Genomic DNA, 56731 nt, shown 5'->3' with positions numbered 1-56731 from the left:
GCCCGCCGGTGTCGCGGTCTCTCTGGAGCTGGACACCTCGGCCCAGCCGGGCGGCGCGTCCGGCTCCACCGGCTCCACCGGCTCCAGCAGCGGAGCGGCAGCTTCCGGCGGAGCGGCGGCCTCCGGCGGCGGTACGGACTCGGGCGGCGGCCTCGCGGCCACCGGCGCCGAGGACGACGGCGCCCTGCGCGCGCTCGGCCTGGTCGCGGGCACGGCGATCCTGCTGGGCGGCGCGGTCTTCACGTTCACGCCGTGGCGGCGGCTGCGCTCCACGCGCTGAACCGTGACTGCGGGCGTGGGCGTCGCCGGAAAGGGACGGAGCGCTTCCGGCGACGCCCACGCATGCTCTGAGCTTGCTCAAATCACCTGTCCCGCCTTGCCTGTGCAAGATCGGCAAGGCTAGGTTCCTTGGGTGTCTCTTCGCAGGAGCGAAGGGAATGGTCCGAGTGCGGCGCTCTCCGGCAGGCTTGACCACCTGCTGGTGCCGCACGCTTGGGAAAAGGAACAACATGAAGGTGACCTGGGGGAAGAAGGCCGCGACGGGTGCGCTCGCGGGCCTGCTGATGACGTCCGGACTGGCGTTGGCCACCGCGGCACCGGCTCAGGCGGCCGGGGCGAAGTACACCTGCAAGGCAACGCCCAGCCTCTCGCTGGGACGTCCGGTGTCGACTTCCTCGTGCAAGAAGTCCGCCAAGGGGAAGACCGTCAAGAAGCACCGTGCCGTGCTCCTCTGTGACGTCGTTCGCGGCCGTGGCGCCCCGCACGATGTCACGTGGACGCTGTTCGGCGACTGGAAGAAGCCCGGCGAGAAGTCCTCGGTGAAGTGCGGGTTCAGCAGCTTCCTGCGCAGCGTCAAGGTCGAGACCAAGGCCAAGTAGCTCCAGCCGCCCGACCGGCGGCAAACGGAACGGGTCCGCACGAACCTCTCGTGCGGACCCGTTCTGCGCGGCTGGACGACCAACCGCGTACGGCTACTTGACGCCGCCCATGAGCGCGCGGATCTTCCGGCCCGCCACCATGAAGGCGAGGCCCGCGGCGACCGCGACGACGGCCTGCAGCGTGTAGTACGCGGCGTCGCCCAGCGGTGCGTTGAGCTTCGTGGTCCAGCCGTTCAGGGCGTTGCCCGTCGACGTGGCCAGGAACCACAGGCCCATGATCTGGCCCACGAACATCTTCGGAGCCAGCTTCGTCGACAGCGACAGGCCGACCGGCGAGAGGCACATCTCACCCATGGTCTGCGCCAGGTAGACGGCGAGCAGCCAGAAGACGGTGACCTTGCCGGTCTCGCTGTTGGCCGCGGCGGCGCCCGCCAGGCCCATGATGCCGAAGGAACCACCGATGAGGAGCATCGCCAGGGCGAACTTCATCGGGGTGCTGGGCTCACGGTTGCGCTTGGCCAGCTTGACCCAGAGCGCGGCGAAGACCGGGGCCAGGATGATGACCATCGCGGGGTTGACCGACTGCAGCCAGGAGGCCGGGAACTCCCAGCCGCCGACGAAGCGGTCCGTCTTGTTGTCCGCGAAGATCGTCAGCAGTGAGCCGGACTGGTCGTAGATCATCCAGAAGAGGACGGCCGTGATGAAGAACCACACGTACGCCTTGATCTTCGGCCGGTCCTCGGCGGTCAGCGCCGGGTCGCGGAAGATCGTGATGAAGTAGATGATCGGCACGACGACGCCCAGTACCGCCAGGACGTTGACGATGTGCTCGATGCTGTACGTACCCAGCGCGACGTCGATGACCAGCGCGGCGACCGCGAGGCCGGACCAGAGGGCGACCTTGCGCAGGACCTGCCGCCGCTCCTCCGGCGAGGCCGGCTTCGCGGGCAGCTTGCCGACGTCACCGAGGTGCTTGGCGCCGAGGACGTACTGGACGACCGCGAGGCTCATGCCGACACCGGCGACACCGAAGCCGAGGTGCCAGTTGACGTGCTCACCGAGGTAGCCGACGATCAGCGGCGCCGCGAGGCCACCGATGTTGATCGCCATGTAGAAGAGGGTGAAACCGGCGTCACGGCGGGCGCTGGACTGGCCCTCGTAGAGCTCACCCACCATCGCCGAGATGTTCGGCTTCAGCAGACCCGTACCGACCGCGATCAGCGCGAGGCCGAAGAAGAACGCGATGTCGCTCGGGAGAGCGAGGGTGAAGTGGCCGAGCGCGATGACGATGCCACCGACCAGAACGGCCTTGCGGGCGCCCCAGAGACGGTCGGCGACCCAGCCGCCGGGCATCGCGGCCATGTAGACGACAGCGTTGTACACACCGTAGATGGAGGCGGCGAGCGCCTCCTTGCCCTCCAGGGGGCCGTCGAGTACGGCGGCCACGAGGTACAGGGTGAGGATGGCCCGCATCCCGTACCAGGAGAAGCGTTCCCACATCTCCGTCATGAAGAGGGTGGCCATACCGCGGGGGTGGCCGAAGAAGGTCTGCTCACCGGAATTCGGCGAGTCCTTCGTCAGGCTGGACGCCATGGTCGATCCTTGCTGGTCGGGACGCGCTCGCCTCGTGAGCGGTGCGCGCCCGGTGGGGGGTAGCCGGCACCGGCGCGGCCGCACCCCATCCCCACGCCTGAGGGGGGACTCGCTCCGGGGCCGGGCTCCCGTTCGGAGCGTTCGGCGGCGGGGCGGGGCAGTGTCGCGTCGGGATCCACACCCGGTGCGCGTCCTTAACGCTCCGGGCCCGGCTCACAGGTCATTCACTCAGGACGGGCCGGCGCGAACCGGCCCAGCACACAGAAGAGACCCTTGGCGCTCACGGCGGTCCAAAGGTCCTTCGGCAGTGCAACAGGCGTCGGGACACCATACGACACGACACAGCGGGATATGGAAGGACTTGAGACATGGATCACAGGTAATAATGGAACCTGGCTCCCATATTCAAAGGTCCATGCCTGGATTTCGGCGCTGACCCGCAGGCAGTGGCGAGAGCCTCACTCCGGACGTCCCGGCCGGACTACCATCAGTCCATGACCCGTGTACTGCTCGCCGAGGACGACGCATCCATCTCGGAGCCACTGGCCCGCGCACTGCGTCGGGAGGGTTACGAGGTCGAAGTCCGCCAGGACGGCCCGACGGCGCTCGACGCCGGACTCCAGGGCGGCGTCGACCTCGTGGTCCTCGACCTCGGGCTGCCCGGGATGGACGGCCTCGAAGTCGCCCGCCGCCTCCGCGCCGACGGCCACACCGTGCCGATCCTGGTGCTGACGGCCCGCGCCGACGAGGTCGACACGGTGGTCGGCCTGGACGCCGGCGCCGACGACTACGTCACCAAGCCCTTCCGCCTCGCCGAGCTCCTCGCCCGGGTCCGCGCCCTGCTCCGCCGCGGCGCCTCCGAGCCCGTCGCCCAGCCCGCCACCCACGGCGTCCGGATCGACGTCGAGTCGCACCGGGCCTGGATGGGCGAGGAGGAACTCCAGCTCACCGCCAAGGAGTTCGACCTCCTTCGGGTCCTGGTCCGGGACGCCGGCCGGGTCGTCACCCGCGACCAGCTGATGCGCGAGGTCTGGGACACCACCTGGTGGTCCTCCACCAAGACGCTCGACATGCACATCTCCTGGCTCCGCAAGAAGCTCGGCGACGACGCGGCCAATCCCCGCTACATCGCGACGGTCCGGGGCGTCGGCTTCCGGTTCGAGAAGAGCTGACGTACGAAACACTCATGCACCTCGATGACGCGGGACGACGATGCGCCGCCGGCTGATCAACTCCACGCTCGCCGTGGTGCTCGTGGTCATCGCCGTCTTCGGCGTCTCCCTCGTCATCGTGGAGACGCGCACCATCAGCGCCAGCGCCCAGGAGAGCGTCGAATCCGAGGCGCTGCGGCTGATCAGCGTGGTCGACAGCCGGCTGCTCGGCGACGAGGTGATCAACTCCGGCGTGCTCTCCGAGCAGATCGACCCGTCCCGGTTCGCGCTGATCGAGATCCCGGGCCGGGCCCCGATCGCCGTCGGCGAGCGGCCCACCGGCAGCGTCCTGCGCGCCACCGAGACCGGTGAGCAGGGCGAGAAGGTCACCGTCGAGGAGTCCCGCTCGTCCGTCACCCGCGAGGTCGGCCGCACGCTCCTGATCATCGGCGCGGTGGCGCTGCTCGCGATCATCTCGGCCGTGCTCCTCGCCGTACGCCAGGCCAACCGGCTCGCCTCACCGCTCACCGACCTCGCCGAGACCGCCGAACGCCTCGGCTCCGGCGACCCGCGTCCGCGCCACAAGCGGTACGGCGTGCCCGAGCTGGACCGGGTCGCCGACGTCCTGGACGCCTCCGCCGAGCGGATCGCCCGGATGCTGACCGCCGAGCGGCGACTGGCGGCGGACGCCTCGCACCAGCTCCGTACGCCGCTCACCGCGCTCTCCATGCGGATCGAGGAGATCTCGGTGACCGACGACCCGGAGACGGTGAAGGAGGAGGCGAACATCGCGCTCACTCAGGTCGAGCGCCTCACCGACGTCGTCGAGCGGCTGCTGACCAACTCCCGCGACCCGCGCACCGGCTCCGCCGTCGTCTTCGACCTGGACGAGGTCATCAAGCAGCAGATCGAGGAGTGGCGCCCGGCCTACCGCTCCACCGGCCGCGCGCTGGTCTGCTCCGGCAAGCACGGTCTGCGGGCCGTCGGCACGCCGGGCGCGGTCGCCCAGGTCCTGGCGGCGCTCATCGAGAACTCGCTGATGCACGGCGGCGGCACCGTCGCGCTGCGCACCCGCGTCACCGGCAACCAGGTCGTCATCGAGGTCACCGACGAGGGCCCCGGCGTCCCGGCCGAGCTGGGCGCGCGGATCTTCGAACGGACGATCAGCGGCCGCAACTCCACCGGCATCGGCCTCGCCGTCGCCCGGGACCTCGCGGAGGCGGACGGCGGCCGCCTGGAACTGCTCCAGCAGCACCCGGCGGTCTTCGCGCTCTTCCTCAGCCGCATCCCGCTCGACCGCAAGGACCCGGAACGCCCGGTGCGCTGAGCACGTAAGGAGCCGGAGGGATCAGTTCCGTACGGGATCGGGCTCTACGGTCTCCGTCGACCGCCGCTGCTCCAGAAACCGCTCCGCAGGGCGTGCGGCCTCCTCGTCGGACGGGGCCTTGTCGGGCAGGGCCTTGAAGACCCAGGTGCGGTAGGACCAGAAGCGGAACAGGGTCGCGATCCCGATGCCGAGGATCTTGAAGACGTTGCTCTGGACCGGGCTGTTCCAGTCGAAGCCGTACGTCGCCAGGTACAGGACGCCGTTCTCGATCACCGCGCCCGCCGCGCTGAACAGCAGGAAGAGGGTCAGCTCGCGGGTCCGGCCGGTCTTGTCGCGGTCCCGGTAGGTCCAGTAGCGGAAGCCCACGTAGTTGCAGAGGATGGCGACGAAGGTCGCCAGCACGCTCGCCCGGACGACCTGGAGATCCGTGGTGTGCCGCAGCAGGTTGAAGACGGCGATGTTGACCAGCAGCCCCACCGCACCGACCGCGCCGAACTTCGCGACCTCCCGGCCCAGCAGATCAAGCCGGGTCCGCAGTGCGCCCCGTTCGCTCATGGTGATCGCTCAGTCCGTCCGTTCGATGGCGTCGACGGTTCCGTCAACTCCGCCATGCTAACCAGCCCTCAGGTGTGACGGGTCCGTGATGGCCGGGAGCCCGCCGGAGGCGGTACCCGGACGGCGTCCCGGCCGCCTCGGCGCGCCCGATACCCTGGGGGTGTGACGTTCCCGGTAGTCGGCATGGTCGGCGGCGGTCAGCTCGCCCGTATGACCCACGAGGCGGGTATCCCCCTCGGCCTGAAATTCAAGCTCCTCAGTGACACGCCCCAGGACTCGGCGGCCCAGGTGGTCAGCGAGGTCGTCATCGGCGACTATCGCGACCTGGACACGCTCCGCGCCTTCGCGCAGGGCTGCGACGTGATCACCTTCGACCACGAGCACGTGCCCACCGAGCACCTGCGGGCCCTGGAGGCGGACGGCATCCCCGTCCGTCCCGGCCCCGATGCCCTGGTGCACGCGCAGGACAAGGGGGTGATGCGCGCGAGGCTCACGGAGATCGGCGCGCCCTGCCCCCGTAACCGCATCGTCAGCGACCCGGCCGACGCCGCCGCGTTCGCGCAGGAGGTCGGCGGCTTCCCGGTCATCCTCAAGACCGTGCGCGGCGGGTACGACGGCAAGGGCGTGTGGGTGGTCCGCTCCGAGGCGGACGCGGCCGACCCGTTCCGCGCCGGTGTGCCGGTCCTCGCGGAGGAGAAGGTCGACTTCGTACGGGAGCTGGCGGCCAACATCGTCCGCTCGCCGCACGGCCAGGCCGTGGCCTACCCGGTCGTCGAGTCGATCCAGGTCGACGGCGTCTGCGACACGGTGATCGCGCCGGCGCCGGACCTGTCCGAGCAGCTGGCCGGCGAGGCCCAGCAGCTCGCGCTCCGCATCGCCGCCGAACTGGACGTCGTCGGCCACCTCGCGGTGGAGCTGTTCGAGACGCGGAGCGACGACGGGACTCCCGGCATTCTCGTCAACGAGCTGGCGATGCGCCCGCACAACTCGGGCCACTGGACCATGGACGGCGCGATCACCTCGCAGTTCGCCAACCACGTACGGGCGGTCCTCGACCTCCCGCTCGGCGACCCGCGCCCGCGCGCGCCCTGGACGGTCATGTGCAACGTCCTCGGCGGCGACTACCCGGACATGTACCAGGCGTACCTGCACTGCATGGCCCGCGACCCGCAGCTCAAGATCCACATGTACGGCAAGGACGTGAAGCCCGGCCGCAAGGTCGGCCACGTCAACACCTACGGCGACGACCTGGCGGACGTGCGGGAGCGCGCCCGGCACGCGGCCGACTACCTGCGAGGAACGATCACCGAATGACTTCCCCCTCCGCACCGGCGCCCGTGATCGGCATCGTGATGGGCTCGGACTCCGACTGGCCCGTCATGGAGGCGGCGGCCAAGGCGCTCGACGAGTTCGAGATCCCGTACGAGGTCGACGTCGTCTCCGCCCACCGCATGCCGCGCGAGATGATCGCGTACGGCGAGGAGGCGGCGGGCCGCGGCCTGAAGGCGATCGTCGCGGGCGCCGGCGGAGCGGCTCACCTGCCCGGCATGCTGGCCTCGGTCACGCCGCTGCCGGTCATCGGCGTCCCGGTGCCGCTGAAGTACCTGGACGGCATGGACAGTCTGCTCTCCATCGTCCAGATGCCGGCCGGTGTCCCCGTCGCCACCGTCTCGGTCGGCGGCGCGCGCAACGCGGGCCTGCTCGCCGCCCGGATCCTGGCCGCGCACGACCCGGCGCTCCAGGAGCGGATGCGGGAGTTCCTGCAGGAGCTGAACGACCAGGCGACCGAGAAGGGCAAGCGGCTGCGGTCCAAGGTCCAGGGCTCGGACTCCTTCGGCTTCGGAAAGTAGGGGGCGGCAGATGGACTACGTACAGCGCGCCCGCGAGCTCCTCGCCGCCCACCCGGTCGTCGACGGCCACAACGACCTGCCCTGGGCCCTGCGCGAGCAGGTCGGGTACGACCTGGACGCCCGGGACATCGCCGCCGACCAGCGCGGCCTGCTCCACACCGACCTGGCGCGGCTGCGGGCCGGCGGGGTCGGCGGCCAGTTCTGGTCGGTTTACGTACGCACCGACCTGACCGGCGACGCGGCGGTCAGCGCCACGCTGGAACAGATCGACATCGTCGCCGAGCTGATCGCCCGCTACCCGACCCACCTGCGCCGCGCGCTCACCGCCGACGACCTGGAGAAGGCCCGCGCCGAAGGCCGGATCGCCTCGCTGATGGGCGCCGAGGGCGGCCACTCCATCAACAACTCGCTGGGCACCTTGCGCGCCCTGTACGAGCTGGGCGTCCGCTACCTGACGCTCACGCACAACGACAACATCGACTGGGCCGACAGCGCCACCGACCTGCGCCGCCTCGGCGGCCTCTCCGCCTTCGGCCACGAGGTCGTCCGCGAGATGAACCGCGTCGGCATGCTGGTCGACCTCAGCCACGTGGCGGACGGCGTCATGCGCGACGCGATCGCCACCAGCACCGCGCCGGTGATCTTCTCGCACTCCTCGGCCCGCGCCGTCTGCGACCACCCGCGCAACATCCCGGACGACGTGCTGGCGGCGCTTCCGGCCAACGGCGGCGTCGCGATGGCGACGTTCGTCCCGAAGTTCGTGCTGCCGGCCGCCGTCGCCTGGACCCAGGCCGCCGACCGCAACATGCGCGAGCACGGCCTGCACCACCTGGACACCACTCCGCAGGCGATGCGCATCCACGAGGACTTCGAGGCGGCCAACCCCCGCCCGCAGGCCACCGTGGCGACCATCGCGGACCACCTGGACCACATGCGCGCGGTCGCGGGCGTCGACCACATCGGCATCGGCGGCGACTACGACGGCACGGCGTTCACGCCGTACGGACTGGAGGACGTCTCCGGCTATCCGAACCTGATCGCCGAGCTCCTGCGGCGCAATTGGTCCGAGGCCGACCTCGCCAAGCTGACCTGGCAGAACGCGGTACGGGTGCTGCGCGACGCGGAGGCGGTGGCCCGCGACGAGCAGAGCACGCGCGGCCCGTCGCACGCGACGATCGAGGAGCTGGACGGGCGGCGGATCCGCTAGTTCCGCTGTCGCGCGTCCGGGGCGGCGCCTGCGTCAAGGGGTGGCGGCGAACGGTCCCTCCGGACCGAAGGCGTACGCCCCGAAGCGCTCGCCCATGCGGCGGTGGGCGGCCGGGCCCGGGTGGAGCCGGTCGGGCAGCGGCAGCTCGGCGAAGTCGGTCTCGCCGTACAGGGTGCGGCCGTCCAGGTAGTGCAGGGCCGGGTCGTCCACGGCCCGCTCCGCCACGATCCGGGCCAGCTCCTCCCGTACGGTCCGCAGGGTCAGCTTCCCGAGGGCCGCCTCCGCCGGGTCGCCCAGCGCCGCGAACTCCACCCGTCCGTCCGCGATGTCCGGCGCTGCGGGCCCGGGAGTCTCCTCCTGGGCCGGGCAGAGGATCGGCGAGACCACCAGCAGAGGCGTGGCGGGATGGCCTTCGCGGAGGGTGTCGAGGAACCCGTGCACGGCCGGTCCGAAGGCGCGCAGCCGCATCAGGTCGTGGTTCACGACGTTGATGCCGATCTTGACGCTGAGCAGGTCGGCGGAGGTGTCCCGCAGAGCGCGCGCGGTGAACGGATCGAGCAGAGCGCTGCCGCCGAGCCCCAGATTGATCAGCTCCACGCCTCCCGCCGCGGCCGCCAGCGCGGGCCAGGCGGTGGCCGCGCTCTCGGCGGCGGACCCTTGGCTGATCGAACTCCCGTGGTGCAGCCACACCCGCCGCCCGTCCGGCGCCACGGGCGCGACGGGCGCGTCGGTGCGCAGGGCCATCAGCTCGGTGGTCTCGCTGTACGGCAGCCAGATCTCGACGGTCTTCTCCCGCCCGGCGAGCCCGTCGAACCGCACGGTGCCGACCGGCCCGCGGACCGTCTCCTGGGACCCGTCGCTCATGTCCACCGTCACCAGATCACCGCCGCCCGCCGTGGCCCGCCCGGCCGGCTCACCGTCGACGTGCAGGTCGTACGCGCCGTCCGGGCGGGCCGGGACACCGCGGTAGCCGACGACCGTGCGCAGGACGTCCAGCTCGACGGCGGTGGCCCGGGTACGGAACACGACCCGTACGCCGGAGGGCTGCGACTCCGCCTGGGCCACCTGAGGGTCGCCGCCGGACTGGGCCCGGGCGCGGGCGGGCAGCCGGTGCGGGAGGAGGCCGCCGCGCGCGGTGCGCTCCAGGTCGAGCGCGCCGCGCACGAGTGCGCCGGTGAGAGGAGTGGCGGTCGGTCCGGGGGAGTGGTCCATGGTGTCCAGCCTGTCCACCGAGGCGCGAATCTAGCAGGCGCAGAGACAGAACGGATGCCCGGCAGGATCGGCATAAACACGGAAGGACCGCTTCCGGTCCTCCGTGTCCAGCGGCCGCGCTCCCAGCGCCAGCACCTCGCGCTCCGCCGCGTCCAGATCCTCCACGGTCAGGTCCAGGTGGAACTGCTGCGAGCCGTCGGGCCGGGGCCACTGCGGCGGTACGAAACCGGGCGCGGCCTGGAACGCGAGCGGTGTGCCCGGGGCGCCGGTGAGGTCGACCCAGCCGTCCCCGCCGTCCTCGACGGTGCCGCCGATCACGGCGGCGTAGAAACGGGCGAGCGCGACGGGGTCGGGACAGTCCAGCGCGACGGCGCCGAGTGTGGCGATGGGCATGACGCATACCTCCCGGTGGTTGCCGCCCTGTTGCGGCATGGCGTAACGACTACCCCATACCGGCGCGGGAGTGCGGGCAACTCAGGCCTTCGGCCGACCCATCGCCCGGTACGTCCACCCGGCCTCGCGCCACACCGCACTGTCCAGGGCGTTCCGCCCGTCCAGGATGATCCGCCGGGACACCGCCTCGCCCAGCTCCGCCGGGTCCAGCTCGCGGAACTCGCGCCACTCCGTCAGGTGCAGCACCACGTCCGCGCCACGCACGGCCTCCAGCGCGGAGTCGGCGTAACCGAGCGTCGGGAAGAGCCGCCGGGCGTTCTCCATGCCCTTCGGGTCGAAGACGGTCACCTGCCCGCCCTGGAGGTGGATCTGCCCGGCGACGTTGAGCGCGGGAGAGTCGCGTACGTCGTCGGAGTCCGGCTTGAACGCGGCGCCGAGCACGCCCACCCGCGTACCGAGGAACGAGCCGCCGCCCACGGCCTCCCGGGCCAGCTCGACCATGTGGCCGCGGCGGCGCATGTTGATGGAGTCGACCTCGCGGAGGAAGGTGAGCGCCTGGTCCGCGCCCAGCTCACCGGCGCGCGCCATGAAGGCGCGGATGTCCTTGGGCAGGCAGCCGCCGCCGAAGCCGATCCCGGCCCGCAGGAACTTCTTCCCGATGCGCTCGTCGTGCCCGATGGCCTCGGCGAGCTTCACGACGTCGCCGTCGGCGGCCTCGCAGACCTCGGCCATGGCGTTGATGAAGGAGATCTTGGTGGCGAGGAAGGAGTTGGCGGAGGTCTTCACGAGCTCGGCGGTCGGGAAATCCGTCACCACGAACGGCGACCCCTCCGCGAGCGGCCCGGCGTACACCTCACGCAGCAGCTTCTCGGCCCGCTCGCCCTCCACGCCGACGACGATCCGGTCGGGGTGCAGGGTGTCGTCGACGGCGAAGCCCTCGCGCAGAAACTCCGGGTTCCAGGCCAGTTCGGCGCCGGTGCCGACCGGGGCCAGCTCGGCGAGGCGGGCGGCGAGACGGGCGGCGGAGCCGACGGGGACGGTGGACTTGCCGACGACCAGGACTGGCCGGGTGAGGTGCGGTGCGAGGGACTCGAAGGCGCTGTCGACGTAGCTCATGTCGCAGGCGTACTCGCCGTGCTTCTGCGGAGTGTTCACGCAGACGAAGTGCACGTCCCCGAACTCCCCGACCTCCTCCCAGGAGGTGGTGAAGCGCAGCCGCCCGGTCGAGCCCTCGATACCGGCCACATGCCTCTGGAGCATGTCCTCCAACCCCGGCTCGTACATCGGCACACGCCCACCGGAGAGCAGCTCGATCTTCTCCGGTACGACGTCGAGCCCGAGGACCTCGAATCCCAGCTCGGCCATGGCGGCGGCATGGGTGGCGCCGAGATAGCCGGTGCCGATCACGGTGATCCTGAGGGCCATGGGTGCTCCTGGAAGGTACGGACGGACGTGCGAACCGAGCATAGTGCGGCGGACGACCCCACCCGTCCCCACCCGATCCGCCGCTTACCTCCCGTTCTGCCCGGCCCCTGTCACGAAGCTCACGTGGCACTCACGTATGCCGTCCCGGGGCTTCCGCACTAAAATTGAGTTACTTAACGGTAGTTAGCATCTGGGGAGTGAGCGTCTTGGCGGGTTCGACCGATTTCGACCTGTACCGTCCGGCCGAGGAGCACGACATGCTCCGCGAGACCATCCGTGCGCTCGCCGAGACGAAGATCGCCCCCTTCGCCGCCGCGGTCGACGAGGAGGCCCGCTTCCCGCAGGAGGCGCTGGACGCCCTGGTCGCCTCGGACCTGCACGCCGTCCACGTCCCGGAGGAGTACGGCGGCGCCGGCGCCGACGCGCTCGCCACGGTCATCGTGATCGAGGAGGTGGCCCGCGCCTGCGCCTCCTCCTCCTTGATCCCGGCCGTCAACAAGCTCGGTTCGCTCCCGGTGATCCTCTCCGGCTCCGAGGAGCTGAAGCGCAAGTACCTGGGCCCGCTGGCCAAGGGCGACGCGATGTTCTCGTACGCTCTCTCCGAGCCGGACGCCGGCTCGGATGCGGCCGGCATGAAGACCAAGGCCGTGCGCGACGGCGACTTCTGGGTCCTCGACGGCGTGAAGCGCTGGATCACCAACGCCGGTGTCTCCGAGTACTACACGGTCATGGCGGTCACCGACCCGGCCAAGCGCTCCAAGGGCATCTCGGCGTTCGTCGTGGAGAAGTCCGACGAGGGCGTCTCCTTCGGCGCTCCGGAGAAGAAGCTCGGCATCAAGGGCTCGCCGACCCGCGAGGTCTACCTCGACAACGTCCGCATCCCCGCCGACCGCATGATCGGCGAGGAGGGCACGGGCTTCGCCACGGCGATGAAGACGCTGGACCACACCCGCATCACGATCGCGGCCCAGGCCCTCGGCATCGCGCAGGGCGCGCTGGACTACGCCAAGGGCTACGTCCAGGAGCGCAAGCAGTTCGGCAAGCCGATCGCGGACTTCCAGGGCATCCAGTTCATGCTCGCCGACATGGCGATGAAGCTGGAGGCGGCCCGCCAGCTCACCTACTCCGCCGCCGCCAAGTCCCAGCGCGTCGACGCCGACCTCACCTTCTTCGGTGCGGCTGCGAAGTGCTTCGCCTCCGACGTGGCCATGGAGGTCACCACGGACGCGGTCCAGCTCCTCGGCGGCTACGGCTACACGCGGGACTACCCGGTCGAGCGCATGATGCGCGACGCCAAGATCACCCAGATCTACGAGGGCACGAACCAGGTCCAGCGCATCGTGATGGCACGCAACCTGCCGTAACGCCTTTCGCTGTCACTACGGCCCCCGGCTCCACGCCGGGGGCCGTACGTGTGGCCCGGTCCGGGCGTCAGCGCACCACGTCGAACACGTTCTTCTGGATGCCGTTCGCGTACGCCTCGTACTCGACCAGCTTCAGCTTCTGGGCGTTCTTGTCGCTCGCGCTGAACAGCCGCTTGCCCGCGCCGAGCAGGAGCGGGAAGACGAGCAGGTGGTAGCGGTCGATCAGGCCGGCGTCGGACAGGCTCCGGTTCAGGGCGGCGCTGCCGTGGATGATGACCGGTCCGCCCTCGGTCTCCTTCAGGGCGGCCACCTCGTCGGCCGAGCGCAGGATCGTGGTGTCGCCCCAGTCGGAGACCAGGTCGTCCTCCTTGAGCGTGGTGGAGACGACGTACTTCGGCATCACCTTGTACCGGCCGAACTCCTCCATCCCCGGCCACACCGCGCTGAACGCCTCGTAACTGGCCCGTCCCAGCATCAGCGCGCCGGCCTCCTCCTGCTCCCGGCCCTTGATCTCGTACGCCTCCGGGAGGAAGTCCACGTCCTTGAAGGTCCACCCCGAGTTCCGGTAACCGGGCTCGCCGCCCGGGGCCTCCACGACACCGTCGAGGGAGACGAAGGCGGTGCTGATCAGAGTGCGCATCAGGGGCTCCTGGCTTTCTCGTACATACGGGTACTTCGCGGCGGGCGGCCCGTATGGGCACCAACTCTTACGGATGTACTGACCGCGCGCCCCGCCGAAACTCATCGGTCCCGCCAGGCCCATCCATCCGGACCCACGGCCGGTACCCTCCCACCTCATGACCGAACTCGACAGGCTCACCGCCCTCTTCCGCGCCCTGGGAGCGGACGACGACGCGCCGGACTGGGCGGAGTCCGAGGCCGAGGAGGGGCTGCCGCAGCTCGCCCGCTACCGGTTCCTGCGGACGGTGTGGCAGGACGTCGACGCCTGGACCACGGAGGCGCCCCGCTGGGTCGCCGCCTACCGCAGCGACGGCGTGGCCGCCGGAGCCGTCGACCGCGCCCTCGCGGCCGGGCTCACGCCTGAGGACCTCGGCGAGCTGGCCCGCGAGGTGGCCCGGGAGACGGCGTTCGGCGTGCTGTGCGTGCTGGCGGACCCGGCGGACGGGTCGCTGCCCGCCGAGGTGGAGGAGCGGTTGCCGGGCTGGCGACTGGCGGAGCTGGACCCGGCGGGAGAGCCGACGAACCGTCACCTGGACGCCCTGCACGAGGACTTCGCCGACCTCGAACCGAAGGGAATCGTGCCGTGACCCGGGGCGGGCGCCTCGCAGGGCTCAGGCGATGGCCGGGCTGCGGCGGCGTTCGACGCCGAGGTTGACGTCGCGGCCTGTTACCCGCGCTGCGGTCATGCCGCCTCGATGCCGAGTTCGGCGAGCAGGCCACGGACGCGCCCCTCGATCGCGTCCCGGATCGGCCGGACCGCTTCGACGCCTTGCCCGGCGGGGTCATCGAGTTTCCAGTCGAGGTACCGCTTGCCGGGGAGGACGGGGCAGGTGTCGCCGCAGCCCATGGTGATCACCACGTCGGACGCCTGCACCGCTTCCACGGTCAGCATCTTCGGCGTCTCGGCGGACAGGTCGATGCCTGCCTCCGCCATGGCCTGTACGGCGGCCGGGTTCACGGTGTCAGCGGGTGCGGAACCGGCGGAGCGGACCTCGACCCGGCCCTCGGCGAGATGGGTGAGAAAGGCCGCCGCCATCTGCGAGCGGCCGGCGTTGTGGACGCAGACGAACAGTACGGACGGCTTGGGCTCAGGCATGGGCGGAACCTTCCGGGGCGACGGCACCGGTGACCGTCGGTGTGGGCTGAGGGAAGAAGCGGCGGGCGGCCAGGGCGACGTGGACCAGGCCGATCAGGACCGGCACCTCGATGAGAGGGCCGACGACTCCGGCGAGGGCCTGGCCGGAGGTGGCGCCGAAGGTGGCGATGGCGACCGCGATGGCGAGCTCGAAGTTGTTGCCCGCGGCGGTGAAGGCCAGCGCCGTCGCCTTCGGGTACTGCAGGCCGACCGCGCGGCCGACGGCCATGGACCCGGCCCACATCACCGCGAAGTACACCAGCAGCGGCAGTGCGATCCGTACGACGTCCAGGGGCTTGGAGGTGATGGCGTCACCCTGGAGCGCGAACAGGACGACGATGGTGAACAGCAGCCCGTACAGGGCGAACGGGCCGATGCGCGGGAGCAGCTTCGTCTCGTACCAGGTGCGCCCCTTGGCTCTCTCGCCCAGGCGGCGGGTGAGGAACCCGGCGAGCAGCGGGATGCCGAGGAAGATCAGGACGGAGCGGGCGATCTCCCACACCGACACGTCGAGTGAGGTCTGCGCGAGGCCGAGCCAGCCCGGCAGCACGGTCAGGTAGAACCAGCCCAGCGCGGCGAACGCGATCACCTGGAACACGGAGTTCAGTGCGACGAGGACGGCGGCGGCCTCGCGGTCGCCGCAGGCGAGGTCGTTCCAGATGATGACCATCGCGATGCAGCGCGCGAGGCCGACGATGATCAGACCGGTGCGGTACTCGGGAAGGTCCGGCAGGAAGACCCAGGCGAGGGCGAACATCAGGGCCGGGCCGACGACCCAGTTCAGGACCAGGGACGGGATGAGCAGGCGGCGGTCACGGGTGACGCTGTCGAGGCGGTCGTAGCGGACCTTCGCCAGCACCGGGTACATCATCACGAGCAGGCCGAGCGCGATCGGCAACGAGACGCCGGTCACGGTGACCTTCGCGAGCGCACCTCCCAGACCGGGCACGAGCCGGCCCAGACCGAGGCCGGCCGCCATCGCGATGAGAATCCATACGGCGAGGAAGCGGTCCAGGAACACCAGCCGCCCGGAGACCGGGCCCGCGGTGACGGCTTCGCCCCTCACGAGGCGGCGCCGACGGCCCCGGCCGCAGACTGCCCGGTCCCGGCCCTCGTCGCGGTCCCCGCCCCCGTCCCGGCCAACGGCTGCCCGGCCGGACGCGTGAGGATCGCGGCCAGGCGGTCGGTCATCTGCGGCAGCAGCCGGTAGTACACCCAGGTTCCGCGCCGCTCGGAGTCGATCAGACCGGCCTGCTTCAGCAGCTTGAGGTGGTGGGAGATCGTCGGCTGCGACAGGTCGAAGGCCGGCGTGAGGTCGCATACGCAGACCTCCCCGCCCGCGCGCGAGGCGATCATCGACAGCAGCCGCAGCCTCACGGGGTCGCCCAGAGCCTTGAACACCTTCGCCAGATCGGTCGCCTGGTCCTCGTCCAGCGGGGCGGTCAGCAGGGCGGGGCAGCATCCGTCGACGCCGTCCTGACCAAGCACCACAAGCTCTTGTTTCGACATGCTTCTATGTTGACGTTCTTCGATCCACCGCGCAAGCTTGTATCGACAGATATCAATGCAGCCCGATCGGAGAGACCGCCATGTCCCGTGCTCAGCTCGCGCTCAACGTCGCCGACCTCGAAGCGTCGGTCACCTTCTACTCCAAGCTGTTCGGTGTCGAACCCGCCAAGCGGCGCCCCGGATACGCGAACTTCGCCATCACCACCCCGCCGCTCAAGCTTGTCCTCATCGAGGGTGAGCCGGGCCAGGAGACCCGCCTGGACCACCTCGGCGTCGAGGTCGACTCCACCGATGAGGTGGCCGCCGCCACGGCCCGGCTCAAGGGCGCGGGCCTCGCGACGTTCGAGGAGAACGACACGTCCTGCTGCTACGCACTCCAGGACAAGGTGTGGGTCCACGGCCCCGGAAGGGAGCCGTGGGAGGTCTACGTGGTCAAGGCGGATGCCGACCGGATGGGCAAGGCGGCCGTCCTGGACGGCGATGGCTGCTGCGCCAGGACCGGCGAGGCCGAAGGGGTGGCGTAGGGCGTTGGCAGCCGCCGGCGGGCCGGGCCACCGCCTCACCTGCCTAGACGCGCTTGATGGCCCAGGCCAGGGCCAGCCAGGGAGTGCAGGCAGAGACGAAAGCCAGGAGCCAGCCCGCCCAGGTGGACGTCTGGAAGAACGCGCCGGGCAGCAGGAGGAGCACCCCCAGGCAGAGCACCAGCACGGCCACTCCGTGGACGTCACCGCGGAATCTCCGGGCAGTGTGGACCTCGGCCCGGTCGTAGAGCCCGTAGCCGAACACGGCCACCATTAAGGCCACCGTCCAGATCCAGAGCAGCGCGGCGCCGCTGTCGAAGAAGCCGGAGTCGTGATACCGCCCGCCGAGCCCGGGCCGGCCGGGGGCGTACATGACGGTCACCGTGTTCCCCTCGCCCGGCACTCCGAGGGTCCTCGCGCCCCGGACGGTGGTTCGGCGGGAGCCGTCGTCGAACGGGAGGGTCACGACGACGTCAGCCGCGTACTCGTCGACGTCGTTCACGTTCACGCCGGTCGGCCATGGCGCGCTCACCACCCTCTCGATGGGAACCTCGTGGACGCCCCCTCCGGCCGCGTACACCTCCGAAACCCAACGACCCCGCTCACCGTCCGGGCCGACCGCCTGTACCAGCGCCGCGCCGCTCGCCAACGGGAGCAGGACGGCGAGCAGGACGGGCAGGCTGCGGGAGGGACGTCGCGTCGGCCGTACGACCTTGTCCAGGTCGACCCCGCCCGTGCGCGGTGGGCGCACGGAGACCGTCATCCACATCAGCACGCACAACAGCGAGCAACCGAAGAGCGCGAGCCGCAGATCCCGGGCCTCCGCCCGCGGCGGCAACGGCAGGATGCCCACGATCAGGGTGACGCTCACGGCCGCCACCATCAGAATCCCGGTCACCCGCGTACTCACCGACGACACTCGTGACGATCCTGTGCGCAAGATCCCACGCCCCTACCCCCCCCGAGCCTCCGCGTGGTCAGCACCCGTCGGCCTCGGACGCCCCCGCGCCCGGTGGGCCGAGCGTACCCCCGGCCTGACACCTCGACGACGGCAACTCCTAGGCCGCCGAAGCCTTCGCTCCGGCAGCCCCGGCACTGGCCCGGTTCCCTGGAGCGGAACGCGCGGTCGCAGCCGTCGCAGTTCTGGAAAGGGACGTGCGGCGGACGGCCGGGGCCAGCTCCTGGGCGTCGGGGAGCGCCGGGGGCGCCACCACCGCCCCCGGCTGGTTGCAGAACACCGTGCGGGTGACCATCCGGCCGCTCGCCGGCCTCGCCTGAGTTTGGTTCTTTGACTCTTTGACCGCGACCCGGTCTGAGCAGCGGGTTCGGGTGGATTTCCAGGGATCCGCCCCGGGGTGCGGCTCGCCGTCCTTACGCTGCGAACCATGGCTGACGAAGACGTATCCGAGCCCGATCTCGACCTGGACATCGATCCGGCGGACGATTCGAGCGCGGTGATGGCCGCCGTGGGGCGGCAGATCAAACTCTGGCGGGAGACGGCCGGGCTGCGCGCCGCCGAGCTGGGTACGGCGATCGGCTACAGCGAGGATCTCGTCTACAAGGTCGAGGGTGGACGACGTATCCCCAAACCGGAGTTCCTGGACGGGACGGACAGGGCTGTGGGCGCGGGCGGCAAGATCTCCGCGATGAAGCAAGGACGTGGCGGAGGCTCGTTATCCGAAGAAGGTGAAGGATCTCGCCAAGCTTGAACGGGAAGCGGTCGAACTCGGCGCGTACGGCAATCACAACGTCCACGGGCTTCTCCAGACCGCTGAATACGCCCGTGCGCTCTACGAGATGCGGCGGCCGGCGTTCGGGCCGGACGAAGTCGAGCGGTATGTCGCGGCCCGGATGGATCGGCAGGAGATCTTCCGACGGAAGCCGTTGGCCATGCTGACCTTCGTCCAGGAGGAGGTGACCATCCGGCGGCCACTGGGCGGGCGTGCGGTGCGCATGCTCTTTGTGGCGGAAACCCAGACACCGGCAGCCCCCTTCGGCACACTGAGTACATGGACGATCACCCGGGGAAGTCGCCGGACCACCTCACCATCAACGTCACGCACCGGGACGACCCGGTCTTCGAGGTCACCGAAGCGGACGCGTTCGCCTCGGTGCGGAAGTATCCGAACATCGTGGTCCGGGGGCCGTTGTTCGGGCTGGCCGCTCAGGCGCGCGGAGAGCGGCCGCGGTGGCGGTTGCTCGGCGAGCTCGACACCGGGTTTCCGCAGATGGCCCGCGACGAGCTGAACTCGCACCTCTGGTTCAAGGCCAAGGACCACACCGAGGACCGGGTCGTGCGGCGGTCGTTGCTGGAGGCCGTGGCCCGGTTGGAGAAGGAGCCGGTCAACGAGGTGACGGCGGACGGCGTGCGCTACCGCGTCGTGCGGGCCGACGAGTTCGCCCGGATCGGTGACGCGCGCCTGGAGCCGCCCCGGGCTACCGACCCGGACGAGGACAGCTGGGACCTGGACGCGCCGGACATCTCCCGTACCAAGGGGTTCGTGGTCGACCACGCGGCCGCCGTCGGGCTGGCCGAGGGCATCGACCGGGCCGGGCTGCTCCAGCTCTCGTACACCGCCGACCGCTTCCCCGATGACGTACGGGCCGATTCCCAGCGGGCGTTGACCACTCATCCGGGCGTCGTGATCCTCCCGACGACGTTCCGGGTGGTGGAGCGGAAGGAGCTGTCCTGGTCGATGGTGACCGGGCAGTACGCGACGCCCCAAGGCGCCCGCCGCGCTCTCGTCCACCACCTCACCCGGCCCGTGCCGAAGCTTCCGGACTTGCCGGACATGCCGGAGCTGCCCGCCTGGATGAAGGTGGACGAGAAGGAGCAGGCGATCCACGACCGGGCCGCGAGGAAGTTCATGGCACGCCGCCGGCCCAACGAACTCCTGGTGCGGGGACGCCGGTACGAGGTCGTGCGGGTCGAGCGCGTGATGCGCATCGGGCCCGACGGACCGGAGAAGCCGCGCCCGTCCGACACGGACGACTACGGCCCCTCCCAGATCCATCCCCTCATGGACGAGGAAGGGAACGTCACCCACAACTCGTAGCCCACGCGAGGCCGGCCCCCCGCAACAGCCTTGCGAGGAGCCTCAGTTGCCTCAGTTGCCCTTGACCGTGACCTTCTCGTCGTTCTTCAGCTGCTCCACGAGCTGCTTCACCTTCGCCTTGTCCCAGACCAGGTTGCCGCCGTTGCTGCCGGAGATCGGCATGTTCAACGACGTACCGTCGCCGCCCGTGACGCCCTTCATCGCGAAGAACATGTTGGCCAGCGACCAGAGCGACATGTCCTTGTCCACGATCAGCGTGTCCAGGCCCGCGCCCATCGTCGGATACAGCTTGAACGGGTTGAGAATCGTGGACGGCGTCGCCGTCTGGCTCGCCAGCGCCGCGAGGAACTTCTGCTGGTTCTTCGTACGGTCCAGGTCGCTGCCGGCGAACGCGTACCGGGTGCGGACGAAGGCCAGGGACTGCTCGCCGTTCAGCGTCTGCTTGCCGGCCTGGAAGTCGGCGCCGGAGTTCTTGTCCTTGAACGCCTTCGGGATGTCCATCTCGACGCCACCGATCGCGTCCACGATCTGCGCGAAGCCGCCGAAGCCGATCTCGACGTAGTGGTCGATGCGCAGCCCGGTGTTGAACTCGACCGTACGCACGAGGAGTTCGGGACCGTCCTCGGCGTACGCGGCGTTCAGCTTCACCTGGCGGCCGGTGCCCTGGAACATCTTGCCCGACTCGGACCCCTTGAAGGAGGGGATCTCCACCTGGGAGTCGCGCGGCAGGGAGATCAGCGTCGGGCCGTTGGAGCCGTCGTGCAGGATCATCATCGAGTCGGTGCGCTTGCCCTCGGAGGAACCGGTGCGCAGCCGCTTCCTGTCCTCGGCCGACAGGCCCTCACGGCTGTCGGAACCGACGATCAGGTAGTTCGTCCCGTCACCCGCTTCCGGCCGCTCGATGACCTTGGCGAGGTCGACCTCGCGCTTCAGCTTCCCGTCGGCCCAGAAGTACGTGGAGACGGAGACCACGAGGAGCACGACGACCAGCGTCAGCGCGCCGAGCTTGATCCGGCGGCGCCAGTCGACCGGCGGGCGGCCCTGGACGTAACCCGCGTCACCACCGCCGCGACCGCCTCCACGGCCGCCGCCGCCACCGCCGTAGACCTGGCCGGTGTTGTAGCCGCTGTCGTAACCGGGCTCGGGGCTGTTGCCGTAACCGGGCTGTCCGTCCTGGTAGCGGTCGTCGTACCCCTGGCTCTGCGGGGGCACCGTCGGCCTCTGCGGCGGGGCCGGGCGGCGCTGGATGTGAGGCATCGCGCGGGCGCTCTCGGGCTGGGGGCTGGCACTGCCCCGGCCGTAGCGCTCGCTGCGGTCGCCGGTCCGTCGATCGGGCCAATCGTTCATCCGAACAGTGTGCCGTCCCGACCCACAGCTATTACAGGGTGTAAGGGAAATCGCACCAGGGCTGTTGCGAAGCTGATGCATTCCGCGCGATCAGGCCCGCGCGCACGGCGGACGGCCCGCGCACACGGCGGACCGGCCGCGCATAAGGTGGACTGTATGACAGATCAGGCCACCCACGTGGAGACCCGCTCGGAGGAAGAGATTCCGGGCAAGCCCACCGCCGCGTCCCGGACCACCCTCAGCCACATCATGACCGGCAATGACACCAACCTCCTCGGCACGGTGCACGGTGGCGTGATCATGAAACTGGTCGACGACGCGGCGGGCGCCGTGGCCGGTCGGCACTCCGGTGGGGCTGCCGTGACCGCCTCGATGGACGAGATGGTGTTCCTGGAGCCGGTCAGGGTCGGTGACCTCGTTCACGTACGCGCGCAGGTGAACTGGACCGGCCGCTCCTCCATGGAGGTCGGCGTCCGCGTGATGGCCGAGCGCTGGAACGAGTCGACCCCGGCCCAGCAGGTCGGCAGCGCCTACCTCGTCTTCGCCGCCGTCGACGCGGACGGCAAGCCGCGCCGCGTACCGCCGGTGGTCCCCGAGACCGAGCGCGACAAGCGGCGCTACCAGGAGGCGCAGATCCGGCGCACGCACCGCCTCGCGCGCCGCCGCGCGATCAAGGAGCTGAGGGAGAAGCGCGTCGCCGACGGCATCGACGACTGAGGTCTCGCGGGTGTCTCACGGGCAGACCACCTCGTCGCCCGTCACCGTCGCGAACTCGCCCGTCTGCGTGCTCTCCGCCCGCACCGGCCGCACCTTCGTGAAGTCCGCACCGGCCGTCACCTCCATCGTGGCGCCCTGGCCCTTCACCGCCTTCAGCTCGCTGCCGGGCAACGCGGCGGCCAGGGACTTCGCCGAGCGGTCCCATCGCGGGTCGTACGTCACGAGCGTCCGCGCCAGGTCGCGCAGCTTGCCGTTGAGCGGCGCGTTCGTGGTGTTGAAGCCGGTGGCGCGCAGGCCGGCGTCCACCTCCTTGCCGAGGCCGTCCCTCGGAGTGCCGTTGTAGACCTGCACCCGGATCTCCTCCGGCGCCACGTCCACCAGGGTCGCCTGGGCCTTCTTCGGCGTGCCGGCCGCGGGCCCGGGATTCGCGGGGGCCAGCGGCTTGTCCTCGCGCAGCGCCTGGAACAGCTTCTTCGCCTTCGCCGCGTCCCACCGGACCGTGGAGCCGATGCCCTTGACCGGGAAGCTCGGATTCCCGATCGGTACGGAGGTGAACTCGGACGACGACGGGCTGAAGTCCTTCATCGCCTTGCCGAGCGCCAGCATCTGCTCCGTACCGAACCCCTCGTCGGCCCGGACCGATCCCAGCACCGACGCGGAGACCTGCTGGAACCGCACCGGATTCAGCAGCACGCCGTTGCTCGTCGCCTGCTTGATCAGCGCCGCCACGAACTTCTGCTGGCGCTGCATCCGGCCCAGGTCGGAGGCCACGTCGACATGGCGGGAGCGTACGTACTGCAGCGCCTTGCCGCCGTCGAGCTGATGGGTGCCGGCGGACAGGTCCAGTCCGGTGTACGAGTCCTTCATCGGCCGGGCCGTACAGATCCGCACGCCGCCCACCGCGTCGACCGTCTTCATGAAGCTGGTGAAGTCGACCTCCAGATAGTGGTCGATCTTGACGCCGGTCATGTTCTCGACCGTCCGCACGGTCAGCGTCGGCCCGCCCTCCGCGTAGGCGGCGTTCAGCTTCACCGGGTGGCTGTTGTGCTTCTTGCCGGTGGTGCGGTCGGTGTGCGCGGGCATCTCGGCGTAACTGTCGCGGGGCAGGCTCACGACGCTCGCCCGCTGCTTGTCGGCCGAGAGGTGGACCAGCATGATCGTGTCGGTGCAGTGGCAGGGCGCGCCGCCGAGCTTGTACTTCTGCTTCTCCGCCTCGGTGAGGGTGTCCCGGCCGTCGGTGCCGACGAGCAGCAGGTTCGTGCCGTGTCCGGACTGGGGGCGGTTCTTCATGTCCTTGAACGGGTCGACCCGGCCGATCCCGCCCTCCAGGTTGCTCACCACGGCGTGACCGATCCCACCAGCGCCCAGCACCAGCACGGAGAGCCCGGTCGCCACCCGCATGCCCCAGCGCGGCCGCTCGTCCTGCTTCCGGGAGCGGACCGGCCGCGCACCCTGCGGCGGACGATGGCGCGGCGGAGCGGTACGGGGACGAGGCGGGCGCTGCGGTGGACGGGGGGCGGTCACGGGCGGAGACACCTCCGGGTGGTCACGGCGGGCCTACCGTGCGAGGGGACCATCACACGGTAGGCCCATACGATCTCCGTCCCGGCCCACCACCCGGCGGCGCGCGCACCGGTGTCCCCCATTCGCGGTAACGTGGCGGCCGAATATCGCCGCCTCCCGGGGCGCCCGCCGCCTGCGGTGCGGAGCCCCCGGCGCCCCCGAGGACCCCCTGAGGACCACATGTCTGCCGCGCAGTACCCCGCCGTCTCCGTGATCATGCCGGTGCTCAACGAGGAACGCCATCTCAGGAACTCGGTCCGGCACATCCTGGAGCAGGAGTACGCCGGTGAGATGGAGGTCGTGATCGCGCTCGGCCCCTCCGCCGACCGCACGGACGAGATCGCCGCCGAGCTGGTCGCCGAGGACTCCCGCGTCCACACGGTCCCCAACCCCACCGGCCGCACCCCCGCCGCCCTCAACGCGGCGATCAAGGCCTCCCGCCACCCCGTCGTCGTACGCGTCGACGGCCACGGCATGCTCTCGCCGAACTACATCGCGACCGCCGTCCGCCTCCTGGAGGAGACCGGCGCGCAGAACGTCGGCGGCATCATGCACGCCGAGGGCGAGAACGCCTGGGAGGACGCGGTCGCCGCCGCGATGACCTCGAAGATCGGCGTCGGCAACGCGGCCTTCCACACCGGCGGCCAGGCGGGCCCGGCCGAGACGGTGTACCTCGGTGTCTTCCGGCGCGAGGCGCTGGAGAAGGCCGAGGGCTACAACGTCGAGTTCATCCGCGCCCAGGACTGGGAGCTGAACTTCCGCATCCGCGAGGCCGGCGGGCTGATCTGGTTCTCGCCGGAGCTGAAGGTCCAGTACCGCCCGCGCCCCTCGGTGAAGGCGCTCGCCAAGCAGTACAAGGACTACGGCCGCTGGCGCCACGTCGTGGCCCGCTACCACTCCGGCTCGATCAACCTGCGCTACCTCGCCCCGCCGACCGCCGTCGTCGCCATCGCGGCGGGCCTGGTCGTCGGTGCGGCCGTCACTCCGTGGGCCCTCGTCGTCCCCGGCGGCTACCTGGCCGCGATCGTCGCCGGGTCGCTGCCCGCCGGCAAGGGGCTCTCGCTGAAGGCCCGCGCGCAGATCCCGGTGGCGCTGGCGACCATGCACATGTGCTGGGGCTTCGGCTTCCTCACCAGCCCGCGCTCGCTGGCCAAGCGGGTCATCGCGAGCCGCCGCCCGTCGCTGGCGGCCAGCAGCGAGACGGTCTGATCCGGCCGGTACGGAGGACAGGGGCCCCACCGGTCGTCGGTGGGGCCCTTCTCCTCCGTACGGTCGAAGTGCGTATGGTCCCTCTGCGTACGGTCGAACTGCTACGGGGTCACGTCACCAGCTGTACTTCGGGTCGACCTCCATGCAGCCCTCCTCCTCGCCGTTCTGCGCTCCCGCCGACTCCGGCGTCTTCTCCTTGCCCTTGGAGACCGGGTAGGCGCCGTCCTCGCGCCAGTCGGCGCCCACGGCGAGCGAGATGCCCGACACGTCGGTCGACCTCCTCACCTGCGAGAGCGGGATGCCGAGCGCCTTGGCGACCGCCTGGGCGTCGCCCTCCAGATCCGCGCTCGGGAACAGGATCGAGGTCCGCGCCGAGCCCGCCACGTTGGCCGGGTCGACGGTGGCCTTCGCGAAGCCGGACTCCTTGAGCAGCCCTTCCACGTCACCCGCACGCCCGGAGACCGGGCCGAGCGCGTCGGTGGCGGTCCCGTTCCGTACCGCGACGGCGATCTCGCCGACCGGAGCGGACGGGTCCTTCGGCTCCTCCGGCTTCCGCTTCGACGCCTTGCCGTCCAGCGGCATGTCCTCGCGGACCATCCGGAACAGCTGCTCCGCGTCGCCCGCCTTCGGGTACACCCGGCCCGCGTTGGTGCCGGTGCCGTACACGTTCGGCATGGTCGACATCGTGATGCGCTTCGTCGGGACCTTTTTCAGCTCCTCGGCCAGGTCGTAGAGCTTCTTGACCGTGTCGAGCCCCTTGTCGACTGTCAGCGCCTTGGTCGCGGCCTCGGCCAGGTTCATCAGCTTGCCCGGGTCGCTGAGCTTGGTGCCCTTGCGCAGCTGACGCACCATCGAGTTCATGTACTGGTGCTGGGCCTTGGCCCGCGCCAGGTCGCTGCCGTCCTCGAAGCCGTACCGGGTGCGCAGCCACTGGAGGGCCTGCTCGCCCTGGACGGAGGTGGTGCCCTCCTCCAGCTTCAGTCCGGAACCACCGCGGCCGTTGGCGCCGCGCGAGTGGATGTTGGCGGTCACACAGACCGGGACGCCGCCGATCGCGTCGGCCATGGAGACCACACCGGCGAAGTCGATCATCATGAAGTGGTCGATCCGGATGCCGGTCAGCTCGTACCAGGCGGCCACCGTGCACCCCGGACCACCGCGGCGCAGGCTCTGGTTGGTCTGCACGTCCACCGTGCTGGCCGGGAAGACCTCGCCGTCCGGGGCCGTGCACTTGGGCATCCTGAGCATGGTGTCGCGCGGCATGCTCACCACGGAGAGGTTGGAGCGGTCCGCGGAGAGGTGGAGCAGCATCTGCACGTCGGCGAGCGGCGGAGAGCCGAAGGTCTCCTTCGCGCCGCCCAGCTTCTGGTTCTCCTTGGAGTCCCGGGCGTCGGAGCCGATGAGGAGGATGTTGAGCGGGGTCTGGCCGGCGGCGTTGGCCTTGTGGTCGGCCATCCGCTTGTCGCCGAGGGTCAGATCCTCTTTCCTGATGTTGCCGTTGAGGTACTCGTAGTAGAGGTAGCCGGCCCCACCGGCGCCGAGTATCAGCAGCGTGAGTACGGCGGAGCCCCAGCGCAGTACGCGCCGTTTACCGCTCTTCGGCGCTCGGCGGTTGCTCCGGCCGCTCCCGCTCCCGCCCCGGCTGCTCCGCCCCCGCGACCCGGCCCGACGGCCAGGACCGCCGTCACCGCTGCCGCCGTCCCCGTCCCCGCTCTCGTACGCGCTCCCGCTCCCGACGGGCCGGTCCGCGTGGCGTACGCGTGACCGTGTCCCCTCCCCGGGTGTACTGCTCCGACCCACCGGACCCCCCATGCTGTTCAGATTTCCGCGATGACGGTGACGCGGTGGCGTCGTGTCACTGGGCGCATACCGCCTTGTCGGCGCTGGCCCGCTGGATGTTCTCCGGCGCCTTCGCCGGTCCCGTGATGGGTATGCCGGCGCCCTTGAAGTCCGCCCCCAGCGTGAGCACCATCGCCTCGAGCTCCTCGGCGTCGGCGGTGCCCGGCTTCATCGCCGTGGCGGGCAGCCCCATCATCCCGGCGAGCGCGCGGGCCTGGTCGGCCTGGTCGGGCGCGTACTCCAGCGTCGTCTTCTTGATCTTCTCCGGCGCGTTGGCCTTGTTGGTGGACTTCAGCACGCCCTGCTGGTTCTGCAGCCAGGTGACGGTCGCACCGGCCGCACCGGGGATCTCGCCGCCGTTGAGGACGTCCACGCGTACGTCGGCGGGCTCGGCCTTCGGGCCCTTGAGGAGGGCCGCCTGCGCACTCTTGGCGGCCTTCTCCTTCTGCTTCACCTCGGTCAGCGAGGTGTCGGAGCGCACCATCGCGAAGAGCGGTTCGGCCCTCGGCTCGTCCACGACCACGGTGATGGGCGTCGGCTCAGCCGGGTTGTCCTTGACCGGGACGGTGACGAAGGTGATGTTCTTGGTGTCGACCTTGCCGATCTCCTGGGCCAGGGTCATCAGCTTGTTGGCGCTGCCGATGCCCTGGTCGACCGTCAGCGACTTGGTCGCCGCGTCGGCCAGCTTGAACAGCTTCGTCGGGTTGGTCAGGGTGTCGTTCGACTTCATCTCGCGGATCATCGAGCCGAGGAACTGCTGCTGCACCTTGATCCGGTCGAGGTCGCTCTCGTTGCCGAAGCTGTGCCGGGTGCGCAGCAGGGCCAGTGCCTGCTCGCCGGCCACCTTCGAATTGCCCTTGCGGAGCTTCAGGTGGGACTTCGGGTCGTCGATCGCCTTGGCCATGCAGACCTCGACGCCGTCGACGGCGGTGGTCAGCTCCTTGACCGCGTTGAAGTCGACCATCATGAAGTGGTCGGGCTTGACACCGGTGATGGCCTCGACCGTCTGCATGGTGCAGCCGGGGTCGCGGCCCTCCTGGCCGAGGCTGACGTTGAAACGCTCGCCCGGGACGCCAGGGATCACCTTCGTCGACCCGTCGGGCTGCTTCGTCTCGCAGTCCGGGATCTCCGTCCACAGGTCGCGCGGGATGCTCAACGCCGTGGCGTTGGTGCGGTCCTCGGCGACGTGGAGCAGGATGGTGGTCTCGGCGTGGCCGGCGCTGTCCTTGTCGCCGTACCCGTCGTTGCCCTTGCCGGTGCGCTTGTCCGTGCCGATGATCAGGATGTTCATCGGGCCGTCGCTGAGGACGTTCTTGTTGCCCAGCTTGCCGATGTCGACGGTGTCGATGTTGCCGTTGAACCGCTCGTACAGGAGGTACGCGCCCAACGACGTGCCGATCACGAGGAAGGCGGTCACTCCGCCCGTCCACATCAGCGCCTTCTTGCGGCGCGCCTTCGGAGCCTTGCGCTTACGGCGTCCCGCGCCGGCGGCCGCCGAAGCCTCCGCGCCGCGCCCGCCGTTCTGGGAGGACCGGCGGCTGCGCTGGCCGGGCACCTCGCGGCGCGGGCTCTCGGCGGAGTCGGTGCGCGCGTCGCCGCGACGGCCGGAGTCCTCGGCAGTCGCCGTGCGCGCGGCGGCCGGCGACTCCCCTGTGGATCGGTCCAGTCGCAGTTCGTAATTGCCGGTGTGCGGGTTGAGCACCCACTGGTCTGCGGGGTCGATATCGTCCGCCCGCCCACGGCTTTGCGCATCCACGGTTGCTTGAGTCCTCCGTCGGTGCCACGCGAGGCGCCTTCCCCCGGCAAGGCGCTCGTTCCTTCGCTCCGGCAGTGCACGACCTGAAGGCCGGAAACACCGGATCGCGTCACACTATCCGCCCGGTTCGTGAAGGAGCGACGTGCGTGACCCACACCACGCTCCTTACAACCGGTCATTCTTCCCATTAAGTGCCGATTGCCTTCTCTGTCTTGGTGATTGCTTTACTGCTTACACAGGTCGTCCGCGGCGCTCGAACCCGAATAGGTGGGTGTGGGGGTCGGGCTTTCGGCGGCGGATCCGGTGTCGTCCGGCTTCTCGTCCTGAGCCTTTTCCTTCTCCTTGAGCTCATCCGCCGGAACCACCGCGACGGGCTTGTCCTCGCGCAACTGCCTGAACAGCTCGCTCGCGTCCGGTTGGACGAGTTCGTCCCGGTTCGTGTTCTGGCGGTACGGCTGCCGCGGCACGGTCAGGAACTGCACCTGGTCGGTCGGCACGTCCCGCATGCTCCGCACCAGGTCGTACAGGTCCCGCAGCGAGTCGAGGCCCGAGTCGGTCATCAGCGACTTGGTCGCCGCGTCCAGGACCGGGTAGAGCCGCGTCGGGTTGAGCAGGACGCCGTTGCTCTGCATCTTGTTGACGAGAGCGCCGAGGAACCGCTGCTGGCGCTCCATCCGTTCGGTGTCGCTGCCGTCGCCGAGGGTCTTGCGCGCCCGTACGTAACCGAGCGCCTCCTCGCCGTTCAGCGTCTGGCGTCCGGCCGGAAGCTCAAGACGCGCGTCCTTGTCGTCGATCGGCTCCTTGAGGCAGATCTGGACGCCGTCCACGGCGTCGACCATGTCCTTGAACCCGTTGAAGTCCACGACCATGTGGTGGTCGATCCGGATGCCGGTCAGCCGCTCCACCGTACGGATCGTGCAGGCGGTGCCGCCGAGTTCGTACGCCGAGTTGAACTGGGCGAACCGCTCCCGGCTCTCCTTGTCGTCGCCGGTGCGGCAGCTCGGGATCTCCACCATCAGGTCACGCGGCAGGGACACCGCGGTCGCGCTCTTCCGGTCCGCCGCGAGGTGCAGCAGGATCGTGGTGTCCGAGCGCTGGCTGCCGCCGTCGTCGCGGCCGTACTCCTTGTTGTCGCCGGACCGCGTGTCCGACCCGATGAGCAGGATGTTCTGGGCGTCCATGACGACCGGAGTGGGCCGCTCCTTCTCGTACACCTTCAGCTCGGCGGCGGCGCTGGTGTCCGTGGTGATGTTGCCGTCGAGCTTCTTGTACAGCCACCAGCCCGCGCCGGCGGAGACCAGCACGAGGAACGAGGCGCCGAGCGCGGCCCACCGCAGCCAGGGCCGCTTACGGCGGGAGGCGCTGCCGTCCTTGGGATGATCGGCCCAGGTATGGACGCCGGTGCCGTCGGGTTCGCTCTTGTCGGTGGGCCCGGCCTTGTCGTTGTCCTCGTCACCGGAGTCCTGAGGCGCGTCGGCGTCTGCTTGGGTTACGGGCTCGGGCTCGGGCTCGTCCTTGGAGTCCGTCGCGCCCGGCTCTTCCTGCGACCTGCCCTGCGGCGTGTTCCCGGCCGGGTGGTCCGGGTCGGCCGGCGTGCCAGCACTGTCGGTCACGTCTGCGTCCATCCTTCACGGTCGGCGGCGCGATGGGCCGCCGGTCGCAGGAGTAGACGGCTGAACCTCACGCTTGGTTGTGCACTGCCCAGAGAGTGGTCTGTACCGCCGATCATCTACCCCCGTCGTCGATCGTTATCGGGGGCTCGGCCCGCTGTGGGCCGGACGAGTGCACCTCAGCGCGCTTGTCATACCGCCGTGTTGGTGACCCGCTCGCTCTCGACCCGCTTCGCCAGGCCCTCCGCGCCGAGCTGTCCGAGGTGGCGGCAGAGGACCACGGACCCGCCGGAGGCCAGCGGCGCGAAGAGCCCGGCGCTCAGCCCCTCCCAGGTGTCGTACGTGTGCCCGGTCAGCAGCCGCGATCCCGGTACGAGCCCGAGGGCCTCGGCGTCCTCGCGGGCCTTCGCGACGAGTCGCGCACCGCTCAGCTCGGTCCCGCCCACGGCCAGCGCGGGAGCCTGCGGGTCCACCGGTGCGAAAGGCGAGAAGCGGTCGCCCTGGCTCGGCACCTCCACCGCGTAGTCCGCGAAGCCCTCGGGCGGCTGCGGGAACCGGCCGCCCAGCGGACGCAGGGCCAGCGCGACCCGCTCACCGCGGCAGGCCCGGGCCCGCTCCAGCGTGTCCGGCCCGCTCACCACGAGGTCGGCGGCGGCCGGGTCGCCCTGGACATCGGCGACGACCCCGACCGAGGAGCAGGCGAGCAGCCAGACCGCGGACTGCCAGTGCGCGGGAAGGAGCAGGGCGAGCCGGTCGCCGGGCTCGGCGGCGAGGTCGCCCTGGAGCAGATTGGCGGTCTTGGCCACCCAATTGGCGAAGGTGGCCACCGACAGTTCGACGCGTTCTCCGGTGGCGTCGTCGTAGAAGGTGACCAAGGGGCGGGCCGGGTCCGCGGCGAGGGCGGATCGCAGCAGGTCGGCGGCGGTGCGGTCGCTGGAGTTCATCCGCGCAAGAGTACGCGGCGATGCCGTGCGGGGCGGGCTGAACGGGTGTCACGTACACCGGTTCGGCAGACACGGCATCAGCTGTGGCGCTCCGTACCGGTAGCCGGTCTTGTCTGGTTATGGCCAGGATCGTGCGTATGCGTGCACTAGTGGTCACCTCAGTCGGCGTCACCTGCGCAGCGGCCCTCACTCTGCCGCTCGCCACCTCCGCCGCCTCCGCCCCCGCACCTCACTCCGCCTCGGCCCGGCCTCCCTCCACGTCCCCGGAGTCACCGGGTGCGGGCCCGCCCTCGGCCCAGGCCGAAGCGACGACAAGGGAGGCCCTCGCTCCCGACAGCACCGAAACCGAACCCCGTAAGGCCGAGTCCGCCGCCGAACCGGCCGGCTCGACGCAGTCGCTGCCCCTGGCCCTCCTGGACGCCTCCTCGGACCGCGTCGCGGGAGCACCGGCGGCTCAGGGCCTGCCGCAGCGCGACGCCCGCCCGTTCTCCCTGGTCGGCGTGGTCTGGGACGACGCCGAGGCCGAACTGCACGGCACGGTCCAGGTCCGGACCCGCGCCACCGGCACCACGCGCTGGTCGGACTGGCAGGACGTCGAGACGCACAACGCCGAGCACGCCGCCGACCTCGGCAGCGCCGAGCGCGAAGGGCGTACGGTGCGGGGCTCGACGGCTCCGCTCTGGGTCGGCGACTCGGACGGCGTGGAGGTACGCGTACGTCCGGAAGCCCCGGACCCGCAGGACCGCGCCGCCACCTCCGTACCGCTGCCGGAAGGCATGCGCCTGGAGCTCGTCGACCCAGGAGAAGACCCCGGAGAAGGCCCCGGAGAGAACCCTGGAGAAGGCTCCGGCGAGAGCACCGGCGAGGACTCGGCCCCGGAGCCCGTCCGTGGCGCCCCGGCAGGCCGTGCGGCGGCCGTGCCCGCCCGCTTCGCCGACACCCCGTCGACCGCGGCCGTCCTGCCGGAGGCCCTCACGGCCGAGACCGCCGCGGCCTCGGCGGTCAACGCGGAGCTCGCCGAGCTCGGCGCCACCGTCATCCCGGCCCTCTCCCGGGCGGAGACGCTGGAGTCGGTGGAGCTGGCGCCGGGCGCGAAGCCGTACATCGGTCCGCGGCCGGGCATCGTCACGCGCAAGGGCTGGGGCGCCGACGAGAAGCTGCGCGAGAAGAACTTCGCGTACACGAAGACCGTCAAGGCGGCCTTCGTGCACCACAGCGCGACCGGCAACAACTACACCTGCAAGCAGGCCCCTTCGGTGCTGCGCGGCATCTACCGCTACCACGTCAAGAGCAGCGGCTGGCGCGACTTCGGCTACAACTTCGCCGTCGACAAGTGCGGAAACATCTACGAGGGCCGGGCCGGAGGCGTCACCAAGGCGGTCCTCGGAGCGCACACGCTGGGCTTCAACAGCAACACCATGGGCATCGCGGTCCTCGGCTCGTACGCCTCCACCAATCCGCCGGCCGCCGCCGTCACCGCCGTCTCCAAGCTCACGGCCTGGAAGCTCGGCCTGTTCGGCCGCAACCCTAAGGCGAAGATCACGCTCGTCTCCGGCGGCAGCAACAAGTACAAGGCCGGCGTCAAGGTCAAGATGAACGTGATCTCGGGCCATCGGGACGGGTTCGCAACCGAATGTCCCGGAGCGCGTCTTTACAAGAAGCTCGGCACGGCCCGGACCAGCTCCGCGAAACTGCAGGGCCGCTGACCGGTGCATGCCGGACCGGTCTGCTTAGACTGGCCAGCCATATCCAGGCCAGGCCACCAGCAGGAAGCAGAGACGGTGCTGTGACAGAGGCAAAAGAAGCGATCCTCCTGGTCGGTGGCAAAGGCACCCGGCTGCGCCCGCTCACGGTGCACACCCCGAAGCCGATGGTCCCGGCGGCGGGCGTCCCCTTCCTGACCCACCAGCTGGCGCGGGCCAGGGCGGCCGGGGTGGAGCACATCGTGCTCGCCACGTCCTACCTGGCCGAGGTCTTCGAGCCGTACTTCGGCGACGGTTCCTCGCTCGGGCTGCACATCGAGTACGTCACCGAGCAGGAGCCGCTCGGCACCGGCGGCGCCATACGCAACGTCGCGGCCAAGCTCTCCTCCGGCCCCGACGAACCGGTCCTGATCTTCAACGGCGACATCCTCACCGGACTCGACATCCGGGCCCTGGTCGCCACGCACAACGACTCCGGAGCGGACGTCTCGCTCCATCTGACCCGCGTGGAGGACCCGCGCGCCTTCGGTCTCGTGCCGACGGACGGGACGGGCCGGGTCACGGCCTTCCTGGAGAAGCCGCAGACGCCCGAGGAGATCGTCACCGACCAGATCAACGCCGGTGCGTACATCTTCCGGCGCTCGGTCATCGACACCATTCCCGAAGGCCGCCCGGTCTCCGTCGAGCGCGAGACCTTCCCCGGACTGCTCGCCTCCGGAGCCCACCTCCAGGGCATGGTCGACTCCACCTACTGGCTGGACCTCGGCACTCCGCAGGCCTTCGTCCGCGGCTCCGCCGACCTGGTCCTGGGCCGCGCCCCGTCCCCGGCGGTCCCGGGCCGCTGCGGCGACCGCCTGGTCCTGGAGAGCGCCACGGTGGCCGCCGACGCCAAGCTCACCGGCGGCACGGTGATCGGCGACGACGCGGTGATCGGCGCGGGCGCGCGGATCGACGGCTCGACGGTCCTGGCCGGAGCGGTGGTCGAGGCGGGCGCGGTCGTCACGGACTCGCTCGTCGGGGCCGGCGCGAGGATCGGCAGCCGTACGGTGCTGAGCGGCGCGGTCATCGGGGACGGCGCCCGGGTCGGCGCGGACAACGAACTGCGCGACGGAGTACGGATCTGGTGCGGGGCGGTCCTGCCGGACGCCGCGATCCGCTTCTCCTCGGACCAGTAGGACGGCTCGGCCGCGTACCCTCATAAGCGCACTTTCCGCACCACAACCACCTGAGGCCCCACCCGTGGCAGGACGATTCGCCCCGCGCACCGCACGCCCGGTGCTGCCGTACCAGGCAGCACCGGCGGCGCGGGACGATGAGAGTTTCCTGACCCGTGAGTGGACACCGCCGGGCCCGCTGGACCTGCGCCTGGTGCTGAGCCCGCTGCGCCGGGGCCCGGCCGACCCGACGTTCCGGATGACGGCGGACGGCACGTTCTGGCGGGCCACGCGCACGCCGGAGGGCCCGGGCACACTCCGGGTGGCGGCGCGCGGCGACCGGGTGCGGGCGGAGGCGTGGGGCCCGGGCGCGGAGTGGCTGCTGGCCGGTCTCCCGGCGCTCCTGGGCGCCGACGACGACCCGGACGCCTTCGTCCCGCACCACCGCCTGCTGGCGGCGACCCGGCACCGGCGCCCGGGTCTGCGGCTGCTGCGTACGGGCCTGGTCATGGAGTCGCTGATCCCGTCGATCCTGGAACAAAAGGTCACCACGGACGAGGCGTACCGCGCCTGGCGCCTCCTGATCCGCCGCTACGGCACCCCGGCCCCCGGCCCGACGGCCACACCGGGCCTCCACGTCATGCCGGACGCCCGCACCTGGGCGATGATCCCGTCCTGGGAGTGGCACAAGGCGGGAGTCGACACCAAGCGCTCCTCCACGATCCTGCGAGCGGTACGGGTGGCCCGCAGGCTGGAGGAGGCGTCCAGGATGCCCCTGGCCGAGGCCACGGCCCGCCTGGAACTGATCCCCGGCATCGGCCCCTGGACCTCCGCCGAAACCCTGCAGCGCTCCAACGGCGCCGCCGACGCGGTGACGGTCGGCGACTACCACCTGCCCGGCATCGTGGGCCACGCCCTGGCGGACAACCGCCACGCGACCGACGAGGAGATGCTGACGCTACTGACCCCGTACGAGGGCCAACGCCACAGGGCAACGCGCCTGATCCTGCTGTCGGGCCGCATCCGGGAGCGCAGGGGCCCGAGGATGACACCGGGGAACATCGCGGCGCTGTAGGGCCTGATCAGCCTCTTTCGCGCTTGAGGAGCGAGCCTCGGGGCCCCGAAACCGAGCCCGTCCAGGCGCCCCCGTTGCAGCCCCTCCGGCGCTTGAGGAGCGAGCCTCGGGGCCCGAAACCCAGCCCATCCGGACGCTCCCGTTCCAGCCCCTCCGGCGCTTGAGGAGCGGAGCCCCGAAACCCCAGCCCGTCCGGCGCTTGGGGACAAACCGGGGCCCGGGGCGGAGCCCCGGTTTCGGGAAGAGTGGGGTCTCCCCTGCTCGAACGAAGTTGAGAGCTTGGGGATGGGTAGGGGCCAAACCCCGCGTAGCGGCCCCACCGCAACCGCCACCCCCACCTCACCGCACGGTGAGAAAATCCTCCGCCGCCCGAACAGCCCGCTCCCGAACCACCCCCACCCCATGCCCCACAGCCACCGCCCCCAACGGATCCCACGACGAGGGCAACGACAACACCTCCCGCACCACCGACCGGCAGAACATCGTCGAGGACACCCACGCCGACCCCAGCCGCTCACCGGCCAACGCCACCAGGAAGTTCTGCACCCCGGCCCCCGCCGCGACCACGAACATCTCGCGCTCCGCCGTGTCCCGCCGCTCGTCCCCGTACGTGTGCGAGCCGTCCATCACCAGGCACGGCACCACCAGATACGGCGCGTTGCGCAGCACATCACCGCGCCGCACCCGCTTCGCGATCGACTCCTCGCTCTTGCCGTCGCGCCGCAGATCCGCGATCCACGCGTCCCGCATCGCACCCAGCAGCCGCGTCCGCGACTCGGCCGACTCCAGCAGCACGAACCGCCACGGCGTCGTGTGATGCGGCGCGGGCGCGGTCACCGCCGCGGCCACCGCCCGCCGCACGGCCCCGGGATCCACCGGCTCGTCGCTGAACTCGCGCACCGTACGCCGCAGGGTCACCGCCTCGCGCACCGCCTCCGACGTCCCGAGCCGGAACATGTCGTCGGCCGCACTCCGTACGAGCGCACGAGCACCGGGCTCGTCGTCCACGCCGGACGCCACCACATGCGACAGCCCCCGCACCACCGCCACCGGCAGCCCCGCCGCCTTGCCCTTGACCAGGTCCCCGGCGGCGGCCAGCTCGTCCGCCGTCGCCACGACCGTCGCGCTGAGCGGATTGCCGTACGCGTCCGTCCCACCGCGCAGATCGTCCAGCACCCGCACGCCCGCCGCCCCGATCGCCACATCGGTCAGCCCGTTCCGCCAGGGCCGGCCGAAGGTGTCCGTGACGACGACGCCGACCTCGACGCCGAGGCTGTCCCGCAGCCCGTCCCGGATGACCCGCGCGGAGGCGTCGGGGTTCTCGGGCAGCAGGAGCACGGTCCCGGCCGGAGTGTTGGAGGCGTCGACCCCGGCGGCGGCCATGACGAGACCCTGCCGGTTCTCCACGATCCGCAGAGCACCGCGCCGCGCCACGACCCGTACGGTCTCGGCGTCGATGGCGGCCTCACGGTCCTCCGCCTGGACGATCCGGCCCTCGGCCTTGGAGACGATCTTCGAGGTGACGAGGAGGACGTCACCGTCGACGAGCCCCGGCTCGGCCCCGGCGATCAGCTTGGCGAGATCGTCACCGGCCCGCACCTCGGGAATCCCGTCCAGGGCCCACACCCGAAAAGAAGGCGCGGCAGCACCACCGGCCTCAGGCCCCGCGCTCACGCCCGCACCTCCCCGGCCAGCTCCAGCGCCTGCCGGGCCATCTCCGCCGTAGCGTCCACGTCCGTCATCATCAGCGGCACCGCCCGGCACCGGATGCCCGCCGCCTCGACCTCGTCGACCGCACCGGCGTCCACCGTGTCGACCAGCCACCCGTCCAGCAGCCCCGACCCGTAGTGCTGCGCCACGGCGGCCGCCGTCGACTCGACGCCCACGGCCGCGAGCACCTTGTCCGCCATCCCGCGCACCGGCGCGTCGCCGACGATGGGGGAGAGGCCGACGACCGGCACTCCGGCCTCGGCGATCGCCTCCCGGATGCCGGGCACGGCGAGGATGGTGCCGATGGAGACCACCGGGTTCGACGGCGGGAAGAGGATGACGTCGGCGGAGCCGATGGCCTCCAGCACGCCCGGCGCCGGCTTCGCCTGCTCCGCGCCGACCGGCACGATCGCCTGCGCCTCGACGGAGGCGCGCAGCTTGACCCAGTACTCCTGGAAGTGGATGGCCTTGCTCTCGCCGTCCGTCTCGACGGCGACATGCGTCTCGACCCGGTCGTCCGACATCGGCAGCAGCCGCACGCCCGGCTGCCAGCGGGCGCAGAGCGCCTCGGTGACCGCGCTGAGCGGATAGCCCGCGCCGAGCATCTGCGTACGGACGATATGGGTCGCGAAATCGCGGTCACCGAGACCGAACCACCCGGGCCCGACCCCGTACGCCGCGAGCTCCTCCTTCACCTGGAAGGTCTCGTCGGTCCGTCCCCAGCCCTGCTCCTCGTTGATGCCACCGCCGAGGGTGTACATCACGGTGTCGAGGTCGGGGCAGACCTTCAGCCCGAACAGATGGATGTCATCACCCGTGTTGCCGATGACCGTGATGTCCGCGTCGGGCGCGGCCTGCTTGAGGCCACGCAGAAAACGAGCACCACCGATACCGCCGGCCAGAACAACAATGCGCATGCACAGCAGTTTGTCAGGCGGGTACGACATCCACGGCCGTCGGGGCGCACTGCGCGGCGTGCATCGGCATCTCGGTCAGACCCGGGTAGTAGATGTGCAGGCTCACGGCCGGTTCGAGCGAGTCGTTGACCACTTCGTGGACGTAGCCGGGCGCGAAGGCGCGCTGCGCACCGGCGCCGAGCGTCCGGTGGCCACGCTCGGTGTGCTCGGTCAACTCGCCTTCGAGGACCGTGAGTACGCCGGCGGACCGGCCGTGGTCGTGGCGCCCGCTGCCCTGTCCGGGCACCCAGCTGAGCAGCCACACCTCGTAGCCGAGCGGGGCCTCCCCTGCTCGAGCGGAGCCGAGAGCTTGGGGAACGGTCTGGAGCCGGTGGTACCAGCGGGTGGTGGTGTCGTACCGGACGAGTCCGGCCCAGCGTGTGCGGTCGGCCGCGATGGAGCGGGCGAGGCCGACGAACTCGGAGACGGTGGAGGGATGCTCGCGGGCGGGCTGCAGGAGGTGCTGGACCTCAAGGATGTCGCCGGCGATCTGAAGGTCGCTGTCGCTGTTCATGGGGTGCGGTGGTTCCTCGGCATGGGGGGCGCGCGTGCGGGGAGTCGCGTGGAGCGTCGGCGGCCGCGGAAAGAAGAGAACCGCGGGGAAGCCGGAAAAGCGGGGGAGGAGCTGGATCAGAGCTGGAGCACTACGGCATCAACAGCTGTGACAGCTGGAACAGCAACAGCGAGCCTGGACAGCGCTGCGGAACCCACGGACGTGGGTGACGTGCATCGCTGCGATCGCTGACATGAGATCCAGGAGACCGGCTCGATCGCTCCCTGTCAACCCGATGCCCGCTATGGGGGCAATGTTTCACCCCTTCCGGTTGTCGCGCGAGCAGAAAGGTTTGCTCACTGCCGATGGCGGAGACATGGCGCATCACCTGCCTCTTCAAACGTGGTTGAGGGCCTGTGATCTGACTGTGATCTTGATCGCTACAGTGATCGAATCGCAATGTAAGCGCACCCCTGATCGTCTTGACCGGGGGAAGGCGTGATGGAGTGGGGCCTGTGGCATATGTCAGGTTTTTGGTGATTTGAACACTTACCGCATACGCTTGGTTCCGCAGAGTGAATCCCTGGGCCAATAGCAGATCCTCGCTTGACTGCCTCGGAGATACACACTTGTAATTTCACTCGTGTCGTTCGGCCGTGACCAGTCAGTAACGGCCGCATCACGGGACGCAAGAGACAGACGAGGGGCGCACATGACCGAGCTGTTCCAGCAACTGCTGGTCGAGGACGCGGACGAGGAACTCGGCTGGCAGGAGCGCGCACTGTGCGCCCAGACCGATCCCGAGTCCTTCTTTCCTGAAAAGGGCGGATCCACCCGCGAGGCCAAGAAGGTCTGTCTCGCCTGCGAGGTGCGGTCGGAGTGCCTCGAGTACGCGCTGGCCAACGACGAACGCTTCGGCATCTGGGGCGGACTTTCCGAACGGGAACGACGGCGTCTGAAGAAGGCCGCGATCTAGGCGTCTGAAGAAGGCCGCGATCCAGGCAGCTCAAGGAGGCATCGATCCAGGCGCCTCTCCCGGCCCGGCCCCGGCAGCCCTTTCCCGAGCAGGGCTCCTCAAGGACCACGCACCGACGGCCCGCCGCCCACCACTCCCTCCCCGGGGAGCGGGCGACGGGCCGTCGGCATGTCCGCGACCCTCGCGCACCAGGGGCGTTCCTCCGCTCCGGGCCACCGCCGCGGATCCGTACCGTTAGTGTGGGGCCCCGTCCGAGATGCGCCAACGCCCCGCCGGGGCGCGCGTGTACACCGAAGCAGCCCCCGGGGATACGCCCCCGGACCCGGCCGGAGGGCCCGTACCTCGATGTCCGTGCACAGCCACTCGGCGGCGCCGAACGCGGCCGCCGCCGCCCCAGAGTTCCCCCGGCACGTCGTCACCGCCGTGCTCGTCTCCCACGACGGCGCCCGCTGGCTGCCCGACGTGCTGGCCGGGCTGCTCGGGCAGGAACGCCCCGTACAGAACGTCGTCGCCGCCGACACCGGCAGTGCCGACGACTCGGCCCGGCTGGTCGCCGAGGCGCTCGGCGGCGACCGCGTCCTGCACCTCGCCCGCCGTACGAGCTTCGGCACCGCCGTCGACGAGGCGGTCCGCACCGCCGGGCCGCTCACCCCCGACGACCTGCCGTACCTCAAGCGGCCCGGCGGCTGGGACCCGGTCACCCGGTCCTGGACCGACGAGAACTACGACCTGCCGGAGCTGCCGCACGGCGAACCGGTCCAGTGGCTCTGGCTGCTCCACGACGACTGCGCACCCGAGCCGGACGCGCTCGCCGAGATGCTGCGCGTCGTCGACACCGACACGTACGCCACCATCGTCGGGCCCAAGCTGCGCGGCTGGTACGACCGCAAGCAGCTCCTCGAAGTCGGCGTCTCCATCGCCAACAGCGGCCGCCGCTGGACCGGCCTGGACCGCCGCGAGCAGGACCAGGGCCAGCACGACCAGGTCCGCACGGTCCTCTCCGTCTCCTCCGCCGGCATGCTCATCCGCCGCGACGTCTACGAGGAGCTCGGCGGCTTCGACCGCAACCTCCCGCTGATGCGCGACGACGTCGACCTGTGCTGGCGCGCCCACCTCGCCGGCCACCGGGTCCTCGTCGCGCCGGACGCCGTCCTGCGCCACGCCGAGGCCTCCGCCCGCGAGCGCCGCCCGATCGACTGCGCCGGCCGCTCGGTCGCCGGCCCGCACCGCGTCGACAAGGCGGGCGCCGCCTACACGATGCTCGTCAACGCGCGCGGCAAGGCCCTGCCGTGGGTCCTGCTCCGGCTCGTCGTCGGCACCCTCCTGCGTACCCTCGCCTACCTCGTCGGCAAGGTCCCGGGCCAGGCGCTCGACGAGGTCACCGGCCTCCTCAGCACCCTGCTCCGGCCCGGTCGCATCCTCGCCGCCCGCCGCGAGCGCGGAAAGGGCGCGGTCGACGCGGCCGAACTGCGCGCGCTCTTCCCGCCGCCGGGCGCCACCGTCCGGGCCACCGTCGAACAGGTCGCGGGCAACTTCGGCAACAAGGGCGAGGCCGAGTCGAGCGGTTCGCGGCACGGAGCCGTCGAGTCCGGACCCGGCGGCGACGACGCCGACTTCCTGGAGGTCGACCAGTTCGCGCGGCTCAAGCGGATCGGCCGCAAACCCGGCCCGGTCCTCTTCGCACTGCTCCTCCTGGTCTCGCTCATCGCCTGCCGCAACCTGCTCACCGGCGGCTCCCTGGCAGGCGGCGCGCTGCTGCCCGCGCCCGCGGAGGCCGGCGAGCTCTGGGGCCGGTACGCGGACGCCTGGCACACGATCGCCACCGGCTCCACCGCGACCGCTCCGCCCTACCTCGCGCTCCTCGCCGCCCTGTCGGCCCTCTTCCTCGGCTCCACCGGCCTCGCCGTCGCCGCCCTGCTGGTCTGCTCGGTCCCGCTGGCCGGACTCACCGCGTACTTCGCCTCCCGCCCGCTGCTCCCGTCGCGGCTCCTGCGGGCCTGGGCGAGCGTCGCGTACGCCTTCCTGCCCGCCGCGACCGGCGCGCTCGCCACCGGCCGCCTCGGCACCGCCGTCCTGCTCGTGCTGCTCCCGCTGATCGCCCGCGCGGCCGTCGCCGCCCACGGATTCCGCGACGGCACCGACCCGGACGCGCCGCGCGGCAGCTGGCGCGCGACCTGGGCGTACGCGCTGCTCCTCACGATCACCACCGCGTTCACGCCGGTCGTCTGGCCGCTCGCCGTGGTGCTCGGCCTCGGCGTGCTGGCGCTGCGCCGCCGTGACATCACGGCGTACGGACTCCGCTTCCTCGCCGCCGTCGGCATCCCGATGCTGGCGCTGGCGCCGTGGTCGCTGACACTCCTCACCGACCCGTCCGCGTTCCTGCGCGAAGCGGGCCTGGACATCGGTACGGGAACGGCTTCGGCGTACGACCTGCTCGGGATCAGTCCCGGCGGCCCGAAGGCGGCCGGCAGCTTCCTGCTCCTCGGCATCGTGCTGGCGGCGCTCGCGGCCCTGCTGCGCGGCGAGCGGCAGTTCGCTGTCCGGGCCGCCTGGGCCACCGCCCTCACCGGCCTGCTCTTCGCGGCGCTCGCCAACGGCTCGACCTGGGCCGGACCGGCCACGCTCGTCTACGGCGCCGCGCTGATCGCCGCCGCACTCGTCGGCGCGGACGGCGCCCGGGTCCGGGTCGCCGAGCAGAGCTTCGGTTGGCGCCAGCCCGTCGCGGCCCTGATCGCCCTGGCCGCCGGGCTCGCCCCGGTCCTGGCCGCCTTCGGCTGGATGGTCGGCGGCGCGGACGGCCCGCTGGAGCGCCGCGACCCCGTACAGGTCCCCGCCTTCGTGGCCGAGGAGAGCTCGACCCAGGACCAGGCGCGCACCCTGGTCCTCGGCGGCACCTCGCCCGGCTCCGTCTCGTACAGCCTGGTCCGCGGCTCCGGCGCGCGCCTCGGCGACGGCGAACTGACCGAGGCGGCGGGCTCCAACAGCCACCTCGACAAGGTCGTCGCCAACCTGGTCGCGGGCTCCGGCGCCGACCAGGGCGGCCAGCTCGGCAACTTCGCCGTCCGCTACGTCCTCGTACGCGACGGAGCACCGCGCCAGATGAGCCGCGTCCTCGACACGACTCCGGGCCTCAGCCGCCTCAGCCAGCTCGACGGCAGCGCGCTGTGGCGGGTGGACCGCCAGGTCGCGCGCGTGATGGTGGTCCCGGCCGGCGGTGAGGGCGAGCGCCTTCCGGTCGGCTCCGGGCCCGTGGAGGCGCACTCCGAGATCCCGGCGGGCGACGAGGGCCGCATCCTGCGGATCGCCGATGAGGCCGCGCCCGGCTGGCAGGCCACGGTCGACGGCCGGGTGTTGACCCGCGTGACCGTCGACGGCTGGGCCCAGGGCTTCGAACTGCCCGCGGGAGGCGGCCGCCTGGACCTCACGTACGACGCCCCGTTCACGCACACCGTCTGGCTCTGGGCGCAGGGCGCGCTCGCGGTGGTCCTGGTGGTCATGGCCCTGCCGGGCCGCCGCCGGGAGATCGACGATGACCTGCCCGAGGAGGCGCTCGCGGTCGCCGCCGCCGACGCGGACGGCGACGGCCGCCGGGCCCGCAGGCTCCGCGCGGCGGCCGAGGCGGAGGCGGCGGCAGCGGAGGCGCCGGAGGAGGCTCACCCGGCGGAGTACATCCCGGAGCAGCAGAGCGGCGAGTACGACCCGCAAGACACCACGGCCGGCTACGCGGCGCTCCCGCAGCAGAGTTACGGCGAGTGGGACGGGCAGCAGTACCAGGAGGCGGGCCGGCAGCCGGCCGACGCCTACCAGCAAGGCGAGTACGCCACGTACCAGCAGGACCCGTACACGCAGCAGGACACCGGCTACGCCACCCGCTCCGGCTACCAGGACCCGTACGGACAGCAGCAGTACGGCACCGAGCACGGTGACGGCAGCGGCCAGTACGGCGGCTCCGGCCCCTACGACCAGCAAGGTCAGCAGAGCCAGCACGCTCAGTACGACCAGTACGGCCAGTACACCGGCGAGCAGCCCTCGTACGACACCGGCGAGCAGCCCCCGTACGCCGCCGATCCTGCCCAGAGCCCCGCCGAGACCGGCGAGCACCCCGACACCCCGGGCCAGGCCCCCTGGCAGACCCGTAACGCACCGCGAGGCGAGTCCGAGTGAAGTCCACCCACCTGTCCCTGATCGCGGGCGCCGTCGCCCTGGCCGCCATCACCGGCTTCGCCTCGCTCAACGCACCCGGAGGCCCGGCCGCCGAAGAGACCGCGAGCGCCTCCTCCCTGCCGGTCGAACGCTCCAGTCTGGTCTGCCCGGCACCCAGCACCTCCGACCTGGCGGAGACGAGGTACACCTCGTTCACTCCGCCGGGAAAGGACACGGGCGGAGGCGAGGGCACGAAGGACACCGCCGAGCTGAAGCCGGCCCTGGCGGCCCTCGACGACGAGATCGAGACCGACCCGAAGAAGGCGAAGAAGGCCGAGGAGGCCGCGAAGAAGGCGAAGGCCAAGGCCGACAAGCCGGTGCTGGCCGTGAAGGAGCCCGGCAAGCCGGTCCTCGCCGACGCGAACGGCTCCGCCGCTCCGGCCCTCGTCGGCACGGCCACCGGAGCGCTGGCGCCCGGCTGGGCGGCCCAGCAGACGACCACGGTCACCGCGGGCGGCGCGCGCGGCCTCCTCGGAGTCAGCTGCACCGCTCCGGACACCGACTTCTGGTTCCCGGGCGCCAGCACCGCGCGCTCGCGCCAGGACTACATCCACCTCACCAACCCGGACGACGGCGCGGCCGTGGCCGACGTCGAGCTGTTCGGCGCCAAGGGCGCGGTCAGTTCGGAGGTCGGCGACGGCATCACCGTGCCCGGCCGCTCCAGCGTCGCGCTCCTGCTCTCCACCCTCACCGACGAGTCCGTCAACGACCTGACGGCCCACGTCACCACCCGCTCCGGCCGGGTCGGCGCGGTCCTGCTGACCGCCGACGACGGCTCGGGCACCGACTGGCTCACGGCGGCCGCCGACCCCTCCGGCACGCTGGTGATGCCCGGCATCCCGGCCGACGCCACCTCCGTACAGCTGGTGGCGTTCGCGCCCGGCGAGAGCGACGCGGACGTGAAGGTGCAGCTGATGGGGAAGAACGCGACGTTCGCGCCGGCGGGGAACGACACGCTCCACATCAAGTCCGGGATGACCGCGACGGTCGACCTGAAGGACATCACCCGAGGCGAACCGGGCTCGCTGCGCCTCACCCCGGTGGAGAAGAACCGCGCGACCCCGATCGTCGCCGCGCTCCAGGTGATCCGGGGCACCGGCGCCAAGCAGGAGTACGCCTACATCCCGGCCACCGGCCCGGTGGGCGCACGGGCGAGCGTCACCGACAACCGGGCCAAGGGCTCCACGCTCTCCCTCGCCGCACCCGGCGCGGACGCCGAGGTGAAGGTGACCACGTCGGCGGGGAGCGGAGGCGGCGAGGCGACCGTGGAGACGTACACGGTCAAGGCCGGTACGACGATGGCCGTCACGCCGAAGCCTCCGGCCGGCCTCAAGGGCACGTACGCGCTGACGGTGGAGACGGTCTCGGGCGGCCCGGTCCACGCCTCACGCGCGCTGGTCCTGCCGGAGGACGGCGTACAGATGTTCACGGTCCAGACGCTGCCGGACGACGGCGGCACGGTGGTGGTGCCGTCGGCGCGGCAGGACCTGTCGGTACTGGACGACTGAGGGCCGGCGGCGAGCGGCGGTACGGAGGAGAAGGCGGCGGTACGGCGGCTAGGGCCAGGCGTCGCGCGGCAGACGGCAGTTCGGCGACAGGCCCTGGAAGTGTCCGGCGGATCAGGGACGGACAGGCCGCACCAGGCGTCGCGGACCCGGCCAAGATCCGCCGGACACGCCCTACTCCTGCCCGTACCGCGGATCGACCGACTCCGGGGCCAGCCCCAGCAGCTCGGCGACCTGCTCCACGACGACCTCGTGGACGAGCAGCGCGCGCTCGTCGCGGTTCTTGGTGCGGATCTCGATCGGCCGCCGGTAGACGACGATCTGCGCCGGCCGTCCCTTGGCCGCAGATACGGCGTCACCGAGCGGAACGCTCTCCTCCAGATCGCTGGGCACATCCAGGACGACGAAGTCGACCTCGGCCAGCTGGGGCCAGCGCCGCTCCAGCCGCTCCACCGAGTCCTGGACCAGATCGCGGAAGATCTCGCCCCGGCTGGCCGACAGCGGTACCTGGGGCGGCGCGACCGGCCCCCGCATACCGCGGCCATGACGATCGCGGCGCCGGGGCCGCGGCTCGAACGGGTGGGGGGAAGGTACGGAGCTGTCCATCACCGACGCAGCGTAACGCTCCCGGGCCCGCCTCGATCGTGCCGAGGACGCGGCCCGCGACCGTTTCCCCGGCCCTTCCCCCGAGCGTCCCCCGGCCGGAACATTCCGGCGGTCCACCCCGATGTGGGGCTCCTGTCCGCAGTTGAACATTCAGGCCAAGGTTGAGCCCTTTTCAGGCCCCTGACCCGATCATCGAAGGCCGGTGGAACGCCGGGATCCACTCCGGCGCGGGATCCTCGGAACCACCCGTCCCGCACCGCGCGCTTACCGCGACGCAGGTCAGAGGGTTGCCGGAGGCAGGTGTGCGGCGAGGACCGCAGGGCGACACGGTGGGGTGAGCCGGGGGAGAGTCGTCGCAGCCCGCTCAAGAGTGCGGTACCGTCCAACATCGTGAGCCCTGTACGTCGCTGTTCGCGCACCGCGTGCGGCCGCCCTGCCGTCGCGACACTGACGTACGTCTATGCCGACTCGACTGCGGTCCTCGGCCCGCTCGCCACCTACGCCGAGCCCCACTGCTACGACCTCTGCGCCGAGCACAGTGAGCGGCTGACCGCGCCACGCGGCTGGGAGGTGGTGCGCCTCTCCGACGGCTCCGCGCCCGCGCACCCGAGCGGCGACGACCTGGAAGCGCTGGCCAACGCGGTACGGGAAGCGGCCCGGCCGCACGACCGCGGACCGGACGGCGGCGGCAGGGGCCCGCGCTCCGCGGACCCGGTGGAAGTCGCCCGCCGAGGCCACCTGAGGGTGCTGCGCTCCCCGGACTCCTGACGCATCGTACGGCCGGGTAGTTTGGGCTCTCCGTAAACACCAGGAGGACCGGCCGTGGTCGCTGATCTGTCGCAGCTCGTGAAGGCGTACGACGTACGTGGCGTGGTGCCCGACCAGTGGGACGAGTCGCTGGCCGAACTGTTCGGAGCGGCGTTCGTGCAGGTCACGGAGGCCGACGCGATCGTGATCGGCCACGACATGCGCCCCACCTCGCCGGCCCTGTCCGGCGCCTTCGCCCGAGGCGCGGCGGCCCGCGGCGCGGACGTCACGCTGATCGGCCTCTGCTCGACGGACCAGCTGTACTACGCGTCGGGCGCACTGGACCTGCCGGGCGCGATGTTCACCGCCTCGCACAACCCGGCGCAGTACAACGGCATCAAGATGTGCCGTGCGGGAGCGGCACCGGTGGGCCAGGACACCGGCCTCCGCGAGATCCGTACGCTGGTGGAACAGTGGTCCGAAGGCGCGCCGCGGCCCGCCGCGTCCACCACTCCCGGCACCATCACGGAACGCGACACCCTCACGGATTACGCGGCCCACCTCCTGGCCCTGGTCGACCTCAAGGCGATCCGCCCGCTGAAGGTCGTCGTCGACGCGGGCAACGGCATGGGCGGCCACACGGTCCCCACGGTGTTCGAGGGCCTCCCGCTCGACCTCGTACCGATGTACTTCGACCTGGACGGCACCTTCCCGAACCACGAGGCCAACCCGCTCGACCCGAAGAACATCGTCGACCTCCAGGCCCGCGTCCTCGCCGAGGGCGCCGACCTCGGCCTCGCCTTCGACGGCGACGCGGACCGCTGCTTCGTCGTCGACGAACGGGGCGAAGGCGTCTCGCCGTCCGCGATCACGGCCCTGGTCGCCGCCCGCGAACTGGCCCGCAACGGCGGCCGGGGCACGGTCATCCACAACCTGATCACCTCCTGGTCGGTCCCCGAGGTGGTCCGCGAGAACGGCGGCACCCCGGTCCGCACGAGGGTCGGCCACTCCTTCATCAAGACGGAGATGGCCGAGCACGGCGCGATCTTCGGCGGTGAACACTCGGCGCACTACTACTTCCGCGACTTCTGGAACGCCGACACGGGCATGCTGGCGGCCCTCCACGTCCTCGCCGCCCTGGGCGGCCAGCCCGGCCCTCTCTCCGAACTCGTCGCCGCCTACGACCGCTACGCCGGCTCCGGCGAGATCAACTCCACGGTCGCCGACCAGACAGCCAGCCTCACCGCCATCAGGTCCGCCTACAGCAACCGCGACGACATCACCTTCGACACCCTGGACGGCCTGACGGTCACGTCCACGGACTGGTGGTTCAACCTCCGCGGCTCGAACACGGAACCGCTGCTGCGCCTGAACGTGGAGGCGAAGGACGAGCGGACGATGACGGCGGTACGGGACGAGGTACTGGCCCGGATCCGATCCTGAGGGCTCCGCCCACTTCAGCCCCTCCGGGCGCCTGCCTTCAGCCCCCTCCGGCGTTTGAGGAGCGGAGCCCGGGGCGGAGCCCCGAAACCCCAGCCCGTCCGGCGCTTGAGGACAAAGCGGGGCCCGGGGCGGAGCTCCGGTTTCGGGAAAAGTGGGGTCTCCCCTGCTCGAACGAAGTCGAGAGCTTGGGGATGGGTAGGGGGAGGCCCGCCCCAGGCGCCCCGCCGCCCCATCCCCCGTCCTCCACCCCCCAGCCGAACCGCGCCCCCGTCCCCCCAGCGGTAGGCTGACGACGCCTGATCCACGTGCATCAGAACCGCACCGCTCGAAGGGACCCACCCCATGCCGCTCGAAGCCGGCCTCCTGGAGATCCTGGCCTGCCCGGCCTGCCACTCCCCGCTCGACGACCGCACCGCGGCCGACAGCCCGGAGCTGCTCTGCACCGGCGCCGACTGCGGCCTTGCCTACCCGGTCCGGGACGGCATCCCGGTCCTGCTCGTCGACGAGGCCCGCCGCCCCGCCTGACCGCGAGCGAAGCGCGTACGGGCACGTCCCACCGCGGCACGGCACCGGCCCCGACCGGAGAGCAGGGCGCACGCACCAGACCCCGCGCCCACCCCCGTAAAGGCAAGGCCCCCGCCACCGACCCCCGCACCCGCGTCCCTCACCCCACCCGGTGATCGGAGGCCCACCGCCATGCTCGACGAGTCCTTGCTCGACGCCCCGGAAGCCCTGGCCAGGGCCGACCGCCGCGACCTGCTCCGCGGCGCGGCCGAGGCCGGCGCCCGGGTCCGTACCGCCGCCCGGCACGCCGCCGAGGCCGGCATCGGCGGCCTGAACCCGGAGGGCCGCCCCCGCGCCGTCCTCGTCGCCGGCCCCGGCACCGCCGCATCCGGCGTCGCCGACCTGATCGGCGCGCTCGCGGGCGCGGCCGCCCCCGTGACCCGGATCCACCCCACAGGCGTGGCCCCCGCCCCCGGAGCCCTGCGCTGGGCCCTGCCCGGCTGGGCCGGCTCCGTGGACCTCCTCCTCATCGCGACCGCCGACGGTTCGGAACCCGGCCTCGCCCTCCTCGCCGAGCAGGCGTACCGCCGCGGCTGCACGGTCGTCGCCGTCGCGCCCACCCGCTCACCGCTCCGCGAGGCGGTCGACGGGGTGCACGGCCTGGTGGTGCCGATGGCGGCCGCACCGCACGGCGAGTACGACGCGGAGGTCTCCGCCGCCGGTCCCGGCACCCTCTGGGCGCTGGTCACCCCGCTGCTGGCCCTGCTCGACCGGGTCGGCCTGGTGACCGCCTCCGCCGAGGACCTGCAGAAGGTGGCCGACCGCCTGGACCGCACGGCCGAACGCTGCGGCCCGGCCATCGCCACGTACAGCAACCCGGCCAAGACGCTCGCCGCCGAGCTGGCCGACAGCCTGCCGCTGCTGTGGACGGAAGGCACCGCGGCGGGCCCGGTCGGCCGCCGCTTCGCCGCCGTACTGTCCGAGCTCGCGGGCCGTCCCGCCCTCGCCGCCGAACTGCCCGAGGCGCTGCCCTCGCACGGAACGCTGCTCGCCGGGGACTTCGCGGCCGGCGCCGATCCGGACGACTTCTTCCGCGACCGGGTGGAGGAGGGCGAGACGCTCCGGGCCAGGGTCGTCCTGCTGAGGGACCGTCCGACGGGCGGCCTCAGCGCCTACCCGGCGGCCCGTGAACTGGCCCTCGGCCACGACACCCCGGTCAGCGAACTGGAACCGGACGAGGGCAGCGACCTGGAGACGCTGGCCGAACTGCTGGCCATCACGGATTTCGCTGCCGTTTACGTGGCTCTGGCATCAAGGCCCACGTAACGAGAAGCACCACACGCCGCACAACCCACCAGCGAGGACGACTCCATGGACCGGCTGTCCAACACCGTGCGCCCCTACGCCTGGGGCTCCACCACGGCCATCCCCGCCCTGCTCGGCACCGCCCCCACCGGCGAACCGCAGGCCGAGATGTGGATGGGCGCCCACCCGGGAGCCCCCTCCCGCATAACCCGCTCAGCGACAGGCACCACCTCCGCGGACCTCCCGCTCACCGACGTCGTCGCCGCGGACCCGGAAGGCGAGCTCGGCGCGGCCACCGTCGCCAGGTTCGGCCCCCGCCTCCCCTTCCTCCTCAAGCTCCTCGCCGCCGGCGCCCCGCTCTCCCTCCAGGTCCATCCCGACCTGGACCAGGCCCGCAAGGGGTATGAGGACGAGGAGGCCCGGGGCGTCCCGATCGACGCCCCTCACCGCACGTACAAGGACGCGAACCACAAGCCCGAACTCATCTGCGCCCTCACCGCCTTCGACGGCCTCTGCGGCTTCCGCAGGCCCACCGAGGCGGCGGACGCGATGGAGGCCCTGGGAGTCGACTCCCTGAAGCCGTACGTCGACCTCCTCCGCGCCCACCCCGAGGAGGCCGCCCTCCGCGAGGTGCTCACGGCCATCCTCGGCGCCGACCCGGCCGAGATGGCCGACACCGTGGCCGAGGCGGCGGCCGCCTGCGAACGACTCGGCGGCTCCCACACCCCGTACGCCCGCATCGCCCACCACTACCCGGGTGACCCCGGCGTCCTGGCCGCGATGCTGCTGAACTACGTCCGACTCCAGCCCGGCGAAGCTCTGTTCCTCGGCGCCGGCGTCCCGCACGCCTACCTCGACGGCCTCGGCGTCGAGATCATGGCCAACTCGGACAACGTCCTGCGCTGCGGCCTCACGCCCAAGCACATCGACGTCCCCGAACTCCTGCGCATCGTCCGCTTCGAGGCCACCGAACCCGACGTCCTGCGCCCCGAGGCCGCACCTTCCGGCGAGGAGCGGTACGAGACCCCGGTCGACGAGTTCGCCCTCTCCCGCTACACCCTCGCGCCCGGGGCCGCGCCCACCGAACTGACCGCCCCCACCCCGCAGATCCTGCTCTGCACCGCCGGCGCGGTCCGGGTCGGCGAGCTCGACCTGGCTCCCGGGCAATCCGTCTACGTACCGGCCGCCGAAGCGGTGGAAGCCACAGGACCGGGCACACTCTTCCGTGCCACGGTGGCGGCCTGACGCAGCGCTCCTCTCCGTGGCTGCAACAATGTGCCGCCGCAGCGCGGCACCACCTGCCGTACACCGACGAAGGGACACCACGCACTCATGAGCGCGTCCGGCGGAACCAAGGCGATCGTGGCGGCACTCGTCGCCAACCTCTCGATCGCCGTGGCCAAATTCGTAGCGTTTCTCTTCAGTGGTTCCTCGTCGATGCTCGCGGAGAGCGTCCACTCGCTCGCGGACTCGGGCAACCAGGGCCTTCTGCTGCTCGGCGGCAAGAAGGCCAAACGCGAGGCGACGCCGCAGCACCCCTTCGGCTACGGGCGCGAGCGCTACATCTACGCCTTCCTCGTCTCCATCGTCCTCTTCTCGGTCGGTGGCATGTTCGCGGTCTACGAGGGCTACGAGAAGATCAAGCACCCGCACGAGATCACGGCCTGGTACTGGCCGGTCGGGGTCCTGATCTTCGCGATCATCGCCGAGATCTTCTCCTTCCGTACGGCGATCAAGGAGTCCAACCAGACGCGCGGAGACCGCTCCTGGACCGAGTTCGTCCGCCGCTCCAAGGCCCCCGAACTCCCGGTCGTCCTTCTGGAGGACCTCGGCGCCCTCGTCGGCCTGATCCTCGCCCTCGGAGGCGTCGGCCTCGCCCTCGCCACCGGCAACGGCGTCTGGGACGGCATCGGCACCCTCTGCATCGGCATCCTGCTGATCGTCATCGCGATCATCCTGGCCGTCGAGACGAAGTCCCTCCTGCTCGGCGAGTCGGCCGGCCTCGAAGAGGTCGAGAAGATCAAGGCGGCCGTGGTGGACGGCGACACCGTCACCGGCATCATCCACATGCGTACGCTCCACCTCGGCCCCGAGGAGCTGCTGGTCGCCGCCAAGATCGCGGTCCGGCACGACGACACCGCGGTCGAGGTCGCCCGCGCGATCGACGCCGCCGAGAGGCGCATCCGCGAGGCCGTCCCGATCGCCCGGGTCATCTACCTGGAGCCGGACATCTACAACGCGGAAGCGGCCGCGGCCGGCACCGACCCCGGCCAGACGCCCGGCGGCCCGGCCTCGAAGGATCCCGGGGCCCCGAAGGATCTCGGCCACTGACCCACCGCACTCCGGCCCCGATCGGCCCGGTGACCCCTCACACATGCCCGTCTCCATGAACGGGCTGGGGGTCACTGGGCCGTTCGGTGTAGATTCGGATACGGAACAGACGTCGCTGCTGATGGCGGTCGACCGGTCCGCGGACGCGAGCCGGGCGAGGGACAGAGGGCCTCCGACGGACTGCACTGCGAACGCGCTCGGGCATTCGTGTGCCCCGTCGCCGCAGAGTCAGCCCAGACAGCCCACCTCGACCCATCACGAGGAGCAGCCCCGTTATGACGACGGTCACCAACCGCCAGGACTTCAAGGTCGCCGACCTTTCTCTCGCAGCCTTCGGCCGCAAGGAGATCACTCTCGCCGAGCACGAGATGCCCGGCCTGATGTCGATCCGCAAGGAGTACGCCGTCACCCAGCCGCTGGCCGGTGCGCGGATCACCGGCTCGCTGCACATGACCGTGCAGACGGCCGTACTCATCGAGACCCTCGTGGCCCTCGGTGCCGAGGTCCGCTGGGCCTCCTGCAACATCTTCTCCACCCAGGACCACGCCGCCGCGGCCATCGCCGTCGGCCCGAACGGCACCCCGGAGGCCCCCGCCGGCGTCCCGGTCTTCGCCTGGAAGGGCGAGACGCTGGAGGAGTACTGGTGGTGCACGGAGCAGGCGCTGACCTGGCCGAACACCCCCACCGGCGGGCCGAACATGATCCTGGACGACGGTGGCGACGCCACCCTCCTCGTCCACAAGGGCGTCGAGTTCGAGAAGGCCGGCGCGGCCCCGGACCCGTCGACGGCGGACAGCGAGGAGTACGCCCACATCCTCACCCTGCTGAACCGCACCCTCGGTGAGGCCCCGCAGAAGTGGACCCAGCTGGCGTCCGAGATCCGCGGCGTGACCGAGGAGACCACCACCGGTGTCCACCGCCTCTACGAGATGCACCGCGACGGCACCCTCCTGTTCCCCGCGATCAACGTGAACGACGCGGTGACCAAGTCGAAGTTCGACAACAAGTACGGCTGCCGCCACTCGCTGATCGACGGCATCAACCGCGCCACCGATGTCCTGATCGGCGGCAAGACCGCCGTCGTCTGCGGCTACGGCGACGTGGGCAAAGGCTGTGCGGAGTCCCTCCGTGGCCAGGGCGCCCGCGTGATCATCACGGAGATCGACCCGATCTGCGCGCTGCAGGCGGCGATGGACGGCTACCAGGTCGCCACCCTCGACGACGTGGTGGCGCAGGCCGACATCTTCGTCACCACGACGGGCAACAAGGACATCATCATGGCCTCGGACATGGCCAAGATGAAGCACCAGGCCATCGTCGGGAACATCGGCCACTTCGACAACGAGATCGACATGGCCGGCCTGGCCGCCATCGACGGGATCGTCAAGGACGAGGTCAAGCCCCAGGTCCACACCTGGAAGTTCCCCGACGGCAAGGTCCTCATCGTGCTCTCCGAGGGCCGCCTGCTGAACCTCGGCAACGCGACCGGCCACCCGTCCTTCGTGATGTCGAACTCCTTCGCCGACCAGACCCTCGCGCAGATCGAGCTCTTCACGAAGCCGGAGGAGTACCCGACCGACGTCTACGTGCTGCCCAAGCACCTGGACGAGAAGGTCGCGCGTCTCCACCTCGACGCCCTCGGCGTCAAGCTGACGACGCTCCGCCCGGAGCAGGCGTCGTACATCGGCGTCGAGGTCGACGGCCCGTACAAGCCCGACCACTACCGCTACTGATCCGGCACCGTGCGGCGGGCCGGGAGGCTCGCACCTCCTCCTCCCGGCCGCCGACGGTACCGAGCCTCAGCAGCAGTACGCATCAGCGGTACGCATCACGCAGCAAGCAGCAGCGGCCCGTGGCCGGCAGCTGACAAGACAGGCCCCCGCACCCCCGTGTCGGGGGCTTGTCTCGTCACCGCCACCCGGTCACCGACCCCGCACAGCCCGAGGAACCCGAAGGACCCCATGCCCCGCGGCAGGTATTCGCTCCACGATCTTCACGATCACACCCCCCTCGGCGAAGAACACTTCCACTGCGCCCCCGGCCCCTCCGGCTGGCGCTACGTCTCGCAGACCACGTCCCCCTCCGGCGACCACCTCGGCTCCGTCGACCTGGCCCTGGACGAACTGGGCCGGCCGATCCGTCTCGAACTCCACTCCGCGAGCTGGCAGGTACGGGGAGCCGCCCTGGAAGGCGTCACCTGGGTCCGAACCGACCCGACCGGCACCCATGCCACCGAAGGCAACGTCCGCGCTCACGCCTTCTCCGGAACATCCCCCGCGTTCCTCGTCGCTCTGACCCGACTTCTGCGCCTCACCCCCGATTCCCCCGAGACCCGCGTCCGCGTGGTCACCTTCACGGACCCGGTCCTCGCGCCACGTACCGGCGACCAGTCCTGGGCTCTGGTGAACAGTGAAGCGCACGCCACTGACAACGGCTCGCTGATCGTGGACGAATACCAGGTCAGCGCCCTGGACACCGGCGACCGGCACACCGTTCACGTAGCCGGCGACGTCGTCCTCGCAGCCCCGGGCATCGAGCTGGAACACCTGGAGACACCCCCGTCCCCGAGCCCCTCCCCGCACACCGACTAACCGGGCGGAGCGAACCCGGCGGAGGAGCCTCCGGCCCTTCTCCGCTCCTCCGCACCAGGAACACCCCCGACAGCCCCACCGACCGCATCAGCCCCACCCACCTCAACAGGCGCAGCAACCTCGGCGGGCACAACGAACCCGCCGGACACCGGCGGCACGGGCACGGAGGGCACAGGCACAGGCACCGGCGGCACGGGCGCCGACGCCGCGGAGGCCGTCCCCCCGGACCTCGAGAACACCCGCCGGGCATCACGCGCCTGCCGCTCATGAACCACCGCGGCCAGAAACGCCGCCACCGGAATCCCCTGGGGCGGAGCGATCCCCGTACGCACCACCAGCTCATCGGCCAGCCGCGCGGCGACCGAGCCGCCGACACCGGCATCCAGCTGGTGCATCCGCGTCAGGTACTGCCGTATCGCGAGCCAGAGTTCATCCGGTACGGCGGACAGGTCCAGCTGCGAGAACCGGCCGACCAGCCACGGCGGAGGCGGCGGCACAGCGCCCGACCGCTTGGCCGACACCCGCTCCCGGATCACCAGCGTCCCCGCGAAGACATCGCCGAGCCGACGCCCGCGCGCCGACACGAGCGAAGCGACCGAGGCAACGACCCCGAACGTCATCAGGATCTCCACCGCTCCCATCGCACCCCGAACGAGCGCGTGCCGGAACCGGATAGGCCCGCCGTCGTCCCGCACCACGCGCAGCCCACACGCCAGCTTCCCGAGGGAACGGCCGTGGCTCAGCGTCTCCACCGCGATCGGCCCTCCGATCAGCACCAGCAGGAACAGGGCGACCCCGATCGCTGCGACGGCGGCTTCGTCCAAGGTGACGGAGGCGATGCCTACCACGACCGAGACCAGCATGAAGGCGCAGAAAACCACTGTCAGATCGATCGCCGCGGCCAGCGCCCGGCTCGGCAGCCTCGCCGGCCTCAGCTCCAGGACGACCGCGTCCCCGGTCACCAACTCGCTCATCGCGCCCCCACTCTTCCCCGGCCTTCACTGCCCCTGGCCGGCCCAGTCTGCCAAGCTGACCCGCAGCGCGCCGCAGTAGTACGGCCCCGTACGCACCCATGCCTGGAGCAACAGCCGCCCATGGACCTCGACGTCTTCGTCACCGCCCACCGCACGGAGTGGGACCGCCTCGACCACCTCCTGCGCCGAGGGCGCCGCCTGACGGGCGCGGAGGCGGACGAGCTCGTCGTCCTCTACCAGCGCACGGCCACCCACCTCTCCCTGATCCGCTCGACCGGCCCGGACCCGCTGCTGACCGCCCGCCTCACGCAGCTCGTGGCCCGAGCCCGGGCGACGGTCACGGGCACCCGCAAATCCTCCTGGCGCGACGCGGCCCGTTTCCTCACCACGAGCTTCCCGGCGGCTGTCTACCGCTCGCGCCACTGGTGGGTCCCGACAGCGATCCTCTCCACGCTGGTGGCCGCGCTCCTGGGCTGGTGGATCGGCACCCACCCCGAAGTCCAGGCGGCGATAGCCGCGCCGGAGGACCTCCGCGCCATGACCCGGCCCGGCGGGGAGTACGAGACGTACTACTCCAGCCACCCGGCCGCGTCGTTCGCCGCGCAGGTGTGGACGAACAACGCACAGGCCGCCGCGATGTGCCTGGTCCTGGGCGCGTTCCTCTGCATACCGGTGATCTGGATCCTCTTCCTCAACATGCTCAACCTCGGCGTCGGCATCGGCCTGATGTCCTCGGCGGGCCGCCTGGACGTCTTCCTCGGCCTGGTTCTCCCACACGGCCTCCTGGAACTGACCGCGGTGTTCGTGGCCGCCGGCACGGGCCTCCGCCTCGGCTGGACCGTGATCGACCCCGGCCCCCTCTCCCGCCGAACCGCCCTCGCCCAGCAGGGCCGCGCCGCGCTGGGCATGGCCATCGGTCTGGCCCTGGTCCTGTTCGTCTCCGGCCTCATCGAAGGCTTCGTGACACCCTCAGGCCTCCCGACCTGGGCCAGGATCACCATCGGCATCACCGCTGAACTGGCCTTTCTCGCGTACGTCTACATCCTGGGCCGCCGCGCGCTACGGGCCGGCGACACCGGCGACCTCACAGCGGTCGAACGCAGCGCCGAGCTTCCCTCCGCCGCCTGACCACCGGTGTGCGTCGGCCCCCGGCTGGGCTGCTAGTCTCCTCTTCGCCCGCAAAAACCGTTGACACGGCGGATGCGGGGAGGTAGATTTAAACGGTTGCCTCGAACTAGACAGGTTCGAGTGAAGCGCATAGTGTCTATCTAGCTCGTACCGGGAAGTCGGCAATATCCCGCAGAGCCAACGATCCTCCTCTTTAGTTTCGAATCGCAGGCTGTTCATTCGGCCGACGTGCTTCTGATAAAGTCGGATCAGCCGAAAGGCAAGGCCACTCCACGGGCCACCGGAAATCGAATTCGGACCGGAAACGGAACGAAAAAGAGTCTGGTAAAGTTGGAACCGCCGGAAAGGGAAAACGCGAAAGCGAAAGACCTGGAAAGCGAAACTGCACGGCCCGCTTCGACCGGGAATCGGACACGAAAGAGTCTGATAGAGTCGGAAACGCAAGACAGCAAGACAAAGAAGTACATGAAGGGAAGCGCCCGGAG

The 56731-nt window shown here is 71.0% G+C and carries 49 protein-coding genes and 1 pseudogene (1 of these 50 cut by a window edge); 29 read left to right on the top strand and 21 right to left on the bottom strand.

Features of this window, described 5'->3' with window-relative positions; genetic code table 11:
* Both ABZ267_RS17170 and ABZ267_RS17165 read left to right on the top strand, forming a co-directional pair.
* A protein-coding gene (locus ABZ267_RS17170) for a hypothetical protein (RefSeq protein WP_356746350.1) crosses the window boundary here: on the top strand, positions 1-280 show its end. 1130 nt of this gene lie to the left of the window's left edge; 280 of the gene's 1410 nt are visible here — the last part of the coding sequence; its start codon lies off the left edge, out of view; the stop codon is at positions 278-280.
* A gap of 229 nt (positions 281-509) precedes the next feature.
* Complete coding sequence (locus tag ABZ267_RS17165) at positions 510-878, top strand: hypothetical protein (protein WP_356746349.1); 369 nt, start codon at positions 510-512, stop codon at positions 876-878.
* 93 nt (positions 879-971) lie between these two features.
* On the opposite strand, the gene ABZ267_RS17160 is transcribed toward ABZ267_RS17165, so the two are convergent.
* Entirely contained in the window at positions 972-2471 is a 1500-nt protein-coding gene (locus ABZ267_RS17160; RefSeq protein ID WP_356746348.1) for a peptide MFS transporter, read from the bottom strand.
* Positions 2472-2965: 494 nt separating this feature from the next.
* Here ABZ267_RS17160 and ABZ267_RS17155 point away from each other — a divergent pair, with 494 nt between their 5' ends.
* Complete coding sequence (locus ABZ267_RS17155) at positions 2966-3643, top strand: response regulator transcription factor (protein WP_356746347.1); 678 nt, start codon at positions 2966-2968, stop codon at positions 3641-3643.
* 40 nt (positions 3644-3683) lie between these two features.
* Positions 3684-4949 carry an ATP-binding protein gene (locus ABZ267_RS17150; RefSeq protein ID WP_356386339.1) on the top strand — a complete coding sequence of 422 codons (1266 nt, stop codon included), beginning with the start codon at positions 3684-3686 and terminating at the stop codon, positions 4947-4949.
* 21 nt (positions 4950-4970) lie between these two features.
* Here the strand turns inward: ABZ267_RS17150 and ABZ267_RS17145 are convergent, their stop codons facing one another.
* Positions 4971-5504 (bottom strand): GtrA family protein, encoded by a 534-nt coding sequence (locus tag ABZ267_RS17145; RefSeq protein ID WP_356746346.1) that lies wholly within the window; start codon positions 5502-5504, stop codon positions 4971-4973.
* A gap of 162 nt (positions 5505-5666) precedes the next feature.
* Here ABZ267_RS17145 and ABZ267_RS17140 point away from each other — a divergent pair, with 162 nt between their 5' ends.
* The 3 genes from ABZ267_RS17140 to ABZ267_RS17130 are packed head-to-tail and all read left to right on the top strand — an operon-like array spanning position 5667 to position 8561.
* Positions 5667-6818 (top strand): 5-(carboxyamino)imidazole ribonucleotide synthase, encoded by a 1152-nt coding sequence (locus ABZ267_RS17140; protein WP_356746345.1) that lies wholly within the window; start codon positions 5667-5669, stop codon positions 6816-6818.
* Positions 6815-7354, top strand: a complete 540-nt coding sequence (gene purE, locus ABZ267_RS17135; RefSeq protein ID WP_356746344.1) for a 5-(carboxyamino)imidazole ribonucleotide mutase — start codon at positions 6815-6817, stop codon at positions 7352-7354. The genes ABZ267_RS17140 and purE overlap by 4 nt, the downstream gene beginning before the upstream one ends.
* 10 nt (positions 7355-7364) lie before the next feature.
* The gene (locus ABZ267_RS17130; protein ID WP_356746343.1) at positions 7365-8561 is read left to right on the top strand and encodes a dipeptidase; all 1197 of its coding nucleotides are present in this window, start codon (positions 7365-7367) and stop codon (positions 8559-8561) included.
* Between the two features lie 33 nt (positions 8562-8594).
* Here ABZ267_RS17130 and ABZ267_RS17125 read toward each other — a convergent pair whose 3' ends face one another.
* The 3 genes from ABZ267_RS17125 to ABZ267_RS17115 all read right to left on the bottom strand — a co-directional run bounded on the left by ABZ267_RS17125 (position 8595) and on the right by ABZ267_RS17115 (position 11591).
* Positions 8595-9773, bottom strand: coding sequence for a GDSL-type esterase/lipase family protein (locus tag ABZ267_RS17125; protein ID WP_356746342.1), 1179 nt, complete (start codon positions 9771-9773; stop codon positions 8595-8597).
* A 30-nt stretch (positions 9774-9803) separates the two neighbouring features.
* On the bottom strand, positions 9804-10166 hold the full coding sequence (locus ABZ267_RS17120) for a VOC family protein (protein ID WP_356746341.1): 363 nt from the start codon (positions 10164-10166) through the stop codon (positions 9804-9806).
* An 81-nt stretch (positions 10167-10247) separates the two neighbouring features.
* Positions 10248-11591: a UDP-glucose/GDP-mannose dehydrogenase family protein gene (locus ABZ267_RS17115; protein ID WP_356746340.1), complete on the bottom strand. Its 1344-nt coding sequence runs from the start codon at positions 11589-11591 to the stop codon at positions 10248-10250.
* Between the two features lie 206 nt (positions 11592-11797).
* Here ABZ267_RS17115 and ABZ267_RS17110 point away from each other — a divergent pair, with 206 nt between their 5' ends.
* Positions 11798-12955 carry an acyl-CoA dehydrogenase family protein gene (locus ABZ267_RS17110; RefSeq protein WP_356746724.1) on the top strand — a complete coding sequence of 386 codons (1158 nt, stop codon included), beginning with the start codon at positions 11798-11800 and terminating at the stop codon, positions 12953-12955.
* Between the two features lie 67 nt (positions 12956-13022).
* Here the strand turns inward: ABZ267_RS17110 and ABZ267_RS17105 are convergent, their stop codons facing one another.
* A complete protein-coding gene (locus tag ABZ267_RS17105; protein WP_356746339.1) occupies positions 13023-13595 on the bottom strand; it encodes a dihydrofolate reductase family protein in 573 nt (190 codons plus the stop codon).
* Between the two features lie 157 nt (positions 13596-13752).
* Here ABZ267_RS17105 and ABZ267_RS17100 point away from each other — a divergent pair, with 157 nt between their 5' ends.
* Complete coding sequence (locus ABZ267_RS17100; protein ID WP_356746338.1) at positions 13753-14223, top strand: hypothetical protein; 471 nt, start codon at positions 13753-13755, stop codon at positions 14221-14223.
* 95 nt (positions 14224-14318) lie between these two features.
* On the opposite strand, the gene ABZ267_RS17095 is transcribed toward ABZ267_RS17100, so the two are convergent.
* Genes ABZ267_RS17095 through ABZ267_RS17085 form a run of 3 tightly spaced genes read right to left on the bottom strand, consistent with a single transcriptional unit; the run spans position 14319 to position 16280 of the window.
* On the bottom strand, positions 14319-14732 hold the full coding sequence (locus ABZ267_RS17095; RefSeq protein WP_356746337.1) for an arsenate reductase ArsC: 414 nt from the start codon (positions 14730-14732) through the stop codon (positions 14319-14321).
* Entirely contained in the window at positions 14725-15837 is a 1113-nt protein-coding gene (arsB, locus tag ABZ267_RS17090; protein ID WP_356746336.1) for an ACR3 family arsenite efflux transporter, read from the bottom strand. The genes ABZ267_RS17095 and arsB overlap by 8 nt, the downstream gene beginning before the upstream one ends.
* The gene (locus ABZ267_RS17085; protein WP_356746335.1) at positions 15834-16280 is read right to left on the bottom strand and encodes a metalloregulator ArsR/SmtB family transcription factor; all 447 of its coding nucleotides are present in this window, start codon (positions 16278-16280) and stop codon (positions 15834-15836) included. Before ABZ267_RS17085 ends, arsB begins: the two co-directional genes overlap by 4 nt.
* A gap of 80 nt (positions 16281-16360) precedes the next feature.
* Here ABZ267_RS17085 and ABZ267_RS17080 point away from each other — a divergent pair, with 80 nt between their 5' ends.
* The gene (locus ABZ267_RS17080) at positions 16361-16804 is read left to right on the top strand and encodes an ArsI/CadI family heavy metal resistance metalloenzyme (protein ID WP_356746334.1); all 444 of its coding nucleotides are present in this window, start codon (positions 16361-16363) and stop codon (positions 16802-16804) included.
* Between the two features lie 43 nt (positions 16805-16847).
* On the opposite strand, the gene ABZ267_RS17075 is transcribed toward ABZ267_RS17080, so the two are convergent.
* Entirely contained in the window at positions 16848-17672 is an 825-nt protein-coding gene (locus ABZ267_RS17075; protein WP_356746333.1) for a hypothetical protein, read from the bottom strand.
* Between the two features lie 514 nt (positions 17673-18186).
* Between ABZ267_RS17075 and ABZ267_RS17070 the strand changes: the two are divergent.
* Together ABZ267_RS17070 and ABZ267_RS17065 are read left to right on the top strand one after the other, a co-directional pair.
* A pseudogene (locus tag ABZ267_RS17070) lies at positions 18187-18751 on the top strand (Scr1 family TA system antitoxin-like transcriptional regulator); the annotation flags it as partial.
* 59 nt (positions 18752-18810) lie between these two features.
* Positions 18811-19857 (top strand): DUF5954 family protein, encoded by a 1047-nt coding sequence (locus ABZ267_RS17065; protein ID WP_356746332.1) that lies wholly within the window; start codon positions 18811-18813, stop codon positions 19855-19857.
* Positions 19858-19908: 51 nt separating this feature from the next.
* On the opposite strand, the gene ABZ267_RS17060 is transcribed toward ABZ267_RS17065, so the two are convergent.
* Positions 19909-21204, bottom strand: coding sequence for an LCP family protein (locus ABZ267_RS17060; RefSeq protein WP_356746331.1), 1296 nt, complete (start codon positions 21202-21204; stop codon positions 19909-19911).
* Between the two features lie 156 nt (positions 21205-21360).
* On the opposite strand from ABZ267_RS17060, the gene ABZ267_RS17055 reads away from it, so the two are divergent.
* Positions 21361-21921, top strand: a complete 561-nt coding sequence (locus ABZ267_RS17055; RefSeq protein ID WP_356746330.1) for an acyl-CoA thioesterase — start codon at positions 21361-21363, stop codon at positions 21919-21921.
* 15 nt (positions 21922-21936) lie between these two features.
* Here the strand turns inward: ABZ267_RS17055 and ABZ267_RS17050 are convergent, their stop codons facing one another.
* A complete protein-coding gene (locus ABZ267_RS17050; RefSeq protein WP_356746723.1) occupies positions 21937-23322 on the bottom strand; it encodes an LCP family protein in 1386 nt (461 codons plus the stop codon).
* Positions 23323-23664: 342 nt separating this feature from the next.
* On the opposite strand from ABZ267_RS17050, the gene ABZ267_RS17045 reads away from it, so the two are divergent.
* Positions 23665-24693 (top strand): glycosyltransferase family 2 protein, encoded by a 1029-nt coding sequence (locus ABZ267_RS17045; RefSeq protein ID WP_356746329.1) that lies wholly within the window; start codon positions 23665-23667, stop codon positions 24691-24693.
* Positions 24694-24807: 114 nt separating this feature from the next.
* On the opposite strand, the gene ABZ267_RS17040 is transcribed toward ABZ267_RS17045, so the two are convergent.
* The 4 genes from ABZ267_RS17040 to ABZ267_RS17025 form a co-directional block, all read right to left on the bottom strand.
* Positions 24808-26505 carry an LCP family protein gene (locus ABZ267_RS17040; protein WP_356746328.1) on the bottom strand — a complete coding sequence of 566 codons (1698 nt, stop codon included), beginning with the start codon at positions 26503-26505 and terminating at the stop codon, positions 24808-24810.
* A gap of 43 nt (positions 26506-26548) precedes the next feature.
* On the bottom strand, positions 26549-28288 hold the full coding sequence (locus ABZ267_RS17035) for an LCP family protein (RefSeq protein ID WP_356746327.1): 1740 nt from the start codon (positions 28286-28288) through the stop codon (positions 26549-26551).
* Between the two features lie 224 nt (positions 28289-28512).
* Positions 28513-29913 carry an LCP family protein gene (locus ABZ267_RS17030; RefSeq protein ID WP_356746326.1) on the bottom strand — a complete coding sequence of 467 codons (1401 nt, stop codon included), beginning with the start codon at positions 29911-29913 and terminating at the stop codon, positions 28513-28515.
* A gap of 176 nt (positions 29914-30089) precedes the next feature.
* Positions 30090-30842, bottom strand: a complete 753-nt coding sequence (locus ABZ267_RS17025) for a TIGR03089 family protein (RefSeq protein ID WP_356746325.1) — start codon at positions 30840-30842, stop codon at positions 30090-30092.
* A 137-nt stretch (positions 30843-30979) separates the two neighbouring features.
* Between ABZ267_RS17025 and ABZ267_RS17020 the strand changes: the two genes are divergently transcribed.
* The 3 genes from ABZ267_RS17020 (at position 30980) to ABZ267_RS17010 (ending at position 34774) form a co-directional block, all read left to right on the top strand.
* Complete coding sequence (locus ABZ267_RS17020; RefSeq protein ID WP_356746324.1) at positions 30980-32548, top strand: peptidoglycan recognition protein; 1569 nt, start codon at positions 30980-30982, stop codon at positions 32546-32548.
* 80 nt (positions 32549-32628) lie between these two features.
* Complete coding sequence (locus ABZ267_RS17015) at positions 32629-33720, top strand: NDP-sugar synthase (RefSeq protein WP_356746323.1); 1092 nt, start codon at positions 32629-32631, stop codon at positions 33718-33720.
* A 64-nt stretch (positions 33721-33784) separates the two neighbouring features.
* Positions 33785-34774 carry a DNA-3-methyladenine glycosylase 2 family protein gene (locus ABZ267_RS17010; RefSeq protein WP_356746322.1) on the top strand — a complete coding sequence of 330 codons (990 nt, stop codon included), beginning with the start codon at positions 33785-33787 and terminating at the stop codon, positions 34772-34774.
* 339 nt (positions 34775-35113) lie between these two features.
* On the opposite strand, the gene ABZ267_RS17005 is transcribed toward ABZ267_RS17010, so the two are convergent.
* The 3 genes from ABZ267_RS17005 to ABZ267_RS16995 are packed head-to-tail and all read right to left on the bottom strand — an operon-like array spanning position 35114 to position 37954.
* Positions 35114-36448 (bottom strand): coenzyme F420-0:L-glutamate ligase, encoded by a 1335-nt coding sequence (locus tag ABZ267_RS17005; protein WP_356746321.1) that lies wholly within the window; start codon positions 36446-36448, stop codon positions 35114-35116.
* The gene (cofD, locus tag ABZ267_RS17000) at positions 36445-37401 is read right to left on the bottom strand and encodes a 2-phospho-L-lactate transferase (protein WP_356746320.1); all 957 of its coding nucleotides are present in this window, start codon (positions 37399-37401) and stop codon (positions 36445-36447) included. The genes ABZ267_RS17005 and cofD overlap by 4 nt, the downstream gene beginning before the upstream one ends.
* Before the next feature lie 13 nt (positions 37402-37414).
* On the bottom strand, positions 37415-37954 hold the full coding sequence (locus ABZ267_RS16995) for a cysteine dioxygenase family protein (protein ID WP_356746319.1): 540 nt from the start codon (positions 37952-37954) through the stop codon (positions 37415-37417).
* A 691-nt stretch (positions 37955-38645) separates the two neighbouring features.
* Between ABZ267_RS16995 and ABZ267_RS16990 the strand changes: the two genes are divergently transcribed.
* The 3 genes from ABZ267_RS16990 (at position 38646) to ABZ267_RS16980 (ending at position 44620) form a co-directional block, all read left to right on the top strand.
* The gene (locus ABZ267_RS16990; RefSeq protein WP_014046372.1) at positions 38646-38909 is read left to right on the top strand and encodes a WhiB family transcriptional regulator; all 264 of its coding nucleotides are present in this window, start codon (positions 38646-38648) and stop codon (positions 38907-38909) included.
* 345 nt (positions 38910-39254) lie between these two features.
* Positions 39255-43073 carry a glycosyltransferase family 2 protein gene (locus tag ABZ267_RS16985; protein ID WP_356746318.1) on the top strand — a complete coding sequence of 1273 codons (3819 nt, stop codon included), beginning with the start codon at positions 39255-39257 and terminating at the stop codon, positions 43071-43073.
* Entirely contained in the window at positions 43070-44620 is a 1551-nt protein-coding gene (locus tag ABZ267_RS16980) for a DUF5719 family protein (protein ID WP_356746317.1), read from the top strand. Before ABZ267_RS16985 ends, ABZ267_RS16980 begins: the two co-directional genes overlap by 4 nt.
* Positions 44621-44791: 171 nt before the next feature.
* On the opposite strand, the gene ABZ267_RS16975 is transcribed toward ABZ267_RS16980, so the two are convergent.
* Positions 44792-45151 (bottom strand): metallopeptidase family protein, encoded by a 360-nt coding sequence (locus ABZ267_RS16975; protein ID WP_356746316.1) that lies wholly within the window; start codon positions 45149-45151, stop codon positions 44792-44794.
* A 462-nt stretch (positions 45152-45613) separates the two neighbouring features.
* Here ABZ267_RS16975 and ABZ267_RS16970 point away from each other — a divergent pair, with 462 nt between their 5' ends.
* The 8 genes from ABZ267_RS16970 (at position 45614) to ABZ267_RS16935 (ending at position 54144) form a co-directional block, all read left to right on the top strand.
* Positions 45614-45991, top strand: coding sequence for a DUF3499 domain-containing protein (locus ABZ267_RS16970; protein WP_015608934.1), 378 nt, complete (start codon positions 45614-45616; stop codon positions 45989-45991).
* Positions 45992-46045: 54 nt separating this feature from the next.
* A complete protein-coding gene (locus ABZ267_RS16965) occupies positions 46046-47413 on the top strand; it encodes a phosphomannomutase/phosphoglucomutase (RefSeq protein ID WP_356746315.1) in 1368 nt (455 codons plus the stop codon).
* 342 nt (positions 47414-47755) lie between these two features.
* A complete protein-coding gene (locus tag ABZ267_RS16960; protein ID WP_356168503.1) occupies positions 47756-47938 on the top strand; it encodes a Trm112 family protein in 183 nt (60 codons plus the stop codon).
* Positions 47939-48109: 171 nt separating this feature from the next.
* The gene (locus tag ABZ267_RS16955; RefSeq protein WP_356746314.1) at positions 48110-49243 is read left to right on the top strand and encodes an SIS domain-containing protein; all 1134 of its coding nucleotides are present in this window, start codon (positions 48110-48112) and stop codon (positions 49241-49243) included.
* A gap of 45 nt (positions 49244-49288) precedes the next feature.
* Positions 49289-50467, top strand: coding sequence for a mannose-6-phosphate isomerase, class I (manA, locus tag ABZ267_RS16950; protein WP_356746313.1), 1179 nt, complete (start codon positions 49289-49291; stop codon positions 50465-50467).
* A gap of 87 nt (positions 50468-50554) precedes the next feature.
* Complete coding sequence (locus ABZ267_RS16945) at positions 50555-51553, top strand: cation diffusion facilitator family transporter (RefSeq protein WP_356746312.1); 999 nt, start codon at positions 50555-50557, stop codon at positions 51551-51553.
* A gap of 275 nt (positions 51554-51828) precedes the next feature.
* The gene (gene ahcY, locus ABZ267_RS16940; RefSeq protein ID WP_356746311.1) at positions 51829-53286 is read left to right on the top strand and encodes an adenosylhomocysteinase; all 1458 of its coding nucleotides are present in this window, start codon (positions 51829-51831) and stop codon (positions 53284-53286) included.
* A 228-nt stretch (positions 53287-53514) separates the two neighbouring features.
* Positions 53515-54144: a hypothetical protein gene (locus tag ABZ267_RS16935; RefSeq protein ID WP_356746310.1), complete on the top strand. Its 630-nt coding sequence runs from the start codon at positions 53515-53517 to the stop codon at positions 54142-54144.
* Here the strand turns inward: ABZ267_RS16935 and ABZ267_RS16930 are convergent.
* Positions 54141-55118 (bottom strand): RDD family protein, encoded by a 978-nt coding sequence (locus ABZ267_RS16930; protein WP_356746309.1) that lies wholly within the window; start codon positions 55116-55118, stop codon positions 54141-54143. The two genes, ABZ267_RS16935 and ABZ267_RS16930, sit on opposite strands and share 4 nt — an antisense overlap.
* Positions 55119-55238: 120 nt before the next feature.
* Between ABZ267_RS16930 and ABZ267_RS16925 the strand changes: the two genes are divergently transcribed.
* On the top strand, positions 55239-56246 hold the full coding sequence (locus ABZ267_RS16925; RefSeq protein WP_356746308.1) for a stage II sporulation protein M: 1008 nt from the start codon (positions 55239-55241) through the stop codon (positions 56244-56246).
* Positions 56247-56731 lie beyond the last annotated feature (485 nt).

Source organism: Streptomyces sp. NPDC006174, assembly GCF_040614075.1.
Lineage (GTDB): Bacteria > Actinomycetota > Actinomycetes > Streptomycetales > Streptomycetaceae > Streptomyces.
Note: the sequence above shows the minus strand (reverse complement) of the source record. Positions and strands in the feature narration are given on the sequence as shown.

Excerpts from the sequence above, each read along its gene's own strand:
- ABZ267_RS17095 (WP_356746337.1), bottom strand. The coding sequence starts at position 14,732 with ATGCCTGAGCCCAAGCCGTCCGTACTGTTCGTCTGCGTCCACAACGCC.
- ABZ267_RS17045 (WP_356746329.1), top strand. The coding sequence starts at position 23,665 with ATGTCTGCCGCGCAGTACCCCGCCGTCTCCGTGATCATGCCGGTGCTC.
- purE (WP_356746344.1), top strand. The coding sequence starts at position 6,815 with ATGACTTCCCCCTCCGCACCGGCGCCCGTGATCGGCATCGTGATGGGC.
- ABZ267_RS17115 (WP_356746340.1), bottom strand. The coding sequence starts at position 11,591 with ATGGCCCTCAGGATCACCGTGATCGGCACCGGCTATCTCGGCGCCACC.
- ABZ267_RS17155 (WP_356746347.1), top strand. The coding sequence starts at position 2,966 with ATGACCCGTGTACTGCTCGCCGAGGACGACGCATCCATCTCGGAGCCA.
- ABZ267_RS16975 (WP_356746316.1), bottom strand. The coding sequence starts at position 45,151 with ATGCGGGGGCCGGTCGCGCCGCCCCAGGTACCGCTGTCGGCCAGCCGG.
- ABZ267_RS16995 (WP_356746319.1), bottom strand. The coding sequence starts at position 37,954 with ATGAACAGCGACAGCGACCTTCAGATCGCCGGCGACATCCTTGAGGTC.
- ABZ267_RS17160 (WP_356746348.1), bottom strand. The coding sequence starts at position 2,471 with ATGGCGTCCAGCCTGACGAAGGACTCGCCGAATTCCGGTGAGCAGACC.
- ABZ267_RS17065 (WP_356746332.1), top strand. The coding sequence starts at position 18,811 with ATGGACGATCACCCGGGGAAGTCGCCGGACCACCTCACCATCAACGTC.
- cofD (WP_356746320.1), bottom strand. The coding sequence starts at position 37,401 with ATGCGCATTGTTGTTCTGGCCGGCGGTATCGGTGGTGCTCGTTTTCTG.
- manA (WP_356746313.1), top strand. The coding sequence starts at position 49,289 with ATGGACCGGCTGTCCAACACCGTGCGCCCCTACGCCTGGGGCTCCACC.
- ABZ267_RS17080 (WP_356746334.1), top strand. The coding sequence starts at position 16,361 with ATGTCCCGTGCTCAGCTCGCGCTCAACGTCGCCGACCTCGAAGCGTCG.
- ABZ267_RS16960 (WP_356168503.1), top strand. The coding sequence starts at position 47,756 with ATGCCGCTCGAAGCCGGCCTCCTGGAGATCCTGGCCTGCCCGGCCTGC.
- ABZ267_RS17165 (WP_356746349.1), top strand. The coding sequence starts at position 510 with ATGAAGGTGACCTGGGGGAAGAAGGCCGCGACGGGTGCGCTCGCGGGC.
- ABZ267_RS17030 (WP_356746326.1), bottom strand. The coding sequence starts at position 29,913 with ATGGACGCAGACGTGACCGACAGTGCTGGCACGCCGGCCGACCCGGAC.
- ABZ267_RS17105 (WP_356746339.1), bottom strand. The coding sequence starts at position 13,595 with ATGCGCACTCTGATCAGCACCGCCTTCGTCTCCCTCGACGGTGTCGTG.
- ABZ267_RS17125 (WP_356746342.1), bottom strand. The coding sequence starts at position 9,773 with ATGGACCACTCCCCCGGACCGACCGCCACTCCTCTCACCGGCGCACTC.
- ABZ267_RS16930 (WP_356746309.1), bottom strand. The coding sequence starts at position 55,118 with ATGAGCGAGTTGGTGACCGGGGACGCGGTCGTCCTGGAGCTGAGGCCG.
- ahcY (WP_356746311.1), top strand. The coding sequence starts at position 51,829 with ATGACGACGGTCACCAACCGCCAGGACTTCAAGGTCGCCGACCTTTCT.
- ABZ267_RS17130 (WP_356746343.1), top strand. The coding sequence starts at position 7,365 with ATGGACTACGTACAGCGCGCCCGCGAGCTCCTCGCCGCCCACCCGGTC.
- ABZ267_RS16935 (WP_356746310.1), top strand. The coding sequence starts at position 53,515 with ATGCCCCGCGGCAGGTATTCGCTCCACGATCTTCACGATCACACCCCC.
- ABZ267_RS16925 (WP_356746308.1), top strand. The coding sequence starts at position 55,239 with ATGGACCTCGACGTCTTCGTCACCGCCCACCGCACGGAGTGGGACCGC.
- ABZ267_RS17020 (WP_356746324.1), top strand. The coding sequence starts at position 30,980 with ATGCGTGCACTAGTGGTCACCTCAGTCGGCGTCACCTGCGCAGCGGCC.
- ABZ267_RS16945 (WP_356746312.1), top strand. The coding sequence starts at position 50,555 with ATGAGCGCGTCCGGCGGAACCAAGGCGATCGTGGCGGCACTCGTCGCC.
- ABZ267_RS17100 (WP_356746338.1), top strand. The coding sequence starts at position 13,753 with ATGACCGAACTCGACAGGCTCACCGCCCTCTTCCGCGCCCTGGGAGCG.
- ABZ267_RS17150 (WP_356386339.1), top strand. The coding sequence starts at position 3,684 with ATGCGCCGCCGGCTGATCAACTCCACGCTCGCCGTGGTGCTCGTGGTC.
- ABZ267_RS17085 (WP_356746335.1), bottom strand. The coding sequence starts at position 16,280 with ATGTCGAAACAAGAGCTTGTGGTGCTTGGTCAGGACGGCGTCGACGGA.
- ABZ267_RS17145 (WP_356746346.1), bottom strand. The coding sequence starts at position 5,504 with ATGAGCGAACGGGGCGCACTGCGGACCCGGCTTGATCTGCTGGGCCGG.
- ABZ267_RS16955 (WP_356746314.1), top strand. The coding sequence starts at position 48,110 with ATGCTCGACGAGTCCTTGCTCGACGCCCCGGAAGCCCTGGCCAGGGCC.
- ABZ267_RS17120 (WP_356746341.1), bottom strand. The coding sequence starts at position 10,166 with ATGCCCATCGCCACACTCGGCGCCGTCGCGCTGGACTGTCCCGACCCC.
- ABZ267_RS17040 (WP_356746328.1), bottom strand. The coding sequence starts at position 26,505 with ATGGGGGGTCCGGTGGGTCGGAGCAGTACACCCGGGGAGGGGACACGG.
- ABZ267_RS17055 (WP_356746330.1), top strand. The coding sequence starts at position 21,361 with ATGACAGATCAGGCCACCCACGTGGAGACCCGCTCGGAGGAAGAGATT.
- ABZ267_RS16990 (WP_014046372.1), top strand. The coding sequence starts at position 38,646 with ATGACCGAGCTGTTCCAGCAACTGCTGGTCGAGGACGCGGACGAGGAA.
- ABZ267_RS16985 (WP_356746318.1), top strand. The coding sequence starts at position 39,255 with ATGTCCGTGCACAGCCACTCGGCGGCGCCGAACGCGGCCGCCGCCGCC.
- ABZ267_RS17050 (WP_356746723.1), bottom strand. The coding sequence starts at position 23,322 with ATGCGGGTGGCGACCGGGCTCTCCGTGCTGGTGCTGGGCGCTGGTGGG.
- ABZ267_RS17025 (WP_356746325.1), bottom strand. The coding sequence starts at position 30,842 with ATGAACTCCAGCGACCGCACCGCCGCCGACCTGCTGCGATCCGCCCTC.
- ABZ267_RS17060 (WP_356746331.1), bottom strand. The coding sequence starts at position 21,204 with ATGAACGATTGGCCCGATCGACGGACCGGCGACCGCAGCGAGCGCTAC.